General features: G+C 51.3%; 29 protein-coding genes and 1 pseudogene (2 of these 30 cut by a window edge). 26 read left to right on the top strand and 4 right to left on the bottom strand.

Going from position 1 to position 57,671, the window contains the following annotated elements:
* From HPY31_RS23775 to HPY31_RS23700, 16 genes and pseudogenes are all read left to right on the top strand, one after another.
* Positions 1 to 4,674, top strand: the final stretch of a protein-coding gene (locus HPY31_RS23775; protein WP_172142718.1) for an SDR family NAD(P)-dependent oxidoreductase. The gene continues 8,736 nt to the left of window position 1, outside the view; the window shows 4,674 of its 13,410 coding nt (coding positions 8,737-13,410); its start codon lies off the left edge, out of view; it ends in the stop codon at positions 4,672 to 4,674.
* A complete protein-coding gene (locus tag HPY31_RS23770; protein WP_172142717.1) occupies positions 4,671 to 4,913 on the top strand; it encodes an acyl carrier protein in 243 nt (80 codons plus the stop codon). The genes HPY31_RS23775 and HPY31_RS23770 overlap by 4 nt, the downstream gene beginning before the upstream one ends.
* A complete protein-coding gene (locus tag HPY31_RS23765) occupies positions 4,891 to 6,129 on the top strand; it encodes a beta-ketoacyl synthase N-terminal-like domain-containing protein (protein WP_172142716.1) in 1,239 nt (412 codons plus the stop codon). The genes HPY31_RS23770 and HPY31_RS23765 overlap by 23 nt, the downstream gene beginning before the upstream one ends.
* Before the next feature lie 24 nt (positions 6,130 to 6,153).
* A complete protein-coding gene (locus HPY31_RS23760) occupies positions 6,154 to 7,404 on the top strand; it encodes a hydroxymethylglutaryl-CoA synthase family protein (protein ID WP_172142715.1) in 1,251 nt (416 codons plus the stop codon).
* The gene (locus HPY31_RS23755; protein ID WP_172142714.1) at positions 7,404 to 8,168 is read left to right on the top strand and encodes an enoyl-CoA hydratase/isomerase; all 765 of its coding nucleotides are present in this window, start codon (positions 7,404 to 7,406) and stop codon (positions 8,166 to 8,168) included. Before HPY31_RS23760 ends, HPY31_RS23755 begins: the two co-directional genes overlap by 1 nt.
* A 6-nt stretch (positions 8,169 to 8,174) precedes the next feature.
* On the top strand, positions 8,175 to 8,921 hold the full coding sequence (locus tag HPY31_RS23750) for a polyketide synthase (RefSeq protein WP_172142713.1): 747 nt from the start codon (positions 8,175 to 8,177) through the stop codon (positions 8,919 to 8,921).
* A 22-nt stretch (positions 8,922 to 8,943) separates the two neighbouring features.
* Positions 8,944 to 14,766 (top strand): SDR family NAD(P)-dependent oxidoreductase, encoded by a 5,823-nt coding sequence (locus HPY31_RS23745; RefSeq protein WP_172142712.1) that lies wholly within the window; start codon positions 8,944 to 8,946, stop codon positions 14,764 to 14,766.
* Positions 14,748 to 18,185, top strand: a pseudogene (locus HPY31_RS29335) (beta-ketoacyl synthase N-terminal-like domain-containing protein); the annotation flags it as partial. The gene HPY31_RS23745 and the pseudogene HPY31_RS29335, both read left to right, overlap by 19 nt.
* A 30-nt stretch (positions 18,186 to 18,215) precedes the next feature.
* Positions 18,216 to 25,163 (top strand): type I polyketide synthase, encoded by a 6,948-nt coding sequence (locus tag HPY31_RS29330; protein ID WP_483297070.1) that lies wholly within the window; start codon positions 18,216 to 18,218, stop codon positions 25,161 to 25,163.
* 43 nt (positions 25,164 to 25,206) lie between these two features.
* Positions 25,207 to 39,507: an SDR family NAD(P)-dependent oxidoreductase gene (locus HPY31_RS23735; RefSeq protein WP_172142710.1), complete on the top strand. Its 14,301-nt coding sequence runs from the start codon at positions 25,207 to 25,209 to the stop codon at positions 39,505 to 39,507.
* Between the two features lie 251 nt (positions 39,508 to 39,758).
* On the top strand, positions 39,759 to 40,679 hold the full coding sequence (locus tag HPY31_RS23730; RefSeq protein ID WP_172142709.1) for an RluA family pseudouridine synthase: 921 nt from the start codon (positions 39,759 to 39,761) through the stop codon (positions 40,677 to 40,679).
* 389 nt (positions 40,680 to 41,068) lie between these two features.
* On the top strand, positions 41,069 to 41,986 hold the full coding sequence (locus HPY31_RS23725; RefSeq protein ID WP_172142708.1) for a fumarylacetoacetate hydrolase family protein: 918 nt from the start codon (positions 41,069 to 41,071) through the stop codon (positions 41,984 to 41,986).
* Between the two features lie 25 nt (positions 41,987 to 42,011).
* Positions 42,012 to 43,172, top strand: coding sequence for a homogentisate 1,2-dioxygenase (locus tag HPY31_RS23720; RefSeq protein WP_172142707.1), 1,161 nt, complete (start codon positions 42,012 to 42,014; stop codon positions 43,170 to 43,172).
* A 19-nt stretch (positions 43,173 to 43,191) separates the two neighbouring features.
* Positions 43,192 to 43,812: a flavin reductase family protein gene (locus HPY31_RS23715; protein WP_172142706.1), complete on the top strand. Its 621-nt coding sequence runs from the start codon at positions 43,192 to 43,194 to the stop codon at positions 43,810 to 43,812.
* Between the two features lie 116 nt (positions 43,813 to 43,928).
* A complete protein-coding gene (locus HPY31_RS23710; RefSeq protein ID WP_016742416.1) occupies positions 43,929 to 44,279 on the top strand; it encodes a PspC domain-containing protein in 351 nt (116 codons plus the stop codon).
* Between the two features lie 800 nt (positions 44,280 to 45,079).
* Entirely contained in the window at positions 45,080 to 45,259 is a 180-nt protein-coding gene (locus HPY31_RS23700) for a hypothetical protein (protein WP_172142705.1), read from the top strand.
* A 65-nt stretch (positions 45,260 to 45,324) separates the two neighbouring features.
* On the opposite strand, the gene HPY31_RS23695 is transcribed toward HPY31_RS23700, so the two are convergent.
* From HPY31_RS23695 to map, 3 genes are all read right to left on the bottom strand, one after another.
* Positions 45,325 to 45,921 (bottom strand): TetR/AcrR family transcriptional regulator, encoded by a 597-nt coding sequence (locus HPY31_RS23695; RefSeq protein WP_172142704.1) that lies wholly within the window; start codon positions 45,919 to 45,921, stop codon positions 45,325 to 45,327.
* A gap of 14 nt (positions 45,922 to 45,935) precedes the next feature.
* Positions 45,936 to 46,961: an LLM class flavin-dependent oxidoreductase gene (locus HPY31_RS23690; RefSeq protein ID WP_172142703.1), complete on the bottom strand. Its 1,026-nt coding sequence runs from the start codon at positions 46,959 to 46,961 to the stop codon at positions 45,936 to 45,938.
* A 179-nt stretch (positions 46,962 to 47,140) separates the two neighbouring features.
* Positions 47,141 to 47,887, bottom strand: coding sequence for a type I methionyl aminopeptidase (map, locus tag HPY31_RS23685; protein WP_172142702.1), 747 nt, complete (start codon positions 47,885 to 47,887; stop codon positions 47,141 to 47,143).
* A gap of 132 nt (positions 47,888 to 48,019) precedes the next feature.
* Here map and nadE point away from each other — a divergent pair, with 132 nt between their 5' ends.
* The 3 genes from nadE to HPY31_RS23670 all read left to right on the top strand — a co-directional run bounded on the left by nadE (position 48,020) and on the right by HPY31_RS23670 (position 49,886).
* Positions 48,020 to 48,772, top strand: coding sequence for an NAD(+) synthase (nadE, locus tag HPY31_RS23680; protein WP_015892327.1), 753 nt, complete (start codon positions 48,020 to 48,022; stop codon positions 48,770 to 48,772).
* Between the two features lie 3 nt (positions 48,773 to 48,775).
* Positions 48,776 to 49,600, top strand: coding sequence for an MBL fold metallo-hydrolase (locus HPY31_RS23675; protein WP_172142701.1), 825 nt, complete (start codon positions 48,776 to 48,778; stop codon positions 49,598 to 49,600).
* A 64-nt stretch (positions 49,601 to 49,664) separates the two neighbouring features.
* Positions 49,665 to 49,886, top strand: a complete 222-nt coding sequence (locus tag HPY31_RS23670; protein ID WP_016742422.1) for a hypothetical protein — start codon at positions 49,665 to 49,667, stop codon at positions 49,884 to 49,886.
* Between the two features lie 63 nt (positions 49,887 to 49,949).
* On the opposite strand, the gene HPY31_RS23665 is transcribed toward HPY31_RS23670, so the two are convergent.
* Positions 49,950 to 50,435, bottom strand: a complete 486-nt coding sequence (locus HPY31_RS23665) for a DUF2062 domain-containing protein (protein ID WP_041749548.1) — start codon at positions 50,433 to 50,435, stop codon at positions 49,950 to 49,952.
* A gap of 210 nt (positions 50,436 to 50,645) precedes the next feature.
* Here HPY31_RS23665 and HPY31_RS23660 point away from each other — a divergent pair, with 210 nt between their 5' ends.
* From HPY31_RS23660 to HPY31_RS23630, 7 genes are all read left to right on the top strand, one after another.
* The gene (locus HPY31_RS23660) at positions 50,646 to 51,275 is read left to right on the top strand and encodes a DedA family protein (protein ID WP_172142741.1); all 630 of its coding nucleotides are present in this window, start codon (positions 50,646 to 50,648) and stop codon (positions 51,273 to 51,275) included.
* Entirely contained in the window at positions 51,268 to 51,786 is a 519-nt protein-coding gene (locus HPY31_RS23655) for a YkvA family protein (RefSeq protein WP_015892322.1), read from the top strand. Before HPY31_RS23660 ends, HPY31_RS23655 begins: the two co-directional genes overlap by 8 nt.
* 19 nt (positions 51,787 to 51,805) lie before the next feature.
* Positions 51,806 to 52,753 carry a 3'-5' exoribonuclease YhaM family protein gene (locus HPY31_RS23650; protein WP_172142700.1) on the top strand — a complete coding sequence of 316 codons (948 nt, stop codon included), beginning with the start codon at positions 51,806 to 51,808 and terminating at the stop codon, positions 52,751 to 52,753.
* Between the two features lie 123 nt (positions 52,754 to 52,876).
* Positions 52,877 to 54,439: a YcdB/YcdC domain-containing protein gene (locus HPY31_RS23645; RefSeq protein WP_172142699.1), complete on the top strand. Its 1,563-nt coding sequence runs from the start codon at positions 52,877 to 52,879 to the stop codon at positions 54,437 to 54,439.
* 166 nt (positions 54,440 to 54,605) lie between these two features.
* Complete coding sequence (locus HPY31_RS23640) at positions 54,606 to 55,601, top strand: hypothetical protein (RefSeq protein ID WP_172142698.1); 996 nt, start codon at positions 54,606 to 54,608, stop codon at positions 55,599 to 55,601.
* A complete protein-coding gene (locus HPY31_RS23635) occupies positions 55,598 to 55,873 on the top strand; it encodes a hypothetical protein (protein WP_015892318.1) in 276 nt (91 codons plus the stop codon). Before HPY31_RS23640 ends, HPY31_RS23635 begins: the two co-directional genes overlap by 4 nt.
* A gap of 81 nt (positions 55,874 to 55,954) precedes the next feature.
* Positions 55,955 to 57,671, top strand: partial view of a YecA family protein gene (locus HPY31_RS23630; RefSeq protein ID WP_172142697.1) — the 5' portion only. Its footprint extends 353 nt past the window's final position; 1,717 of the gene's 2,070 nt are visible here — the first part of the coding sequence; the start codon lies at positions 55,955 to 55,957; the stop codon falls past the right edge of the window.

The raw sequence follows: 57,671 nt of genomic DNA, 5'->3' as shown, positions 1-57,671 counted from the left end.
AGAGGATTGACATCCAGACGGATTGACCGTGAAGAGGTTCGTGATCAACCTGTTGCAACCCCTAAGGAAACGCTTTTGTTCCAGCCGATATGGGAACGGAAGCCTTGCCATACGGGGAAGAACACGGTGACTTATACCAGGCGGATCGTCTTGCTGGGTGGATCGGACAGCTCGCTTGCGGATCAACTCATGCAACAGGGGGACGGGGCAGAGGTTCATCTATTAGGCGACGGCCTGGAAAATATGACGTTGGCGTCGTGTTATACGATTTATGCCAAACGGATGCTGAAACAGCTTCAATCCGCACTTCATGGTACGGAAGGCAGGACTCTGATTCAATTGGTGCTCCCGAATAACGACAATCAGCGTGTCATGGCTGGTTTAAGTGGAATGCTGAAGACCGCTGTTCTTGAACATCCGGGTGTCGTCGGGCAGACAATTTTACTGGGTAAGGATTCGGTAGGCCCTGTCATTGCCGGGATTATCGACGAGAATGGGTCTGAACCGGAGGATGACGTTATTCGTTATGAAGCCGGTAATCGTTATGTTCAAAGGCTTGTGGAAATGGAAGATAAAAAAGGGGTTCCGGTACCTTGGAAACATAACGGCACGTATCTGATCACAGGCGGCTGCGGCAAGCTTGGGATGATCGCTGCGCGAGATGCCGCCGCGCGAACTAGGGGTGCGAACCTGATCCTAACGGGGCGCTCCGCTCATGATGAACAAATACAGAAGCATCTTGACGAATTGAAAGCGGCGGGAGCCCATGCAGAGTACTGCAGCTTGGACATCAGCGACGCTTCCGCCATCCAAGAAACAATCGAACGGATAGAAGCTCGTTATGGCGGTTTGTCCGGCATCATTCATTGCGCAGGCACTCGAGCAGACAGCTTCATCTTGAAAAAAACGGAAATAGATATCGATCGGGTATTCGCCGCTAAAGTGGCCGGTCTTATTCATCTGGACCGTTCAACGAGGCATATGGATCTCGATTTTATGCTGCTTTATTCCTCTCTTGCCGGAACGCTGGGCAATTTCGGTCAAGCCGACTATGCAGCCGCCAATGGGTTTATGGACGCGTTCGCAGCGCATCGGAACGATCTTACGGCTTCAGGACATCGCAAGGGCAAAGCTTGCTCAATCGCATGGCCGCTCTGGGAGAAGGGTGGCATGCAGATCGATGAGGAAACGCTCTCCATGATGAACAGGCTGACCGGGATGTCTGTGCTCGAAACCGTCGGCGGGTTGCACGCTTTATATGCCGCAGCAGCATCATCAGCGGACCATGTCCTGACGATAGCGGGAGATCCTTCCCGCATACGGGCTACCTTGACGGCCGGGAGTCAGTCTCCGCCGCAGGCTCAAGCTCGACCGGCAGCTGTCGTGCAGCAGCCTGTAAAGACTGACGGCATTCCAGCCCTTCCGCAGGATGAGCTGGAGCAGAGAACCATCGCGTACTTGAAATCGCTTGTATCGGCGGTAATTAAGCTGCCTATTCAGCGGATGCATGAGGATACGCCGTTCGAGAAATATGGTGTCGATTCAGTGACCATCATGCAGTTGACAACGAGTCTGGAGCAATCATTCGGAACGTTGTCCAAATCGCTATTCTTTGAATATATGACGATCAGGGAGTTGGCCGGCTATTTGATGCGTGCTCACCTCGGCCGTCTGCCTGCTGTCTTGGGCTTGGAGGAAGGTTCTTCGTTCGTACCGGCAGCATCCATCCCTGAACGCGCCGGTCTTTCGCGTCATGACAGCCATGCTGTAGAGAAAGCAGAACCGCCTACCAGCAAAAACGATATTGAATCGGTAGGAGCTGGATCTACAACCGAATGGCGGCCGGAGGATATCGCGATTATCGGGGTGGCCGGACGTTATCCGGGAGCAAGAGATGTGGAGGCGTTTTGGCACAATATCCGGAACGGCGTCGACAGCATCACCGAAATCCCGGCAGACCGTTGGAATCATGAGGCGATCTTTGATGCAGAGCCTGATAAACAGGGGAAAACCTATTCCAAATGGGGAGGCTTCCTGGAAGGGGTGGATCGCTTCGATCCGCTGTTCTTTCACATTTCGCGCAAAGAAGCGGCGTTTATGGATCCTCAGGAGCGATTGTTTCTACAGTGCACGTACGAACTGTTGCAGGATGCCGGATACACGAGGCAGGACCTGCAGCAGCTCGATTCGTCCGGTCTTGGCGGTAATGTAGGCGTTTATGTCGGTGTCATGTACGAGGAATATCAGCTTTATGGTGCGGAAGAAACGGTTCGGGGCCGGCCGATGGCGCTGTCTGGCAGCGCTTCATCGATTGCGAACCGCGTATCGTATTTTTGCAATTTACATGGACCGAGTCTGGCTATCGATACGATGTGCTCATCTTCGCTCACCGCGATACATTTGGCCTGCCAAAGTCTGCGCGAGGGAGAATGCGATGCAGCTATAGCAGGGGGTATAAACCTTTCTATTCATCCGAATAAGTACTTGGCGCTTTCGCAAGGAAAATTCGCGTCGAGCAAAGGTCGGTGCGAGAGCTTCGGTGAGGGAGGCGACGGTTACGTGCCGGGCGAAGGCGTTGGCGCTGTTCTGTTAAAGCCGTTGTCACGAGCCATTGCCGATAAAGACCGCATCTACGGTGTCATTAAAGGCTCAGCCGTCAACCATGGCGGTAAGACGAACGGCTACTCGGTTCCGAATCCGAAAGCGCAGGCAAGTGTGATCGAGCGGGCGATCCGGAAGTCGGGCATTGATCCGGGCGCGATCAGCTATATCGAAGCGCATGGGACCGGTACGGCGCTTGGCGATCCCATCGAAATAAAGGGTTTAAGTGATGCATGGAAATCGGGTTCCCTTCCGACATCCGTTTGTGCGATCGGTTCCGTAAAATCCAACATCGGTCACTGCGAGAGCGCAGCGGGAATTGCGGGCTTAACGAAGGTTCTGATGCAGTTAAAATACGGAGAGCTGGCGCCATCGCTTCATTCCGAGAAGCTGAACCCGAATATCGTCTTCACGGATACACCGTTTAGGGTGCAGCAGGAGCTGGAGGAATGGAAGCGGCCCGTCGTCGAAGCAGGCGGAGAAAAGCGGGAAATGCCGCGCATAGCGGGCATTTCTTCATTCGGCGCGGGAGGATCCAATGCTCACTTAATCGTGGAAGAATACAATCCGACCGCAGCGGTACATTCGGCCGATCAGGCCGGGAGGACCGTTCCGATTGTTTTGTCCGCGCCGAACAAAGAGGGATTGAAACGATTGGCTTCTCGCTATTTGAATGCAATAGCGATGCGGCAGATTACGGATGATAACTTGTCTGATGCGGCTTATACCCTTCAGGTGGGTCGTGAGGCGATGGAAGAACGAGCGGCTATGGCCGTTTCTTCGGTTCTGGAGCTAAAACGCGGGTTGCAGGCGATTGCTGAGAACGGCCGAATGGAGAAGCTGCACCTCGGCAGGGCGAAGTCAGGCGCGGCACTGTCTGAGCTACAGGCCGGAGCGCCGGATGAATCAACCTGGCTGGGATGGTTTGCTTCTGAGAAGTTTGAGCCGCTTCTGTCTTTATGGGTGAGCGGCATTGATTTCGATTGGCGGCTTGTCTACGGCAAAACGGCACAGAGACGTATTAGCCTGCCTTCGTATCCGTTTGCTGAAGAAAAATGCTGGTATAACATTAGCGGCAATGGACAGCAATCCGCAGGAACATATGTAAGCGAACCTGCTCCAGTTCCAGCTCCAAACGTTCATATTCATGAGGCTCAAATGATGGACCGGGAAGCGTTGGAGACAATTACGTTAAGGCCGCTATCAAACATTCCCGATCAAATCGATCACGGAAGCGGACACTCGCTGCAGCTACCGCCGATTAAATTGAAGAAGATCGACGGGGTATCGAAGCAGCGCATATCGCTCGACGTGTTGACTGAGCAGCTGGCCGAGAGCTTGGCCGATACGATGTTTATGGAGCGGGACGAATTGGACCCAGAGAGAAAGTTTATCGAAATCGGCGTGGACTCGATTATCGGCGTGGAATGGATCAAAGCAGTGAATAAGAAGTATGACGTATCCATTACGGCGACCAAAATATACGATTACTCGACTTTAAGCGAATTTGCCGACTATTTGCACGGCGTAATCGCTGAGAAGGCTGCTTCGGTTGGGACCGAAGCGGAAGCAGAAGCAGAACACGATTACGATCACGTAAGTCAGTTGCCGAAGCAAACGGCGGCACTTACGGCAGCCGAACATGAGAGCCCTGCCGAAGAAAGGACGCCCCCTCCAAACAACGGTGTTTCCTTGGAGGTACTGGAAGAACAATTGGTCCAGAGCATGGCGGAGGCCATGTTTATGCAGCCTGACGAGATTGATCCTGAAATCAAATTCGTGGACATCGGGGTTGATTCGATTGTCGGCGTCGAATGGATCAAGGCGGTTAATAAGCAATACGGCACGAGCATCACGGCGACGAAAATATATGACTATTCGACGATCAGACAGTTCGCGGCGTACCTGAGTTCCGAGCTGAGCCGGGGGCAAGGCGCTTCCCCGGAACAAGAAACCGTACGTTCTCCGCTTCTGCTGGATGACATTTTACAGCAAGTGGAAAGCGGTAGGCTGGACATTCATGAGGCTAACGATTACGTCAGTCGTCTTATCCTTGAGGAGGAACGGAAATGAACAGACAAGAAATAACAGCCCTTATCATAAAAAATTTGTATGAGATCGTCCCCGAATTGGAGGGACGGGAACTGAGGCCGGAGGACCGGCTTTCGGATCTCGGATTGAACTCCATCGACCGCGCGGATCTAATTTCGATGGTGATGGAGGATTTGTCGCTTTTGCAGACTCAAAGATCGCAGTTTATTGGATTGTCAAGTATAGGGGAACTGGCCGATGGGTTCTTGGGCAAGCTGTAGGTCGGACGATATCGTCATCTCAGGCATCGGCATCACATCGGCCATTGGTCAAGGACAGGCGGCCTTCGCGGCAGCCCTCCTTGACGGCCGGCAAGCCTTTGCTGTGCTGAACCGTCCAGGTCGCCAAAAAGGCAGCTCTTCTTTCCTTGGAGCGGAGATCGAATCGCTGGTTATAACGGAACGTCTTTCTAAACGGCTGCTGCGAACGGCTTCCTTCTCCGGACAGGCTGCGATGGCAACGATGCATGAGGCTTGGGAGGATGCAGTTCTGGAACAGGTTGAGCCAGAGCGTATCGGTCTCATTATCGGCGGTTCCAACTTACAGCAGCGGGAGGCTCTCCAAGCCTATGCCTCGTATTCGGAACGTCCTTCGTTTCTGAGGCCTACTTATGCGATGACGTACATGGACAGTGATTTATGCGGACTTTGCACGGAGCAGTTTGGGATTCGCGGATTTGCGTTTACATTGGGAGGCGCATCCGCAAGCGGTCAGGCTGTTATCGCTCAAGCTGTTCAAGCTGTTAGCTCCGGGGAAGTCGATGCTTGCATCGCAGTCGGGGCATTGGCCGACCTTTCCTACATGGAGCTTGCCGCCTTTCGCAGTCTGGGCGCAATGGGCTCCGATCAATATGCCGACAGACCGGATCTGGCCTGTCGACCATTTGATCGCGGCCGAGACGGCTTTATCTACGGGGAAAACTGCGCTGCTGTCGTCATTGAGCGCGCGTCTTTTGCCAGTAAGAGAGGGGTTCGTCCTTATGCGGCCATTACCGCCACGGCGATCGCGATGGACGGCAACCGAAATCCGAATCCGTCCTACGAGGGAGAAATGCGCGTGATTCGCGAAGCTCTTCGCCGGGCCGGCATTTCAGCCGCCGACATCGACTACGTCAATCCGCATGGAACGGGCTCTCCGATCGGTGATGAAACGGAGCTGCGCGCACTTAAAGACAGCGGATTGTCGCATGCCTACATTAATGCGACTAAATCCATAACAGGCCATGGCCTCAGTGCGGCAGGAGCCGTGGAAATTGTTGCGGTATTGCTTCAGATGCGTAACTCCCGCCTTCATCCGACGCGAAATCTGGAGTTTCCGGTTGACGAGTCGTTCAATTGGGTGAAGGAACAATTCGTCACGCACTCCATTTCTCGTGCTTTATGCCTCAGCATGGGCTTTGGCGGCATGAATACAGCAGTCACACTGCAAAAGCTTTAAAACGAACGGAGAAGGAGAATGGCCTTGACTCAAGTTGGAATAGAAGCGATGAATGTTTTTGGCGGCACTGCTTTTCTGGATGTCCCGGAACTTGCAGCAAGACGCCAATTGGATAATGCCCGGTTCGAGAATCTGATGATGCTCGAGAAAACCGTTGCCTTGCCTTACGAGGACCCTATTACGTTCGGTGTCAATGCAGCGAAGCCGATCGTGGATTCGCTGTCTGAAGAAGAGCGGAACCGGATCGAACTGGTGATTACCTGCACGGAATCCGGTATCGATTTCGGTAAATCAATGAGCACGTATATTCATCATTATCTCGGCTTAAACCGCCGCTGCCGGATGTACGAAATCAAGCAGGCCTGCTATTCGGGAACAGCAGGCCTGCATGCTGCAGTTAATTTTATTCTCTCCGGCACATCCCCGGGAGCCAAGGCGCTGGTGATTGCTACGGACATATCCCGTTTTTTCGTGGCTGAGGGTGGGAGCTCACTGACCGAAGACTGGTCCTATGCAGAGCTAAGCGCGGGAGCTGGAGCTGTTGCCCTTTTGGTCAGCGATACACCGTATGTCTTCCAAATCGATACGGGGGCGAGCGGTTATTACGGTTATGAAGTGATGGATACGTGCCGCCCGATGCCGGACAGCGAAGCAGGCAACTCCGATTTGTCGCTGTCCACGTATTTGGATTGCTGCGAACAAACCTTTATGGCCTACAAATCGCGGGTGCCTGAAGCCGACTATAAGGATACGTTTCAATATTTGGCGTTTCATACTCCCTTCGGCGGTATGGTGAAGGGCGCGCATCGCACGATGATGCGAAGAATCGCGAAGGCCAAAGCGCCGGAGATCGACGCGGACTTTAATCAGCGTGTCCTTCCCGGCATTCGATTTTGCCAGCGTGTCGGCAATATCATGGGCGGCACCGTTTTCCTGTCACTGGCAGGCCTAATCGAGCATGGGACATTTGATACGCCCAAGCGGATCGGCTGTTATTCGTACGGCTCCGGCTGCTGCTCGGAATTTTACAGCGGTGTCGCCACAAGTCAAAGCCAGGTGGCACTGCGTAAATTCAAGCTGAGCGAACGTCTGCAGGAGCGCCGTCTGCTCGGCTTTGACGAATATGAAGCGATGCTGAGAAGCGGTCATGGCATCCGGTTTGGAACTCGTAACGCGAAGCTGGACTTGCAAGGGATTCCTGTATCTGTTCGGGGCGAGCAACGGCTCTACCTGGAAGAGATCCGGGACTTCCATCGGATTTACAGGTGGCTGTAATGGATTTTAAGACGCTACATGTTCGATATCAGGGAACCGTATGTTTTATCAGACTGCACCAGCCCGAAGCGGACAACGCAATCAATGACCAGCTTGTAGAGGAACTGGGCTACGTGCTGGATCAATGCGAGGAAGAAGTGACGGTTGTTGTGCTGGAAGGTTTGCCTCATGTATTCTGCACGGGCGCAGATTTCCAGGAGATTCACGCCCATATGGCAGAAGGCCGATCCATCCGAAGCAATCCAGAACCTCTGTATGCGTTATGGATGAGAATGCGCACCGGACCGTACATCGTTCTTTCCCACGTCAAGGGAAAGGCAAATGCCGGGGGGCTTGGCTTTATCGCCGCAAGCGATATCGTTCTGGCGGACGGGACGGCCCAATTCAGCCTGTCCGAGCTGCTGTTCGGCCTGTATCCCGCTTGTGTAATGCCGTTTCTTATTCAAAAAACGGGTATGCAGCGCGCGCATTATATGACGCTGATGACGCAGACCTTCGATGCGGAAACCGCACTCCGCTGGGGGTTGATCGATGCTTGGGAGCCGGATAGCGAGTCGCTACTGCGCCGTCATCTGCTGCGATTGAAGCGTCTGCCGAAAGCGGGGGTCGCGAAGTACAAACGCTATATGATTGAGCTGCAGCCCTTAATCCGGGAAGGCAGGGAACTGGCAATAACTGCGAATCAAACCATGTTTGCCGACCCGGATACGCTCGCAGTTATCTATAATTTTGTCAATAAAGGCCAATTTCCATGGGAAGGTTGATGTGTAATGCAACCGGTTGTAGAGCTGCGTGAAATCGAGCCGGGTATCGCACTGATTACCATGCAGGACCGCGTATACAAAAACACGTTCTCCGACGACCTAGTAAAGGGTTTGGCGCATGCTTTCCTAACTGTAAAGGAAACAGAGCGGTATAAAGCCGTTATTTTGACCGGGTATGATACTTATTTTGCTTCCGGCGGGACGCAAGAAGCTTTGCTTGCCATTTTCGAAGGGCAACTGAAATTTACGGACAGCAACATTTACAGTCTTGCATTGGAATGTCCGGTTCCCGTCATATCCGCTATGCAGGGTCATGCGATCGGAGGCGGGTTTGTGATAGGATTGTTTGCCGATTTTGTCGTCATGAGCCGTGAGAGTGTCTATACGGCCAATTTCATGAAATACGGCTTCACACCGGGAATGGGTGCAACGTATATCTTGCCGCGAAAGCTGGGATTGAGCCTGGGCAATGAAATGCTGCTAAGTGGCAGTAATTACCGCGGGGCGGATCTGGAGAAGAGAGGCGTGCCTTTCACGGTCCTTCCCCGGGACCAAGTGATGAGCCATGCACTGGAGCTGGCGCGGCAGCTCGCAGAAAAGCCACGCCTTTCGTTGGTTGCTTTGAAGGACCATCTGGTTGAGACGGCGCGAGCCGAGCTCCCGAATTATATTGCGAAAGAAGTCGCGATGCATGAGCTAACCTTCCATCAGACAGAAGTTCGGGACAAGATTCTGTCCTTATTTGGTAAATAGCGAACAGGCAGGGGGTGTAAGGGTGAATATTCAAGAGATACTTCGCGCTTTGCAAGCGGGAGAGGTTAGTTCTGAAGATGCCAAGCGTCGAATTATGGAGCTGAAGGCTACCGACGTGAGGAAAATCCCGTCTCCAGCAGACCATGCTGATTCCCGCAGTTCGGAACGGGAGACGGCGGGATTGAAAGTCGACAGCCGGCAGTCAGCGAAATCGGATTCTGCTGGCCTGGTTGTGTCGAACGTTCATCACATCAGCGAGGTTTCTTTGCGGCCATGGTCTGTGTCAGAGCCCGGCTTTGGTGAAATGACGATACAAGTCATGGCATCGGCAGTTAATTTTCCAGACCTCATGTGCGTAAACGGGCTATACCCGACGATGCCCGATTATCCATTCGTGCCGGGGTTTGAAGTAGCCGGAATCGTCACATGCATTGGCAAAGGCGTAGAGGAGTTCCAGATCGGCGATGAGGTCATCGCTCTTACAGGCAGGCAGCTGGGCGGCCATGCCAGCGAAGTGAATGTTGCCGCCGCTAATGCCGTCCGGAAGCCTGCCAACATAACGTTTGAAGAAGGGTGCAGTTTGCCTGTTGTTTTCTCCACAGTCTATCACGCTTTCGAGACAGGGAAGCTTGCGCAAGGCGAGCAGGTGCTCATTCAGACGGCGACAGGAGGCTGCGGCCTTATCGCCCTGCAGCTGGCGAATTTGAAAGGCTGCAAGATTTACGGCACGAGCAGCAAAGCCGATAAGCTCGCCCTGCTTGATAGGCTTGGCGTTGCTGCGGCGATCCATTACAACGCCTCGCCCTTTGATCGGGAAATCGCCTCTTTAACCAATGGTCGCGGGGTTGATGTTGTACTGAATATGCTGTCCGGGGATGCGATTCAGAAGGGCTTGAATTGTTTGGCCCCTTCAGGCCGCTACCTGGAGCTGGCCGTGCATGCGCTGAAGACGAGTGGAAATCTGGATCTTTCCGGACTTGTACATAACCAAACAATTCATAGCATTGATTTACGGCGGTTAAGTGCCCAAAAGGGATTTAACAAGGAATTGCTCCATGTGATGGTTGACCTGCTTCAAACACAGAAAATCGTACCCATTGTGTCAAGGGTTTACCCCTTTCAGCGAATTCAAGAGGCGCTTGAATATGTCAGCCGCGGACAGCATATTGGCAAAGTCGTCATAAGCCGTACGGCGGAGGACATGACGGACCAGACCGACGAGCTGATCGAGCGGATGCAAAGGCAGAAAAGTCAGAGGCAGGAATCCTTTGGATTGCACAGTGCACAAGTGGTCGTCCGTAGCCAGGAAGATATGCCCAAGGAGAAAAGTCGAAAATCGCCCGCTCTGGATGGCATTGCCATCATCGGGATGTCAGGCCAATTCCCCAAGGCCGCTACTATTGATGAATTATGGGACAACATTTGCAAAGGGGAAGATTGCGTATCCGAGATTCCTGCGGAACGCTGGTCTCTTGAGAGATACTACGATCCCGATCCAAAGAAGCCGGGCAAAACATATTCGAAATGGATGGGCGTCTTGGAGGATGCGGACAAATTTGATCCGTTATTTTTCCAAATATCGCCTGTGGAAGCGGAATACATGGATCCGCAGCAGCGGCTATTCCTGGCGAACAGCTGGTCATGCATCGAGAATGCCGGACTGCGTCCGTCCGACTTGTCCGGTAGCCGCTGCGGGGTCTTTGCCGGATGTGGCACCGGCGATTACGGACGTATGGAGAGTGGAGAAGAGCTCCATGCGCAAAATTTGATGGGGACCTCGGTTTCCATTTTAAGCGCACGCATCTCCTACCTGCTGAATTTGAAGGGTCCCTGCATGGCGATCGACACCGCTTGCTCCTCCTCGCTTGTCGCGATTTCGGAAGCCTGCAACAGTTTGCTCCTGGACAATTGCGACATGGCGTTGGCCGGCGGCGTTAATGTCATGAGCGGACCGGCTATGCATATTATGACGAGCAAATCCGGGATGCTGTCCAAGGATGGGCACTGCTATACGTTTGATAACAGGGCGAACGGATTCGTTCCGGGGGAAGGTACGGGCGTGCTGCTGCTTAAGAGGCTGTCCGACGCGGTCCGCGACAAAGATCCGATTCATGCCGTCATACGCGGCTGGGGTATTAATCAGGACGGGAAGACAAACGGAATTACAGCCCCCAGCGCTGCTTCACAGGAAGAGCTGGAGAAATCTGTCTTTGATAAATTCGGCATTAACCCGGAGACCATTTCGCTTGTCGAAGCACATGGTACAGGAACAAAGCTCGGCGATCCGATCGAGGTCGAAGCCCTTACGGCATCGTTCGCCGCATATACGGACAAGAAGGGCTACTGCGCACTCGGTTCCATTAAGAGCAATATCGGTCATTTGCTCGCGGCATCCGGCGTATCTGGCGTCATCAAGGTCGTACAGTCGCTGAAGCACCGTATGCTGCCGCCAACCATCCATTTCGATTCCTTGAATGAGCATATCCGTCTTGATGGAAGCCCCTTCTTTATAAACACATCATTGAAGAAGTGGGAGATCGAATCCGACATTCGACGGGCCTCCGTCAGTTCCTTCGGGTTTAGCGGAACCAACGCCTATATGGTCATTGAGGAATACAATCCGGAATCGCCCGGACATTCGGCTCCACCTATGGATCAACCGCTATTATTCCCGGTATCGGCCAAGACCGAAGATCAGCTGGACGACGCTGTCGCATCCCTTAAAGCCTTCCTTCTGCGGGAAACAGACATCTGTTTGTCAGATGTGGCGTTGACGCTGCAAGCGGGGAGGGAAGAAATGGATGTCCGTGCGGCGTTCACGGCAAACACGAGGAAGGAACTGCTGCAGGCATTGGAGGACCATTTGCTGCGGAGACCTTCTTCTTTTGTATGGACTGGGAAAGTAAACAGAAAGCAAATAAGGAATCCAATCGCATCAAGCGAAGAACTGCCATCGGAGCATGAGACCGGTTCCTCTCAAGAGGTAAAGCTTGCCGATACCGCAAAGAAGTGGGTGCAGGGCTTACAAGCGCTGCCTTTGGTGAACGAAGGGAAGCGCATCCACATGCCGACCTATCCGTTTGCGAAAGAGCGGTACTGGCTTGAAGCAAAGGCTTCGGACCAGGACCCGCTCCATACGAAAATTTTGACTGAGCGTCTTCATCCGCTTGTGCACAGAAATACGTCGGTGTTAGGGAAGACTCAGTTCAGCGCTTCTTTTACAAATGAGGAGACGCTGCTGAGAGACCATGTTGTCTTTGGACAGTCTATCATGCCAGGAATGGCCTTCCTTGAGATGGCCCGCGCTGCAGTCGAGCTTGCGACCGATTACGTGGATAAGGGAAAGGCCATTACGCTGGAAAATGTGGTATGGCTGCGGCCTTTTATTGCGAAAGCGACGGCCGAACACATTCATGTATCCTTAACGCAGGAAGGCGGCAACCAAGTTTCATTTTGTATGCTGGCAGAACCTTCGAAATCTGATGCGGATGAAGGCCCGATTTATAGCAAAGGGACAGCTATTATTCATGCGGCTTCTGCCCCTCCTCAGCTGGACGTGCATGCCATTCGCGCCCAATGCTCAGTCGCAATGCTGGATTCGGAAACGTGCTACGGTGCTTTCGAAAATATGGGAATTGCATATGGTCCAGGTTATAGAGCAGTAAAGACGATTGAAATCGGCGAAGATTGTGCGATCGCTAAGATTCATTTGCCGGCCGCCATGAGTGACGAGATGCAGCGGATTGGATGCAATCCGGTATTGCTCGACGCTGCCGCTCAGTCCACAATCGGCTTCGCCCTGCACAATCATGGACGCCAAATCGACGCTTGTGCAAATGGGCCCTATGTGCCATTTGCGATTCAGGAGCTTACTGTCTACCGTCCTTGTACTTCAGTGATGTGGGCGGTCACTCGCATAAGGAAAGCAGAAGCTTCAGGAGATTCGTTGCGCGTCTTCGATATCGATTTGTGTGACGAGGAAGGCCATGTTTGTGCAGCCATGCGGGGAATAGCAACCAAGAGTGCGGGGAAATCAGGGGCCTGGAGCTTTACCCCCCATCAAGCCGACACGGATGGTTCCCACCGATTACCTGATGGATTGCTGCTGCTTCCTACCTGGGAACTTGCCGCATTCAACGAAGCGCCAGCCCTACAGCATTTTCCGGATGCCGACATCGTGATCGGCGGAACGCCAGAGCAAATAAACCAAATCAACCACAGGTATCCCGCGGCTCAGCCGCTGTCGTTTGGAGCCGAAGCTTCGATTGAGGATATGGCTCAGAAGCTGAGCAACTATAACGATCTGAAGCATATTATATGGATTTCGCCAGTTCATCCGATTCAAACCGTGCGGGACGAAGGTATGATCAGTGAACAACAGGATGGGGTACTCCAGCTTTTTAGGCTCATAAAGTCACTGCTCGAAATCGGCTTCGGGTCGAGGCCCTTGCACTGGTCCATCATCACCGTGGAGGCTCAGCCGATTCTTGCAGGCGAAACATCTGGCTTTGCACATGCTGGTGTCCATGGGTTGGTCGGATCGATGGCGAAGGAATATCCGAGCTGGAGCGTGCGACTGTTAGACATAGGCATGAAGGATGAACTGCCGTTGGACGTTCTGCCATCGCTGCCAAGGGATGCCAAGGGAAACGCATGGGGCTACCGAAAAGGCGGTTGGTACAAGCAAATGCTGGTTCCTGTCAAAAGCTTGCCGATGAAGCGTACCGCTTACCGGCACGGTGGCGTTTATGTCGTCATCGGGGGAGCCGGAGGCATTGGTGAGGTATGGACCGAGTATATGATCCGTACCTATCAAGCACAAATCGTGTGGATTGGCCGCAGAGAGATGGATGAAGCCATTCGGGTTAAGATCGCAAGGTTAGGGGATCTTGGACCTGCGCCAGCCTATATCCAGGCCGATGCGGCAAATTTGGCATCGCTCCAGCAGGCCTATGAGACGATAAAGTCGCGGTATACGCGTATTCATGGCATTGTTCACTCCGCGATCGTCCTGCTCGATCAAAGTTTGGCAAAAATGGACGAGCAGCGGTTTGAAGCGGGGTATGCAGCCAAAAACGGCACAGCTGTAAGAACAGCTCAAGTATTTGATCGTGAGCAGTTGGACTTTGTTTTGTTCTTTTCATCTTTTAATTCGTTTCTGAAATCGCCTGGTCAGAGCAATTACACAGCTGGGTGTACATTTAGCGACGCTTTCGCAGCGAAGCTCGCCTCCGAATGGTCTTGTGCCGTCAAGACGATCAATTGGGGGTATTGGGGAAGTGTGGGGACGGTTTCATCCGATGCTCTCCGTGAGAAAATGGCACGGATCGGAATGGGGTCCATCGAGCCGGACGAAGCCATGGACGTCGTGGAAAGACTGCTTGCTGGGAAGGTGAATCAACTGTGCTTCGTTAAAACGACCAAGCCACTGCATATAGAGGAAACAGCTGCAGACCAGCATATAGCGGTTCTACCTGAACGCTTCGGATCAGTCCTCAGCAGGATCAGAAGTGTCTTCGCTCCGGCTCCCTTTCAAGCCCTCTCGTCTGCAGCAAGACCTTTAGAGGAAGAGACGGGAAGCATCCCGGATGCGAAGCAGCGGGCAGAGGTATTGTCTCTCGTGAGGGAAGCGGCAGCGATGTTCTTGAAGGTCGACGAACAGGACATAGAACCCGACGCGGAATTAGCGGAATACGGCCTTGATCCGGTTAAGATGAGTTTACTCACGGAAATGCTGAATCAACGGCTCGGATTAGATGTAACGCCGGAGTTGGTCATCCGGCACCGGAGTTTCCGGGAGCTGGCAGATAGGATCGCAGATATAAGATGGAAGCCGGGTATATAGCAATGGACGAAAGGAGCGGTCAGGTGAACGGTATAGAGGAGAGCATACGAGATGTAAAACGCCTGGAAGAAGAGGTTCTGGTCAAGCTTCTTTGGGTGCAGCTGCAAGCTGCCGGCTTCTTTAACCGAGAGCGGCAATCCAAGGAGGGGCTGGCCGGATTGCTTGGCCAATCTCGGCTTTACGACAGATGGTTGGAGACTAGTATCGATTATTTGCTTCGTTATGGTTTTATATCGGAGGGTGTCGGCGAATACGTCGTCGATCCGAATCGGAAAGAAGACCATGCAGACGTCTGGGCTCATTGGGATCGGCATTTGGAGCAGTGGAGGGATCACCCGGATTCCGGCGCGCAAATGATCCTTGTCGACGCTGCACTCCGAGCACTTCCACAGGTGCTGTGCGGAAATACGGCCGCTACGGATATTATTTTCCCGAACGGATCGATGACGCTTGTCGAGGGTGTCTACAAAAACAATCACATCGCGGATTACTTCAACAAGATCGTTTCGGATCTTACGCTTGCGTTTATGAAGGAACGGGTTCAAGAAGATCCTGCTGTCCGCTTGCGCATTTTGGAAATCGGTGCAGGAACGGGCGGAACAAGCGCACGGGTGCTGGCCGGACTTAAACCGCTGCAGGAGCATATTGCAGAATACTGCTATACGGATATTTCTCAAGCGTTTTTACTTCATGCCCAGCATGAGTACGGACCACATTACCCGTTTTTGACCTATCGTCTATATGATGCCCAGAAGCCAGCGGAGGTGCAGGGCTTCGAGGAAGGCGCATTCGATCTTGCGATTGCAACCAATGTGCTGCATGCAACTCGAAATATGAAGACAACGATCCGTAACGTCAAGACGATCCTGAAGCACAGCGGTCTGCTGCTCCTCAATGAAATGAGCAGCAGCAATCTTTTCATCCATCTGACGTTCGGTCTGCTTGAAGGCTGGTGGCTGTATGAGGATCAAGAGCTTCGAATGCCGGGATCACCGGGTTTGACACCCAATTCGTGGCGTTCGCTGTTGGAGGAGGAGGGCTTCCTCGATGTGTTTTTCCCTGCTGAGCATTCACACGGTCTTGGACAGCAGATTATAGCAGCCGAAAGCGACGGTGTAATCCGGATACGCAGTCAAGAGGATGCATCGGATAACGCTGCAGAAGAACAACCCGAGCAGAAGCCGATTGCTCCTACAACGCTGCCCGCCAAAAAGGATGAACAAAGCCAGGAGTTGCTCCGCGAGACGGGCAGAGAACGACTGAAGGCGCTCATCAGCGAAACGCTGAAAATTCCATACCAGCGCATGGAAACATACGTGTCACTAGAGACATACGGAATCGATTCGATTCTGGTCGTACAGCTTACGGAAGCACTCCGGCCTCATTTCGCCCAAATAAACAGTACGCTATTTTTCGAGCACTCAACGATTAATGCGCTAACCGATTATTTGCTGCAAGCCCATCCAGAGGAGATGCTTCGCTTCACGGGAATGGAGAGACAGGCAGTAGGCAGCTCCATTTTTGATACGCAAGAAGTGCCCGATAGCAATCTAGCGCCAGATCGTCATAGGGAACCGGCAGCCATTGAGCCGATCAACGAACAGCAACCGGTCATCGAAATGTCACAGAGCGAAGCGGCAGGCAAACAGGATGTCGCCATCATCGGCTTGTCCGGACGTTATCCGGGGGCACGGAATGTAGAACAGTTCTGGGAAAACCTTAAACACGGAGCAAATTGCATTACCGAAATCCCATCCGACCGGTGGGATTGGAGACTCTACTACGACGAAGAGCGGGGCAAGGAGGGCGCTGTCTATAGCAAATGGGGCGGATTCCTGGACGATATCGACAAATTCGACCCGCTATTCTTTCAGATCGCGCCGAAGGAAGCCGCACGAATGGATCCACAAGAGCGGATTTTTTTGGAAACCGCTTATGCGAGTATAGAGGATGCAGGTTATACCCCTGAACGTTTAAGCCGTTCCGGGAAGGTTGGTGTTTTTGTCGGGGTGATGAACGGCAATTATTCGACTGGGGCGAATTTCTGGTCCATTGCAAACCGGCTATCTTATCTTATGAATTTTCAGGGGCCGAGCCTGGCTGTCGATACGGCATGTTCCTCCTCGCTCACTGCGATCCACCTTGCGCTCGAGAGTATCTATTCCGGTACCAGCGAATGCGCGATTGCAGGCGGCGTTAATTTGATTGTAGATCCCGTCCACTACAAGAGGCTAACTTCGATGAACATGCTCTCCTCTGGTGATCAATGCAAATCCTTCGGTGCACAAGCCGACGGATTCGTCGATGGAGAGGGTGTAGGCGCGGTTGTCCTCAAGCCATTGCATGCGGCGATAGCGGACGGCGATCATATTTACGGCATCATAAAAGGAAGTATGCTGAATGCCGGCGGCCGGACGAACGGCTATACGGTACCCAGCGCTTCCGCTCAAGCGCAGCTGATCCAAGACGCATTAAAGCGGTCTGGCGTACATCCGGGTGCCGTGAGCTATATCGAAGCTCATGGTACTGGAACGGAGCTGGGTGACCCGATTGAAGTCGAGGGGCTGACGCGAGCATTCTCGCCGCTGGCCGGAGAACATGGCTATTGTTCGATTGGATCCGTTAAATCGAATATCGGCCACTGTGAAAGCGCGGCTGGTATAGCGGGATTGACCAAGGTGCTGATGCAAATGAAGCATGGGCAGCTTGCGCCGACTTTGCACGCGGACGAAGTGAACCCGAATATCGCCTTCGAGCGGACGCCTTTTGCGGTGCAGCAGCGGTTGACGGAATGGAAACGGCCCGTCGTCGTCTTGAACGGGGAAACAATCACGCATCCCCGTATCGCCGGCATATCCTCCTTCGGTGCCGGAGGAGCGAATGCCCATCTTGTCGTCCAAGAGTTCACAGAGAAGGCCGAAGACCGTCCGGATTTGGCACAGCACGCTTCCATCATCGTTTTTTCCGCGATGAATGAGGAGCGTCTGGAAGCAAACGTCCGCCAGTTCACTGAAGCCATCGGGGCAAGGACATGGCGGAATGAGGAGCTTGCAAATATTGCGTATACGCTTCAGATTGGTCGGCAGGCGATGGAGGAACGTTTAGCCTTCACCGCAGCGTCAATTGCGGAGCTAAAGGAAAAGTTGGAGCAGTACAGGATGTTTGGCGCCGGCCCCGGTATTTATCGCGGACAGGTTAAGCGGGGAAGAAATTCGTTTCAAGCACTGGCTGCGGACGATGATATGCAGACGGCGATTGATGCCTGGTTTGCCAAGGGAAAGTACGGCAAGCTGCTTGATCTTTGGACGAAAGGGCTCGAAATCGATTGGCAGAAGCTTTACGGCGGTAAACCTCCGCGCAGGGTGAGCCTGCCGACTTATCCGTTTGCTAAGGAACGCTATTGGCTCGCTGCTTCTGAACCGGATGCGGTTAAGGTCCCTTTTGAAGGGATGACGTTTCAAGAAACGTGGCAGCCGGCTGAATGGAAGGAAGTGCTGCGCGAACAGCCGCGGACGGTTGTTTGCTTCCTTTCGGATTCGCACCGTCAACTAGAGCTGACGGAAGCCGTTAACCACTTAAGTCCGAAGACGAAGTTGGTTTTTGTGTCACGGTACGAGGGCGAGGCGTTGAATACATGGCCGCATTCCATAGAGAAGTGGGATTCATCCGGCTTCGAACGGGTGCTGGCGGCCGTCAACCAGACAGTGGCGGTAGAAGCCATTCTGTTTTTATGGCCTTTGGAGACAGCGCCTTCAGCGCAAATGACGGACGAACTAACTGCGCTCATCCAAGGGATGCATGCCTCCGGTCTTACGTCGACCAGGCTGCTGGCCGCGGCGATGTGTTCCACGGATATCGAACGCTGCCATGCGGAGTCTTGGATCGGCTTTGAGCGCTCGATCGGCCCGCTTATGAAGGATGTGCGGATGTCTGTTCATCTCTTTACGGACGGTTTTCAGGCGGAACGTAGTTCGGGTCGCAATCTTTGGGAGTCGTTGTGGATGGAGCTTGGACAGGACAAGGTGCGAAGCTCTTTATATACAGGGGGAGAGCGGCATGTTTGTTCCGTGCGCGAAACCCGGCTTCTGCCGAAAGCGACCAAATTCCGCCGGGGCGGCATTTATCTCATAACAGGTGGCTTCGGCGGAATCGGCATGGTCGTTGCGGAGCATTTGGCCAAAACGTATCAGGCCAAGCTTATCCTGACAGGTCGGTCATCCATTGATGCTCACAAAAGATCGATGATGAAAAAGCTTGAAGCGGCAGGCGCCACTGTATTCGCGATCCAAGCGGACGTGTGTGACTATGACGCCATGAAGCAAGGACTAGCTGAAGCTCGGGCTGCTTTATCGGGAAGCATAAACGGCGTTATCCATGCAGCTGGTATGGAAAGCGGCCGTAGCATTCTGGAGAAGCAAATAGAGCAATTCCACGAAGTCATACAACCGAAGATTACCGGCACGCTCTTGCTTGATGAGCTGCTTCAAGAAGAACGCGAGCTTGATTTTGTTGCTTACTTCTCTTCGATATCTGCTGTACTGGGCGATTTTGGATCGTGCGATTACGCTGTCGGTAACCGGTTCATGACCGCCTACGCGGAGCGGTCTTCCCGCCTTCGCATGGGAGATCGACGACATGGCGGGTCGATTGTTTCTATTCAGTGGCCGCTGTGGAAGGATGGTGGCATGAGTGTCGGGGATCCGGCTATGACGGAAATGTATCTTCAAGCAAGCGGTCTACGTGCCTTGGAAGCCGAGCAGGGGATCGCGTTGCTTGAGCTTCTGTTAGCACAGGATGAGCCCACTCATCTTGTGATGGTTGGGAATCGGGAGAGCGTCCGCCGCTCTCTAGGTCTGGAGCCGGCAGCTGAACAGGAAAAGGTAAGGCCGGTGAAGGCAGCGCCGTTGGCAGCGCCGTTGGCATCAATCGCGAAGCGGGTAGAACGTGCCGAGCTGAATGTAGAGCAGCTGCTGGAGGAAGACCTGAAGGCACACATCAGTCGAATAGTCGCGATCCCGATTGACCGGATCGACAAGGAACAGTATTTTTCCGATTTCGGCTTCAATTCCATCAGCTTTGCCGAGCTGGCTTCATCGCTGACCAAGCATTACCGTATTGATCTTACGCCAGCCGTCTTCTTCTCCTATCCGACGGTGGAGAAGCTTATCCATTTTTACTTGCGGGAGCATCGTGACGACCTGACCGGGTTTTACAAGGACAGATATGAGGTTCGTCCTGACAGTGTATTGGGTGTTCATCAGGAAGCAGTTGCTCCGGAATCCGTTCATACGGAGCCATCTAAAGCGATTGAAGAACCCGCCGCTTCGGTTGAAACGCAAAGCCATCCATTTCCGGAGCCCATCGCGATTATCGGCATGAGTGGACGGTTTCCTGAGGCTCGTTCGGTTGAAGACATGTGGCGTATTCTCCGGGAAGGCCGCGATGTGGTTCAGCCGATGCCAGAAGAACGAAGCACTCTCATGAACAGGGAGAACTGGACGTGCGGATGGGTGCCAGGCGTCAGCGAGTTCGATCCTGCCTTCTTTGAAATCTCTCCGCGCGAGGCGGAGCTGATGGACCCAAGGCAGCGGCTGTTATTGCAGGAGTCGATGCGAGCGCTGGAGGATGCAGGATACGGGAGCAAGCAGCTGCGGGAAGGAAATATCGGCGTATTTGTCGGAGCCGAGGATGGCGATTACCAGTTTATCGCGAAAGGGGCAGGCAATGTGACCTCCACGAACAATGCGATTCTGGCATCCCGCCTGTCGTACTTCCTTAACCTGAGCGGACCTGTTATGTCAATCAATACCGCTTGTTCCTCCGGGCTGGTCGCCGCCCATCAAGCATGTGTCAGCCTTCGCAACCGTGAATGCGACACGGCTATCGCCGCCGGTGTTAACCTTATGTTGACGCCGTTGTATTTGAACGGGATGAGGGAAGCGGGCATGCTCTCACCGGACGGCAAATGCTATGCCTTTGACAACCGGGCGAACGGTATGGTACCGGGCGAGGCGGTCGTGGCCGTCGTGATGAAAAGATTATCTTTGGCAAAGAAAGATGGCGATCCGATTTATGCTGTCATCCGCGGTAGCGGCATCAATTATGATGGCAAAACGAACGGAATTACGGCGCCGAATGCGGCAGCACAGGCCCGCCTCATCCGTTCGGTGTACGAGCAGGCCGGCGTGAATCCGAAGCAGATTGAGTATATCGTTACGCATGGAACGGGTACAAAGCTGGGCGATCCTGTCGAAATCCACGCGCTTCAGGAAGCGTTTAAAGGGGCAGCGATGAACGAAAGTACATGCGCGTTAACCTCTCCCAAAACGAATTTTGGTCATAGCTTCGCAGCTTCAGGCCTGGTCAGCCTCGTTAATCTCGTCCAAGCGTTCCGACATGAGACGATACCGGCAAGTCTTCATATAGAGAAGGAAAACGATTATATTCGCTTTGAAGGAAGCCCGTTCTATGTGAACCGCGAGCCGAGGCCATGGCGTTCCAGCTCAGGCGCGCCGTTAACCGGTGCCGTAAGTGCGTTCGGCATGAGCGGTACAAATGCCCATTTCGTCCTTCAGAGCTACAACGAGAAGCGGCACAGCAGCTATTCCGGTCAAAAAGCGTATTATATGCTTCCCCTTTCAGCAAAGAGTGAGGATGCGCTTTTGCGGAGAATAGAAGATATGCGACATTACATGGCGAGCCAGCCTGCATTGGTGGAATTATCACAAATTTGCCGCACGCTTCTCGAAGGCAGACAGCCGTTTGCTTATCGCTGTGTAATCGTTGTCTCCAGCAAGGAGGAAGCGGTAGAAGCCTGGGTGGCTGCGGCTGAGAAGCGGTCTAGCCCGCACATTTTGTTCGGACAAGTAGAACGGATGTTTAAAGCCGACAATGCGAAGGAGCAGGAAAGGGCCGAATGGCTTCATAAAATCCAGTCTATGGACAAGGCTTCGAGTGAATACCGGGGAGCATTGATCGCGCTGGCCGAATTATACTGCCAAGGCTATAGCCTGGACGGGGATTTATTATTCGGGGATGAGAGGCAAAGTCGTATCCATTTGCCGGTATATCCGTTCGCTCGGGACCACTATTGGGTGCCAGACGCACCGCTTGAGGCCTCAAGCAGTGCTACCGCAGACTCCCTTAAGCCCGATACGACACGTTTGCTCTGCAAAGAATGGATAGAGGAGCAGGCATCGACCGACGGTGAGCCGCCAGGTAAAGTCGCTATCGTTATTGAGGATGGAACCCGCGAGCTTGCGATGGAACTTAAATCCCGGCTTCCCGGCGCTGTCGTCCTTCAGTCTCGCCAACTCGATGAGATGACAGCGGGAGAGATCGAGGAGATGGATTTCGATGCTTGCATCGACCTTTTAGGCTGCAGCAGCGAAGTGGATCGGAGCCTGGAAGGACTGCCTTGGCTCCAGCGACTAATAGACGTAAGACGAAGAAAAGGGATCAAATTGATCGGCGTAACGAAAGGTCTTGAGCGATTCCGCAGCGATGCTATGCGATTATCCGGAGCTTGTATAGCCGGACTATACCGTATGCTGCAAAGCGAATACGCCAATATTCATTCTAGGCATGTCGATCTGGATGCTTCGGATAATGGTAAAGACTGGGCGGAACAATTGATTGCGGAACTGAATTGTAACAGCGAGTGGCCGGAAATTTGTTACCGCAAATCTGTGCGTTACCGCGCATGCCTGCGGGAGCAAAAGACGGCACAGAGTGCCAAGCCGCTTTCGTGGCCGGAGGGGCAAGTGTTGTGGATTACCGGCGGAACGCGAGGAATAGGCGCATTGTGTGCACGCCATTACGTTGAAACCATGGGCGTGAAAAGGCTGGTCCTGCTTGGGAAAGAAGCGTTACCTCCCCGGGAAGAATGGGAATACGAGGCGGTCCAGACTTCACCAATGGCCAATAAGATCCGTTTGATCAAGGAATTGGAGGAGATAGGGGCTGACGTGCGAACGCTCGCCATCCCGCTAACGGATACCGGTTCACTAAAGCAGGCGCTTCTTGATATTCGAGAGGAATGGGGACCGGCAGGAGGCGTGATCCATTGCGCGGGCGTCGGCGATCGGGAGTATCCGGCTTTTGTTCACAAGCCAACCTCTGTTATACGGCAGGTATTGGAGCCGAAAGTGGAAGGCTTAATGTCCGTATGGGAATGTTTCAAGGATGAGCCGCTTGCCTTCTTTGCTCTATTCTCGTCCGTATCGGCGGCTGTTCCATCACTGGCTGCGGGACAAAGCGATTATGCGATGGCCAATTCGTTTATGGATTATTTCGCGCAGGCTCATGCGAATCAAGAGCCCATAATCAGCATTCAGTGGCCAAGCTGGAAAGAATCGGGTATGGGCGAGGTGCAAAGCGACGCCTTCCTTGCCACCGGTATGGACAGCCTGACCGATCGGGAAGGGCTGAGATTACTCGATTATATGATTGCAAATCTGCCGGGAGCGGTTGTTCTGCCTGCTGTCGTTCAACCTGACAAATGGCAGCCGGAGCGTCTGCTTATGCGGCGGCTTGAAAGTAGCCTCACCACGCAGGCTCCCGCTTCCGGTCCATCGGAAGTGCGCTTGGAGTCACAAGCATCGTTGCCGGGAGCCGTACGTTCATGGCTGTTGGATTTATTTGCAGCAGAATTGAAGCTTGAACGATCCAAACTGGAGCTTACCATACCGATTCAGGATTATGGTGCAGACTCGATCATATTGGCGCAATTAATTCGGACAATAAGCCGCACCGTAGGCAAGGATATCGATCCATCGGTGCTTTACGAGCATACGACCATTCAGTCGCTCGCAGATTGGCTGACTGCCTCATACGGCGAGCCGCTGACCCGGGCGTTGCTGTCTGAAAGCCAGGAGTGCCAGGAGCATGAACAGTCAATGCCAATTCATGATTTTAGCGATGCTCCTTCCATGCCTGTAGCGGAGCTCTCCCGTCAGCCCATTCATCAGGAACGAATCGGCGAGGAGGATATTGCTGTCGTCGGGATGTCCTGCCGATTTCCGGGAGCAATGGACTTGACCCATTATTGGTCGCTGCTTACGGAAGGCCGAAGCGCGATACGGCTGGTCCCGAAGGAACGATGGGGGAGCGCCGATCCTTATTATGCAGGGCTGCTGGATGAGCTTCGCCATGCCGATCCGTCGTTCTTTCATATTCCGGATGAGGATGCCAGAGCGATGGACCCGCAGGCGTTGCTCATCTTGGAGGAAAGTGTAAAAGCGCTTCATCACGCAGGATATAACCGTGCGGACGTAAAAGGAAAGGACGTTGGCGTTTATATCGGTGCCAGAACCCAGTATTGGCCGGGCGAGGAACTGCTCCTTCAAACGAGAAATCCGATCGTCGCGGTCGGCCAAAATTACTTGGCTGCTAATATATCCCGTTTCTTTGACCTAAGGGGTCCTAGCATGGTGATCGATACGGCCTGTTCCTCTGCCTTGACCGGGATGAGCATGGCCATTCAAAGCCTGCGGAGCGGGGATACGGTGTCCGCATTGGTGGGAGGGGTCAGCCTGCTGAACAGCGACTTCTCGCACAAACTATTCGGTCAGCGCGGCATTTTGAGCAAAAGCTCGACATTTCACGTCTTTGACGGCAGGGCTGATGGCGTTGTACTCAGTGAAGGCGCCGGCGTTGTCCTGTTAAAAACAGTGAAGCAGGCGCTGGCTGACGGAGACCGCATCTACGCCGTTATCAAGGGAATCGCCGTAAATAACGATGGGAGAACAGCGGGGCCGACGGCTCCAAATATGCAGGCGCAGAAGGACGTCATGCTCGCTGCCTTAAAGAAGAGCGGTAGAAAGCCGTCTGACGTCTCTTATATCGAAACGAACGGCTCAGGCTCGGAAGTAACCGATTTATTGGAGCTCAAGACGATTCAGCAGGTTTATGGCAACGGTGGAAATGACGCTATTGCATTGGGCTCCATCAAACCCAATATCGGTCATCCGTTAAGCGCCGAAGGGATTGCGAGCTTCATTAAGGTTGTGCTGATGCTCGATCATGACCAGTTTGTACCGTTTTTATCGGGCGAGCAGCCGATGCAGCATTTTGATTTGGAAGCGTCCCCGTTTTTCTTTCACCGAGAAACGAAGAACTGGAGTGAATCGGTTCGAACAGCGGCGATAAACTGTTTTGGCGACGGAGGCACCAATGTTCATGCAGTTTTAGAATCTTGGCAGGAAGAGCGCTCAGGCGACGCCATACGGAAGCCATTGCCTTGGCCGGTAGAATGGCAGGAAAACAAAAAACAGATCAGCGTATCATCGTCTGATTCCCAGAAGGTCAAGAACCGAACGAATATATGGAAAATGAAAGCGGAAGAGCGGAAGGTCAACAGTCCGAAATCATTCTGGGGCGGAACTAAACCCAAATAACCCCATCGGGCTTAGGGGTAGCGCATTCAAGGGGGATTATTTCATGAAAGAACAATTTTTATTAAGCGGCGATCATCCGATCCTGAGCAATCATAAAGTTTTTGGTCAGGAACTGCTGCCTGGTCCGGCTTATGTCGACCTGATCTACCAAGCATTTCGGGATAACGGGTACGATTGGAGAGAGTTGGAGCTTTGCCATGTATCGATCTATCATCCCTTGACGGTGGGTCACGATTACGAGGTGCTGATCGATATTGTTGTGGAAGAGAAGGAAGCGGGATGCTGGAGCATTGTTGTAGAAGGCCGCGAATCGCGGGATGGAGCAGTCAGCCCGGAGGCGAAACGATATGCCGATGCCCAAATGCGGAAGATTCAACCCGTTTCATTTGATAAGACGATCAATCTCGGGCAAGCCATAAATCAGGCGGAAGCTTCCGTCGATCTGGAGGAGGCCTATGCGCAGTTTCGTGCGCTGGGCCTCATCCATACCGGCATGATGAAAGCGGAAGGGCATACCTTCCAAACCTCAACTGGCGTGCTCATCGAGCTTGCATTGGATCACAATTCGCGCGAAAGCGCCGAAGACGTGCTGTTTCATCCCACCTTGTTAGATGCTAGCTGTGTAGGTGCCTCGCTATTGCTTCGAGCGCTTGTCGGGGAAGAGCAGCAATTGTTTCTGCCCTTATATTTTGAGTCCTTTCGTGCGGAGCAGCTCATTCAAGAGCGCTGCTATACACAGGTTCTCACTCCCAGTGTTCAACGAAAGAACGAATTGCTCAGCATGACGCTGGAGCTATTCGACAGCAAGGGCTGCAAAGTAGCAGAAATGAAAAACTATACGATGAAGCTGGTGAGGGCGGCATCTGGGATCGCTTCATCTGCCGTCTCCGGAGGTGGGGATGACCCGTCCGTCACAGAACCGGCGCCGGCTCCAGTCAAACAGGGGCATACTCTCAGCGGGGAGCGTACTCCTTCCGTTCAGGCGGCCACTTTTCTAGCTGGTATCTTGGCTGAGCGCTTGGATATGGCTGAAGCGGATCTCGATCAGAACGCGGGCTATTATGAGATGGGAATGGATTCCTCAGGCTTGCTGGAGATGGTTAAGAGAATTGAAGCGAAGGTAGGCGCAGCGCTTCCGCCTACGCTGCTTTTTGAATATACGACGATTGCAGATTTATCCGTTTACTTGGCCGAACAGTACGCTTCGGCATTTGCAGATGAAAGCTTCGCACCGGTACCGGACGATGGAATCAATGCCCCCCGATTGCAGCTTGATGAACATCCGGACAACAGGAAGAAACCTGCGGATTCCACCAACCGCTCAGAAGCATCAACATCGCAAGAAGAGGATATTGCAATCATCGGAATGTCAGGCCGTTTTCCAGGGGCAAGCGATCTCCGCGAATTTTGGCAAAATCTGAAGGATGGTAAAGACTGCATCAGCGGAATTCCCCCTTCACGATGGGATTGGAAACAGTTTGAAGACTTAAAGTCTCCTTCGGGCAAAGGGGTTTCCAGATGGGGCGGCTTCATTGATGACCCGGATTGCTTTGATGCGCCGTTCTTTCGCATATCGCCCCGCGAAGCGGAAATCATAGACCCGCAGGAGCGGATTTTTCTTGAAACCTGCTGGGAGGCCATTGAAGATGCTGGATACCGCCCGTCCAGCCTCGTAACGCCAAGAGGACCGAACAAACGGAACCTTGTCGGCGTGTTCGCCGGTGTTATGCATAAGGATTATGCACTTCTCGGGTCGGAGCTTATGGCGCAAGGCGTGCTATTCCCGCTTTCTTTGAGTCACTCGTACGTGGCGAACCGGGTTTCCTACTCGCTTAATTTCCATGGCCCCAGTCTGGCAGTCGATACGCTGTGCTCCGCATCTCTGACAGCTGTCCACATGGCGGTAGAGAGCATCCGGCGTGGAGAATGTGAAGCTGCAATTGCGGGCGGTGTCAACTTGACGCTTCATCCTGGCAAATATAAAACGTTCGGCATGGCCAACATGCATTCGAGCGACGGTTATTGCCGTACGTTCGGTAAAGACGGCGACGGGTTTACATCCGGAGAAGGGATTGGCGCGGTCGTACTAAAACCGCTAAGTGCCGCCGTCAAGGATGGTGATCAGATATATGCCGTTATCAAAGGCAGTTCAATCAACCATGTGGGTGCGGTTAGCGGCATTACGGTGCCTAGTCCGGTTGCACAAGCTGAATTGATTGAAGACTGCCTGAATAAGGTTAATATTCATCCGAGAACGATCAGCTATCTGGAAGCACACGGCACAGGCACGTCGCTCGGCGATCCCATCGAAATCCAAGGACTGGTGAAAGCATATTCCCGCTACACGGATGACCGTCAATATTGCGCCATCGGTTCAGTCAAATCTAACGTCGGTCACGGCGAGTCCGCTGCCGGGGTTTGCGGGTTGATTAAGGTTGCGCTGCAGATGCATCATAAAACGTTAGTGCCGTCGTTGCATTCCGCCGAAACGAATCCTTATATCGATTTTGAGCAATCGCCATTCTACATCCAGAGGCAGTTAGAGCAATGGAAGCAGCCTCGGGTGACTGAAGCAGGAAAGGAAACGGTATACCCGAGAAGGGCAGGGATCAGCTCCTTTGGCGCCTACGGCTCAAATGCGCATGTCATCTTGGAGGAATGGGTACCGCAGCCTTCCTCCGCGAGCGGCGAGTCGTCTGCCGTCATTGTGCCGTTATCGGCCAAAAATGAAGATCGCTTGAAAGCGTATGCGGATCGGTTAGCGCGGTTCCTTGCGGATGAGGCTGGATGCGTAGCTAGCGTTAAGGAAATGGAATCACAGAGCGGGCTGGCGGCCAATATTCTGCGAATGGTTTCAACTGTTCTGAAGGTGGATGAACAAGACATCGATTTCGATCAAGACTGGTCGGAATACGGCATGGAAACGGCACACCTGTCTGCTGTCCGGGAACAGCTGCTGCGGGAATATGAAATCGAGACTGACAGCATCGATTGGTATGAGATTCGATCGATCTCTGATGCCGCTGAATCGCTGCATCTGATTCTGAATCGGAATCGTCATGCGGAAGGCGGGGCATCTCAGGAGATGAGCTTGTCGTCCATTGCGTATACGCTTCAGACCGGACGCGAAGCAATGGAAGAACGGGTTGTCTTTCTAGTCAGCAGCATCCGGGAACTGGTCGAGAAATTGACAGCATATGCGGATGGTAAACCTTCCGTTCCGAACTGCTGGAAAGGTCAGCTGAAGAAAAAGTCCAGCGTGTCTGCGGATGTGGCGAAGGCTGACGACCGTTGGTTTACAGAAGGAAAGATGGCTGAAATCGCACAGTCTTGGGCTCAGGGCAGCGATATTGAATGGGGACGACTTTACCGTACCGATAAACCGAGAAAAATGCATCTTCCGGCCTATCCCTTTGCGAAAAACAGATACTGGCTGCCGGTTGCGCCGAAACCGCAGGACAGCCTGCCAACAGCGGTACAGCAAGCAGGAAGTACAGCTAAAGCGGCAAATCCGACCGCGCCTCAGGGAGAAAGCTTAGCCGTAATTCCGGCTTCGAACCGGAACGCGGAGAATGACGCTAACCAACGTATCGTGGAAGCTGACACAGGTGCTGGTTCGCAGGATATGCTGCGGCAGTTTACTCCGGTGTGGGATACGTTCGCCGTTGAGCCAGAAGGCGACTGTTTCCCTGCCGTAACGGAACGGATCGCTGTATTTGGTCTCTGCAACGAACGTTTCGCTCAAATCCAAGCCCTATATCCGGGTTCCGTACATTTTGGTAATGACGAAGACATGTCCGTAGCTGATATCAAGCGGAAGATTTCCGGCATTGAGGATATCGGACACTTTATATGGGGAGTTCGTGATCCTGCTGCTATAGACGGCGGTGTAGACGATGCGCTGATTACTGCTCACAATCAGACTACGCTTAGCAGCTTCCGGTTTATTCAAGCGTTGCTGCAATCTGGCTACGGTTCAAGGTCGGTCGGCCTCACGGTCATCACGACCCAGGCCCAAGCAGTATCCAAGAAAGACAGCATAAAACCGGCACAGGCAGGCGTTCACGGACTGATCGGTTCGCTTGCTAAAGAATATCCAAACTGGATGATTCGTCTCATCGACTTGGAGTCGGATTCGAAATGGCCGGTGTCCGAGATGTTCCGGATCCCTGCAGACCGGAGGGGCGGAGCTGTCGTATACAGAGGGCGTGAGTGGCACCGTATGCAGTTGATTCCAACTATTCTTCCCGCTCCGAAGGCGCCAGTGTACCGGAATGGAGGCGTATATGTCGTCATCGGCGGAGCTGGCGGGATCGGCATGGTATGGTCGGAGTATATGATTCGTACCTATCAAGCGCAAATCGTATGGATTGGTCGCAGCCCGATGAATGACGCTATTCAAACCAAAATTCACAGTCTTTCAGATCGTGGTCCCGAGATTTGTTATTGGAGTGCAGACGCATCGGACATCCATTCGTTCTCGCAGGCTTATGCCGAGATTAAGCAGCGCTTTGGCTCTGTAAACGGCGTCGTCCATTCGGCAATGGTATTAAACGAGTACAGCTTGGCTGAAATGGATGAGGTTGCTTTTCAAGCTGCGCTCTCCGCTAAAGTTGATGTGAGCGTCAGGATGGCGCAGGTATTTCGCGAGGAACGGCTAGATTTCGTACTGTTCTTCTCATCGCTCATTAGCCTCATTAAGAATCCGCAGCAGGCTCATTATGCGGCCGGTTGTGTCTTTAAGGATGCTTTCGCGCACTTGCTGGCACAGCAGTGGTCTTGCAGCGTGAAAGTGCTGAATTGGGGATTCTGGTCAAGCGACAAGGTCGAGGATACGGAAAAATACCGGCTGCTGCAGGAGCTTGGAATTGGGCTAATCGAGCCGAAGGAAGCGATGCAGGCGATTGAGAGAGTGCTTGCCCAGCCACAATTGCAGCTGGCTGTCATGAAAACGACGAAGCCGATCCCCGTCGAAAGCATGAATCCCAAAGAAGAAATGAAGGCTCTAGCTGCAGGACAGCGGTCAGCTGAAGCAGGCCGAAGTCTGCCTGCCGCCTCTGAGCGACCCGATATCGGACAGCTGAAGCGTGAGAACGCGGAGAAGACGGATGAGATGAATGGACTTCTTGGCAGGCTGTTGTTCGTGCAGCTTCGGCAAACGGGGTTATTCGCTTCCAGAACGTTCGATCTGAAACAGGCAATGGCTGCTGCTGGAATCGCCGAAGAAATGTATGCCGAATGGCTAAGTCAGAGCGTTACTATTCTCGTAGAGCAAGGGCTACTGTCCCGCAGCGGCCATCTTCTGTCGGTTACGGACACGGCAAAAACCGATCACGGGGCGGTATGGGAGCAGTGGGGGCAACAGACCGCTAAATGGCGGGAGGACGAGAAAACAAGAGCGCAAATCGTATTGGTGGAAACAACGCTGAAGTCCTTGCCGGCTGTCCTTACAGGAAAATCCGCAGCGACGGACGTGCTCTTTCCAAACTCGTCAATGGAACTTGTCGAGGGGATTTACAAGAGCAATCCGGTAGCCGATTATTTCAACGATGTAGTTGCCGAGGCAGCCCTGCATGTTGTCAGACAGTGTGTACAGGAAAATCCGCAGGCGCAAATTCGTATTCTGGAAATCGGCGCGGGTACAGGCGGTACGTCTGCGGGGGTGCTCGCCAAGCTAGCTCTCTATAAGACTCATATTGAGGAATACTGCTATACCGATCTATCCAAAATGTTCCTACTCCATGCGCAGAAGGAATACGGCCCTAGCTATCCGTTCCTGACGTACCGCACGTTCAACGTAGAGCAAGCTCTTGCGCAGCAAGGCGTTGATGCCGGTCAGTATGATCTGGTCATAGCCGCGAACGTCCTTCATGCTACGCGTAACATGCGGACGACGGTTCGCAACGCCAAAGCGGCGTTGAAGCCCGGAGGATGGCTGCTTTTAAATGAAATTAGCAACGGCGCCCTATTTACCCATCTTACGTTTGGGCTGCTGGAGGGCTGGTGGCTGTATGACGATCCCGGCATTCGGATCCCAGGCAGTCCGGCGCTTTCGCCCGAAAGCTGGCAGCAGCTACTCGAGAGGGAGGGCTTCGGTGCGATCGGCTTCCTGGCCCAGGATCATCACGATCTAGGACAGCAAATCGTTGCGGCGCAAAGCGATGGAATCATCAGACAGCCTAGATGGGAACAACGGAAAGGAATAAGCGCTCAGCAGTCTGCAAGTCAACCCGTTTCCACATTGACGAAAGAGCGGAATGAAGCAGCACATACGGATTCCAGAAGGGAAAGCGAAGACAGCTTATTTGCTTTGAATGAGCAGATGCTCCAGGATGAAATCAAATCGTTGATTGCCTCCCAGCTGGCAGAAACGCTGAAGCTGGATGCGTCATCGCTCGATATGGATGACTCTTTCGCAGACTACGGGCTTGATTCCATTTCCGGTGTGCATATCGTCAATACGCTTAACGAACGTTTGCAGATTGAGATGAAGACGACCATTCTTTTTGACTACAGTTCGATCAATCAACTGGCTGGTTATTTGCTGTCTGCGCATAAAGAGGCTGTCGTGTCCGCATTTAGCGACCGACTCGCTGTCGTTTACGAGCAAGATTCAATTCCTCTTGAAAGGGAGGAGCAAGCTGTCCATTTCGAATCCTTGCAAACGAAGGCGTCCGCACAGCCGGCCGAGGCCGCTGTATCCGTTCGGGCTGCGGAAGCAGCAGTGAAAGAGCCCATCGCCATAATCGGAATGAGCGGCCGCTTTGCCAAATCGAACACGCTGGATGAATTGTGGGACCATTTGGCTCAAGGTCATGATCTTGTTGAAGAAGTTACCCGGTGGGATCTGTCGAAGTATGCACCCAAAGGCAAGCCTTACTGCAATCACGGCAGCTTCTTGGATGAGATCGATAAGTTCGATCCGTCCTTCTTTAATATTTCCGGACTCGAGGCTACCTATATGGATCCGCAGCAGCGCATGTTCCTGGAGGAATCATGGAAGGCGCTGGAGGATTCGGGTTATGCGGGCCAGAGCGTAGAGGGTCGTGCCTGCGGTGTGTATGTCGGCTACAATATCGGCGACTATGTGCACCATATCGGAGACAACTCGCCTCCGCAAGCGATGTGGGGGAATGCTCCATCCATTATTCCTGCAAGAATCGCCTATTATTTAAATCTGCAGGGGCCTGCCGTTACGGTGGATACCGCCTGCTCCAGCTCGCTTGTATCCATCCATCTTGCCTGCCAAGGCTTATGGACCGGAGAGACCGAAATGGCACTGGCAGGGGGCGTGTTTGTCCAAACGACGCCAACGTTTTATATCAATTCCAACCGGGCCGGAATGCTGTCTCCTTCGGGCAAATGTCACACGTTCGATAATCGGGCAGACGGCTTTGTACCTGGCGAAGGGGTCGGTGTCGTCGTTCTGAAGCGGCTGAAGGATGCCATTGCCGACGGCGACCATATCCACGGGGTTATTAAAGGCTCGGGCATTAACCAGGACGGGACGACAAACGGTATTACCGCTCCAAGCGCCAATTCGCAGGAACGGCTGGAAAAGTCCGTCTATGATCGTTTCGCCATTCATCCGGAGCAGATTCAAATGGTGGAGGCGCATGGCACCGGAACCCGTCTCGGCGATCCGATTGAGTTCGAAGCATTGAACAGTGCCTTCAGCCATTACACGGATAAAAAGCAGTTCTGCGCGATTGGAACCATAAAAACAAATATTGGTCATACAACCGCAGCTGCAGGTGTCGCGAGCGTTTTCAAAATTTTACTATCGCTGCGAAACCAGCAAATCCCGCCTTCCTTGCATTATGAGACGGGCAATGCGCATATCAAGTTTTCCAGCAGCCCCTTCTATGTCAATACGGAGATCAAAAATTGGGCGGTTCCACCGGACTCAAGGCGGATTGCAGCCACCAGCTCCTTCGGCTTCAGCGGCACCAATGCGCATATGGTCATTGAGGAGGCTCCAGCTCCTTTGCGGATGCATGCATCGAGACCGTTTTACCTCATTACGCTGTCAGCCCGCAGTGGGGAACAGCTGAGGCAGCAAGCCGAGCGCTTGTTGGAGCATTGCGAGCGGGTACCTGGCATTGATGCGGGAAACATCAGCTATACACTGCTGGTTGGACGCCGTCACATGAATCACCGGTTGGCGTGTATCGTCAAAGACGCAGAAGAGCTTAAACAACTGCTCTCCAACTGGCTATCGCGCGGTAAAATGGCGCAAGTGTACGTATCCGAGTTAGCGGAAAATGATGTTCGCGAGCAGCAATCGTTAAAGCGGTTCGGCAATGCCGCGATCGAGAGCTGCCAGACGTGCACGAATCCAGGATTGTATCTGGAGCATCTGTCCACGGCAGCCGAATTGTATGTTCAAGGCTATGCGCTGAATTACAGTCAGCTGTTTGCCGGCGACTCCTATTCGCGTGTTCCGCTTCCGACGTATCCGTTTGCCAAAGAGCGTTACTGGGTTTCGAATACTGACTATCCGCCGCAGGATCCACAAAGACGCGAACCTATGAAAGCGTCTAGCGAATCTTTGCCTCTGAACCTTCAGCGCGCTTCGTTGAGGGACACTTCAGGCCTATTGTTTCAAACGGTTCTGACGGGGACGGAGTTTTTCTTGACGGATCATTCAGTTCGAGGTCGAAAGGTGCTGCCTGCCGTCACCTATCTGGAGATGGCGCGGGCGGCTGTGACGGCAGCATGCGAAAAAGGTTCAGGTTCGCCAACGTCCCCCGTCTTGCTGCGGCATATCGGATGGGCGCAGCCAATCGTCGTGGACGATCGTTCCGTCACGGTGAACATTCATCTGCAGCGTAATTCCGAAGCCGACTTCTTCTTCGAAATTTATACGGAAGCATCGGGTCATCCGGCGGGAAGAACGGTTCACTGTCAAGGAACAGCGGCATTAGACGAATCCGTTCAAGTGCCACCTCTCGAATTGCTTGAAGAACTTCAGGCTAGCTGTGACGTTGGACTGATCACCGGCGCCCAATGTTATGACATACTTGCCCGTCTGGACATGGATTACGGACCCGGCCATCGTGCGATTGACCGAATCCAGGTCGGTAAAGGCGAATTACTGGCCCGTTTGGAAATGGCGGCTTCCGCCTTGTCCACACTGGAGCAGTATGTGCTTCATCCGGGTATGATTGATTCGGCGCTGCAAGCATCAATCGGAATGGCCGCATTACCTATAGAGTCGGAAGAAGGAACTGGCTCGGAAGCAGCATTAAGGCCGGGACTTCCTTATGCACTGGACCGTTTGGTGATTTTGGGTCCAAGTACAGCGGTTATGTGGGCATGGATTCGAAGAAGCTCCGGAAGCACCGCAACAGGGGCGATTCAAAAGCTTGATATCGACATCTTTGATGAGCATGGAAAACACTGCGCGATGCTGCAAGGCCTCTCTTCGCGTCAATTGGAAGAGGAAGCGGAAATGGAAATGGCTATGGAAGAAGACGCTCCGCTTCTATGGAATCCGGCATGGGCAGAACGCAATGACGAAGACCGAAGTGAAGCGTGCACAATCACCCGGCGATATATGTATTTGCTGGAAGAAAACCAAAGCATGAACGCGCTGCTGACCCGAGCATTCCCTGAAGCGGAGTGCAAGGTGCTGAAAGCAGAAGGGCCGGTGATCGAAAAACGGTATGCCGGCTATGCGGAGCAGCTCTTGGTTGACATTCAGAAGATCCTAAGGGACAAGTTTGGTGGTCAGACACTGATCCAGCTGCTGATCCCCGCTTCCGGTGAGCAGCAGCTATACGCCGGCTTAGCCGGTATGTTGAAGACGGCGCATCTGGAGAATCCAAATGTATGGTGCCAGTTAATCGAAATCGATGGGGGCGTCTCATCCGAGCAGCTGCTTTCCTTTATACAGATTGACGGCCGTCATCCATCGGTCAGCCATATTCGTTATGAAGGAAGCCGACGGTATGAGGCGGTAATCGAAGGCCTGAATGTGGCGGACGTTGTGGTGGAAGCGCCGTGGAAGGACAGAGGCGTCTACCTCATAACGGGCGGTGCCGGGGGACTTGGATTGATCTTCGCGCAGGATATCGCTAGGAAGTCCCGTGAAGCGGCAATCATTCTAATCGGAAGGTCAGAGCTTGACCGTAACCGTCAGTCCCAATTGGAAACGATCCGCGAATTAGGCGCACATGTGGAGTATCATACCGCAGATGTCTGCAAGGAATCGGACATGGCGGCACTGATGAGTGGAATCGTAGCACGACATGGCCGATTGAACGGCATCCTTCATGCTGCAGGTATGAAGAAGGATAGCTTCCTGATCCATAAAACAACAGACGATTTGATTGCTGTCTTGGGACCTAAAGTGGATGGGCCCATAGCATTAGACAAAGCAACAAGCGGAATGGAGCTCGATTTCTTTGTTTTGTTTTCCTCGCTTTCCGGATGCCTTGGAAACTATGGGCAGGCGGATTATGCGGCAGCAAACGGGTTTATGGATGCCTTCGCCGCTTATCGGAATGAGCTGGTAGCGGCCGGCCATCGGAAAGGACATACGCTTTCAGTGAATTGGCCGCTGTGGCAGGAAGGCGGCATGACCGTTGATCCCGCAACGGAAGCGATGATGGAGCAGCGCGCGGGAATGAAAGCGATGCAGAGCCAGCAGGGCATTCAAGCGCTTTACGCTGCGCTGGCAAGCGGGAAGCACCAAGTTGCGGTGACGAACATGGCTTTGAGCACAACGCCGCACATGGAAGAGGTGGCGGCAGCGCAGCAAGCTCCCGCAGCCGTTTGGCAATCAGATAGAGATAACCAGCTGTATGAGAGAACGATGCACTACTTAAGGGAGACCCTGTCATCCTATATACGCATTCCTCTACATCGCATGGATGCCAAGACCTCCTTCAGCAAGTTTGGCATTGACTCGATTATGGCGATGCAGCTTACGGCACAGCTTGAGAACGAATTAGGCTCGCTTCCGAAAACCTTGTTCTTCGAGTATGAAAATATACAAGCGCTGTGTGAATATCTTCTCGGTCATTATGAGTTTCAGCTCCGTCGGCTGCTTGCGCCCGAGCTTACGCAAGTGGTAACAAAGGCAGCTTCACCGGTCGTAGCGGCTGCTCATTTATCCGTTACGCCGGCTCCAACGGCGACAAAACCAGCGTTAAAGCAATCAACGCTGATCCGCGAGGAGATATCCGAGCGTCAACCTGCGTCCGATATCGCGATCATCGGATTGTCGGGACGCTATCCGGGAGCGGACGATTTAGACCAGTTCTGGGACAATCTGAAGAGCGGGAAGGATTGTATTGAAGAAATACCCGCTGTTCGTTGGCAAAGCGGCAAGTATTATGATCCTGAGAAAGGCAAGCCAGGCAAGAGCTACTGTCAATGGGGCGGGTTTCTAAAAGATATCGATCAATTCGATCCGATCTTCTTCCAGCTCTCACCCTTGGAAGCGTCTTATATAAGCCCGCAAGAACGGCTGTTTCTCGAGTCCGTATGGAACACGCTGGAGCAAGCGGGATATACAAGCCAGAAGCTTGAGTACGAGTATGGCAGCAAGGTCGGCGTGTATGCCGGCTGCATGTACAATCATTATCATTTGCTTAATAACGACCCGGCGAAGGAGCCGCTTTTTGCTCTGTCCTCGTATAGCTCCATCGCCAACCGGGTGTCCCATTTCTTTAATCTCAAAGGTCCGAGCATCGCTGTCGATACGATGTGCTCTTCTTCGGCGGTCGCGATCCATATGGCATGCGAAAGCTTGCGGAAGGGTGAATGCGAGCTGGCAATCGCCGGAGGCGTCAATCTTTCGCTTCATCCGCAAAAGTATGTCGGCTTAAGCATGTCGCGTTTGGCTGGCAGTCATCCTGGAAGCAGAAGCTTCGCGGACGGGGACGGTTATTTGCCATCGGAAGGAGTAGGTTCGGTCCTATTAAAACCGCTGGCCAAAGCCATCGAGGATGGTGATTCCATATTAGCCGTGATAAAATCAACCGCCGTGAATCATGGTGGACAGACAAACGGCTACGGATCGCCGAATCCGAATGCACAAGCCCAACTGATGGAAGAAAGCATGCGCCAGGCCGGCATCAAACCAGAGTCGATCAGCTATATCGAGTGTGCGGCTAACGGGTCATCCATCGGCGATGCAGTTGAAATGGCGGCGATGAACAAGGTGTACCGCAATCATTTCGGTACGAAGCGTGCTCTGCCGATTGGGTCCGTCAAATCCAACATCGGGCATGGGGAAGCTGCCTCGGGCATCGCCCAATTAACAAAAGTCGTTCTTCAGTTAAAGCATCGGCAGCTTGTTCCGACAATCGGCTCGGACACAGCATTGAATCCGAATTTACGCCTTGAAGAAACGAATTTCCGTATTCAGCGGCGTTTAGAGGACTGGCAGCAGACGGAAAATGAAGCGCCACATGGCGGGAAATTCCCGCTTCGCGCGGCAATCAGCTCCTTGGGTGCTGGCGGTACGAATGCTCATCTGATTGTCGAGGAATACGTGTCGCCTGCTGAAGAGCCGTCTGTACAGGAAACAGGAAATCAATTAGTGATCCTCTCGGCAAAAAGCCGGGAACGTCTGAAGGAAGCCGTGTACCATGTACGTCAGTATGTGAAGCGAAACGAGGAGCTTTCGTTGAACGATCTGGCCTATACGCTGCAGGTCGGTCGTGAATCTATGGACTTCCGCCTTGCCGTAACAGCGAGCAACAGGGAAGAATTGATTGCCGCGCTTTCGTCCTATCTGGATGATACCGGCAGTTCGGATATTCCGCTTTCCGGGAGCTTCGGGTTATACGAAGGAAATGCGGGAGGACCTTCGGATGATATGCTCAGGCTCCTTTCTGGTAAGAATGGCCAGATGTATTTGAAGCATTTGATGGATGAACTTGATGTCGAGAAGCTTGCCATCTACTGGTCAAAGGGCGGCGATATGGACTGGAGGGAATTGTATCGCAGCCGAAGAAAGGGGAGAATCGTACCATTGCTCACTTACCCGTTCGTCAAGCAGCGCTGTTGGCTTGAAATCCAACCGGAAGCGGGTTTAGAGCGGACGGAAGCTGAGATGAGCAAGAACGATGAGATGAGCGTACAAAAGGCTCAGCTTGGCATGAAAGGGAATGATGCAAAGACAATCGTCTTAAACAGCGTCGCTCTACTTCTTGGCATGATGCCGACAGAGATTCAACCCCACAAACGATTGACGTATTACGGATTGAGTTCGCTTCATCTCGCGCAATTGCTTGCAGGCCTACAGAAAGTGGCTGCTCCGTCGATGGAGCTCCCCGATCTGTTGACTTGCGAAACGATTCAAGACTTGATAGACAAGGTGCAAGCGAACTTCCCGCCGGAAATCAATGATCTTCATGTTGACGGCTCTTTTTTGGAGGAGAACTTCAATCAGCAGATCATTCGGCTCAATTCGATTACGGATGGAAGGCCGGTATTTTGGATTCATGGCGCATCCGGAGGCGTGGAAGTATATCGTTCTTTGGCGGCGCATGCGGAAAGACCGTTCTACGGTATCCAATCGTTCAGCGGTACCGACGATGAAGCACCTGAGGGCGTAGTGGCTATTTCTTCCAACTATGTCCGACTCATCCAATCGATTCAGCCGGAGGGTCCTTATGATCTTGGCGGATATTCACTCGGCGGCATGTTGGCCTACGAAATGACGCGTCAGCTGCAGGAAGCGGGTGAGACCGTCTCGTCTTTGGTCATGCTGGACACGATGTTTAGCCCAGAGGTCCAGAGGACGACCCTCGATCAGAATTCTATAGCCCTGCAAACCGTTAACATGGCATTGGCAGCCGTCCATGGCATTGCCTCGACTGATGAGAAAGGTAATCTCATCCATAGGGATGAGATTGACTGCGAAAACGGATTCGATGTATTCTTTGAACGCCTAACCGAGCTAGCCGAGCATAGAGGACTGGATATTCCTAAGCGGCTGCTGGAGAAGCAATTTGAGCGTCAGTTTTCCATGCAGCAGCGCTACAGGTTGATAGACTATAAGCTCCTGCCTCTACCTCGGCCTGATGAGGTGACCTGCTATTACTTCCGAAACCAGAGTGGGGTGTTCATGGGACCATGGGAACCTTATTTAACGGCTAAAGAAGGAACTGTTCCATTCGACCATCTGCCTTACTGGGAGGAATGGGTTCGACAGATCCCGCAGGCGTACATGATGGACGTTGAAGCCTCGACACATATGACAATGCTCGAAGACGAAGCCTCAAGGCAAACGATTTATGCGTTCTGCGAGAAACTTTATGACAAGCAGCCGCTTGAGGCACGGTTTTTTCAATCTTTCTATAAGCAGCACGCCATGCTCGTATAATACACTGACAAAAGCGAGGTACGCAGATGCGTATCTCGCTTTTTTTGTTGTACGCAACCAAGAGCAGGGGTGTCCATCGTGAGGTGGAAGCTGGAGGAAGCCAGATACGCATTACGCTAACGGGCAGTTTAGAACAATGAACTAAAAGAGGACAATATTTACACCAGCTTATATTTCGATTAATTACCGTATTAATGGAATTAATCACAGTGCTATACTGAGGAGGAGCGAAGACTTAAAGGAGAGACAACATGCTGGAAGAATTAATTAGCTTCACGGTTGATGAGGCAGATGCAGGACAAACCGTGCGAGAAGTTCTGCAAAAGCGGTATGGTGTATCGCGGCGTTTGCTCATTCGTGCCAAGTTTAAAGGCTCCATTACACGGAATGGCGTTCTCGTATTTGTAAACGAAAAATTGCAAGCCGGTGATCAAATAGCAGTCATGGTTGAAGAAGAAGCAGAAGAGACTGTTGCTCCAGAGGACATGCCGCTCTCCATTCGTTACGAGGACGAGGATTTGATGGTCATCGCAAAGCCAGCGGGATTGGTCGTTCATCCGACAGGAAATCATCCCAGTGGCACTTTGGCAAACGGAATGATTGCTTATTGGAAAAAGCGTGGCGAGAACAGAAAGTTCCGGGCGGTGAACCGTTTGGATAAGGATACATCAGGCTTGATGATCGTAGCGAAAAATCAATGGGCGCATGAACAATTCAGCCGCATGCAGCAGATCAGGACGTTGCAGCGGACTTATCGGGCTATTGTCCAAGGAATCGTGGAGTCAGACGAAGGTACAATTCATGCGCCGATTGGCCTTGCGGAAAATTCGTTTATCACCAGACAGGTAAGGCCAGATGGGCAGAATGCTGTTACCCATTATCGTGTGCTTGCCCGAGGGGAAGGAATGAGTTTTGTCGAGGTGAAGCTAGAGACGGGGCGTACGCATCAGATTCGCGTACATATGAGCAATGAAGGGCACCCACTTGCCGGAGATGATCTGTACGGAGGAGAACGGGAGCATATCGGCAGACAAGCTTTGCACGCATGGGGGCTATCCTTTGTCCACCCGCGTAGCGGTTTTGCGATGAGCTGGGAGGAGCCTCTGCCAAATGATATGGAGCAGCTAGCCCAGCAATTTTTTCCTGATTATCTGTGCAAGGAAATGACTTAGGCGAAAAATTTCGTCATTTCCCTCTGGAAAGCTGTAAGCGTTTTCGATATGATAGAAGAAATTCGTTACAAACGTTGGAAACATAACAGTGAATAGCTGGCTGTCTGCGGGGGAAAATCCCGAAAAGATTTTTTTCAGTAGCAGACTAGACCCAGCTTGCGCCTGATGCCTGTTTCGGATCGTTTTGACAAAGAGGGCTTCCCTTTTTATTTGTCATGCACCGGAATTGCTTTGGGGGTGAGCTGGGTTTTCTTATCATATCGGAAAGCATAAACCTCTTCGGGTTTCTTTCCGATATTACGTAAAACATTCGGCTAATACGTGGTCGCTCATCCTTGAGCAAGCATCGATATAGGTTTTCTTATTGCCCAAGAGAAGGAGAGGGTTTCATGAAGCTGGTTTCCTATCGAGAAAGGGAAAGGGATGCTTGGCGAGCGGGGCTCTTGCACGAAGGAAAAGTCAAAGATATTGCACATGCATGTCCGGGGGCGCCAAGTACAGTGCTAGGTTTGCTGGAGGATTGGGCGGACTGGTTACCTGTTCTCCAAGCAGCATACGAGGCACAGGATGGCTGGGATTTGGAACAGGTCGAGCTAGGTTCGCCACTACCACGTCCTGCCAGCTTTCGTGACTTTTACGCCTTCGAGGCCCATGTGATGACAGCGCGAGCCAAACGCGGACTTCCAATGATTCCCGAATGGTATCACTTTCCCGTCTTTTATTTTTCGAATGCAGCAGCTTTTACAGGGACGCAAGCGAATATTCGCAGACCCAAAGCAACCGAGTGGCTGGACTATGAGCTGGAAATTGCCTGCGTGATTGGAAAAGCAGGAGTAAACATTTCAGTTGAACGAGCGGAAGAGCACATCGCAGGATATTGTATTTTAAACGACTGGAGTGCCCGGGATATACAACGGGAGGAGGTCAAGGTCGGTTTAGGACCTGCTAAGGGTAAAGACTTCGCAACGTCCATGGGACCGTGGCTGGTTACACCCGAGGAGCTGGCAGATGTACGCCTCACAGGTGAAAAGGGCAGCCGCTACAATCTAGAGATGGTGGCACGCATTAATGGTAGGGAGTATTCAAAAGGAAACTTCAAAGACATTCACTATACATTTGCTGAAATGATTGCCCGTGCCTCGGAGGATTGCTCCTTGTATCCTGGAGATGTTATTGGGTCGGGGACAGTAGGGACTGGCTGCATTTTGGAGCTGGGGACAGAGCAGTATGCTTGGCTTGCGCCAGGTGATGTAGTGGAGCTAGAGGTGGAACGCCTCGGTGTGCTTCGCAATACGATTTGTGAATAGGGATGAAAAAAGGAGGAAGGAACGTATGGCTTTTTATCATCGAATGGGGGAAGTTCCACAAAAGCGGCATACGACGTTTTACAAGCCGGATGGGGGACTGTACCGCGAGCAAGTAATGGGAACCAAAGGGTTTTCTGGGATTCAATCGATTCTGTATCACCACAATCCGCCTACCCAAGTGAGGGAGACGCGCAAATACGCAGACGTCCGTTTGGAATATGTGGAGCAGGCTAATTTAGCGCATCAGCATTTTAAAACATTTGATGTTAAGCCGGGTGGGGACCCGATTTTTGGACGTCGCTACATGCTGGGGAATAACGATGTCGTCATGGCAGTCTGCGCACCGACAGTGCCGATGGATTACTTTTATCGCAATGCGGATGGGGATGAAGTCGTCTTTGTCCATCAGGGCGAGGGAGAGCTGCAAACGATTTTCGGCACACTCACTTACAAGCCGGGTGACTACCTCGTCATTCCGATCGGCACGACCTATCGGATTGTACCTTCAGAACAGAGCCGCTTCCTCGTCATCGAGTCCCAGAATGAGATCGTGCCACCAAAGCGTTATCGCAACGAACACGGTCAATTATTGGAACATTCACCGTTTTGCGAACGTGATATTCGTTTGCCAGAAAAATTGGAGACGCATGTGGAAAGCGGAGACTTCGAGGTGCGCGTCAAACGCCAATCCGTGGTCTACAGCTACTTCTTTGACTTCCATCCGTTTGATGTCGTGGGCTGGGACGGTTATTTGTATCCCTATGCACTGAGTGTTCATGATTTTGAACCAATTACTGGGCGCATTCATCAACCGCCACCTGTCCATCAAACTTTTGCTGGTCAAAACTTTGTCATCTGCTCGTTCGTTCCGCGGATGTACGACTATCACCCGCAAGCGATCCCTGCGCCTTACTACCACAGTAATGTAGAAAGTGACGAGGTGTTATACTACGTAGATGGTAATTTTATGAGCAGAAAAGGTATTTACGAGGGTTCGATCACCTTACATCCAATGGGGATTCCACACGGGCCGCATCCAGGCAAGGTAGAGGCGAGCATTGGGAAAAAAGAAACGCAGGAGCTGGCTGTCATGCTGGACACATTCAACCCGCTTCACGTTACAAAGCAAGCGTTGGAAATTGAAGATGAGGCATACATGTCAAGCTGGTTGCCACCGAAGGAATAGGAAGAGGTGCAAAAACGCAATGGAAATCGCTATACACGAGATTGAACGGCAGGAGAAATACAAGCTCTTGATCGGATGCATCGTCCCGAGGCCGATCGCTTGGGTCACCTCGTTAGGGGAGGGAATGATCGTCAATGCCGCACCTTTCAGCTATTTTAATGTCGCCAGCATTGAACCGATGATGGTTTCGGTTGCCGTCATGCGCAAGCCGGGAAGTGTCCCAAAAGATACGGCACGAAACATCATCCAAACGGGAGAATTTGTGGTCAATATGGTAGACGTACACAATGTGGATGCGGTCAATCAGACTTCTGCCGATTATCCGCCAGAGATCAGTGAAGTAGAGGCAGTGGGGCTGGAAATCGCACCATCCGTTCATGTCCAGGTGCCAAGACTTCGTGCATCCCGCATTCATTTTGAGTGCAAGCTGCATCAGATTGTGGAATTAGGTAGTCCGACGACTTCGGATTTGATTATCGGGGAAGTGGTGCATGTACATGTAGCGGATGAGCTGTATCATGCAGGACGGATTGATGCTACAGCATATGCACCCGTTAGCAGATTAGCGGGCCATACGTATGCGACTCTGGGTGAACAGTTTGATCGTCCCCGCCCCGTTTATGAGCCACCTGTCAAATGATTGATCTCCGTCCAGCGACGGAGGACAAATCCCTCTACGGACCATTTTACCGCAATCGCCTATCGGGTATCCTGTAGATACAAGGCAAGCGGATACTGTAGAGAGGGTGGAAAGCAATGATGGAAAGACGACTATACCGTTCGCATCATGATAAACGGTTATTTGGAGTTTGTGGTGGGATTGCGCAATTTTTGCGCATTGACTCTACGTTGGTACGTATAGGAGTTGTCGTTCTTACTGTTTTTACAGGAGTACCGATTTTGCTTTACTTGCTGATGGCGATGATCATGCCAAAAGAACCGCATTGGTCATACGCTTCTGACGGTTTCCCGATGCATGATGGGCCATATAGTGGACATGCACGCATGAACGATTTGGATCAGGAAATTGACCGTCTGGAGAAGCGTGCTTTGGTACAGGAAGTGTATCGCCTGCGCGAAGAATTGGGCAAATACAAAGGACTTTAAAGCAAATAAGAGACTTCCAGGGCAGAAGGGTGACCCGTTAGGTGGATGCTTTGAACAAAGTGACCGTCTAACGGGTTTTTGCGTTTTCATCATCATGAATTGTTCCTACTCAGTAGAAGAGAAAAAGAAATACTTCGGTTAATTGGACAGGGATATCTGAAGGAGAAATTTAATGATTCTTAAAAAAAGACTAATAGGAATTCTGGGTATAGTGTTACTTTTTTCAGGAGTAGTTGTTCCATTGGGCATTGCTCCAAAAGAAGCGTGGTACTACACATCTCTACCAGGTTTAATTCTGCTTTTGGTGTCAAGCTTCATAAAAAAGTAGTACCATTTATTAAATGTTTGATTAATGTATAAGATGAACGGTGCCCCGCTAGACAGATACCTTGAAAAAAGTGACTGTCTATCGGGTTTTTGTGTTTCGATTTATTAACGAGAAATAAGTGAGGTTAGTGAAAATGAGTCGAAACAGAAAAAACTGACGAACATAAAAAAGATGACCCCTGATAAATTCAGGAATCATCTCATAGCTGCACGCTGATTATTGGCCAATCAAATCGGGTTGGCTGACGTACCATGCTTTTGATCGGCTTGCTCGGTCTCGCCGCTTCCACGTTATTATTTGCTTTCTCTGAAATAATGGCCTTATTGATTACCGAGCGTTTCGTTCAGGTAAAAGCCACAAGAAGTCTCTTTCCGGTTTGCCTAATTTTGATCCCACAAAAAAATGGTCAGCAACTTCTGGCGATCGCTGCATAACATGTAAGGTGGAAAACCTACATAGGGAGGGAAAAGCAGTGTATCTCGGCGTGTTCGATTTGAATCAGCGTTTGGAGCAAACCCGCAAAATCCTGCGGGAAAAGCAACATCTGAAAAAACTGATTGAAGAAGACATCCATGACTTGGAACAAGACGTCAAAGAATTAGAAGCAATGACGTCTAAACAAGACAAGTATGCGACCAGCGTTCAGCGCTAAAACAGCTGTATGATCGAAAAAAAGAGGAAGTGGCAACTGCCAGAAGAAGGCAGGGAGCCACTTTTTTAATTGGGAAGCGCTTGGTCCAAAACTTTTTCTACGATGGCAGGAACCATGCGGATCGCTGAACTATCGGTTCCGTACGTCTGGCTATCCGCGTAAGTACCTTCCATCAACAAGATAAGCGTATAGGCCAGCTCGCACGGATGAGCAGCGCCAAGGGCTGTCGTGCGTTCCAAAAAAGCGTCGCGGATACGTTTCTGATGAGAGCAAACCAACTCGCGAACGGGATGAACCGGATCAGGAAACTCGACAGCTACATTGATAAAGCAACAGCCGCGAAATTGCTCGTTGGACGCGCGCGCAGCCAGATCAGCAAAAAACTGAATGAGTTGCTCTCGTGGCTGATTGGGATGTTTGGCGATGCTCTCTTCCCACTCTTGCCAAAAAACGTCTTGCTTGCGCTTCATGTAGGCGAGAATCAGGTCTGTTTTCGAGGAAAACTGCCGATAGACGCTCATCTTATTCATTCCAGCACGCTCGACAATAGCGTCTACACTGACGGCATGGATCCCTTCTTGATAAAACAATTCCTCAGCAGCGTTCAGGATGATCTCTTGTGCTTTTTCACGAGGAACGCGAGGCCGTTTTGCTTCCGTCATATACCATCCTCCATTTAGGACTTCCAGACGTCGGCGACAATTTCAAAAGAGCGCACACGATCGGCATGGTGGTACATTTGCGTCGTAATCATGAGCTCATCTGCTCCTGTAGCATCGAGCAACTCTTGTAGTTTGCTTTTCACAGTGGCAGGGCTACCAATAATGGAGGAACGCAGCTGTGCTTGGACAGACAGTTTTTCGAATTCGCTCCAGAGCTCATCCATATTGTCCACAGGTGGTTGGATTGGCTTGAGATCACCGCGGACGAGATTTAAGAATGCCTGGTAATGGGAGGTAGCCAGTCGATTCGCGAGCTCATCCGTATCGGCTGCCATCACGTTGACGCCAACCATGGCATATGGCTGAGCCAGCACTTCCGATGGGCGGAAACAATGGCGATACGTCTGTAAGGCAGGCAAGGTGAAGTTCGGTGAAAAATGCCCCGCAAAAGCAAACGGCAATCCGAGCATACCTGCTAGTCGCGCTGAGAAATCGCTGGAGCCGAGCAACCAGATCGGGATGTTCAGACCTTCGCCAGGGATAGCACGGATAGCAGATGCCGATTCGCTTGTTCGTGGACGAAGATATTCACGCAACTCCTCCAATAACTCCGGGAAATCCTCTCCACCAATCCGCAAATCGCGGCGCAGCGCACGTGCTGTTCGTTGATCCGCCCCGGGTGCGCGTCCTAGACCTAAGTCGATCCGGCCTGGATAGAGGGACTCCAGTGTCCCGAATTGCTCGGCGATCACGAGTGGAGCATGGTTGGGCAGCATAATGCCGCCTGAACCTACACGGATTTTGCTAGTGCCGCCGGCAATGTAACCAATGAGAACGGAAGTAGCAGAGCTGGCAACGCTGGGCATTGCGTGGTGTTCGGCGAGCCAATAACGTGTAAAGCCCCATTTCTCCACCTGTTGCGCCAGATTGAGACTGTTTTTATACGATTCAGCAGCAGTGCTACCCTCCGTAATGGGTGCTAAATCGAGAACGGACAATGGAATCTCTCGAAGTGGCTTAGAAGAGATTGTATCGGACATGGGTTGGAACCCTCCTTGTGCTTAGCGGTTGCTGGTCGGATAATTTTGTTACTGGGTAGTAACAAAACGTACTTGCATCATACGGAGCGGCAGAAGGGATGTCAACACTTGGATGTGCGACCGAGCACATTGGGAGAAAAAGAAAAAGCCCTGACAATGCAAGGGCTCTTCGTACTTCCTTATTGTTTTGTTAAGATAACAGGTCCATTCGCGGTAATAGCGAGTGTGTGCTCGTATTGAGCGGACAGCTTCCCATCTCGTGTACGTGCTGTCCAACCATCTTCATCGACCTTCGCATGGTACGTCCCGATGTTCAGCATGGGCTCAATGGTAATGACCATGCCTTCTTTGAGGCGTTGTCCTCTGCCAGGAGGGCCAAAGTGAGGAACGAACGGCTCCTCATGCATTTCCTGACCGATACCATGTCCGGTAAAATCGCGCACGACAGAGTAGCCTTCTGCTTGCGCATACGTTTGGATAGCATGGGAAATGTCACCGATCCGATTGCCTACGACAGCTTGCTCAATACCGAGATACAGCGATTTTTCAGTGACTTCCAGCAGTCTTTTCGCTTCCGGGGACACAGTTCCCACTTCATAAGACCAAGCGGAGTCAGCCAGCCAACCATTTTTTCGAACAACCATGTCGATTGTGACGATATCGCCATCACGCAGAGGCTCTTTTTTGGGGAAGCCATGGCAGATGACATCATTGACTGAACCACATGTGGCATAGGGATATCCATGAAACCCTTTTTGCTCAGGGGTCGCGCCATTTTTAGCCAAAAATTCTTCTACGAATTGATCAATCTCCCAGGTAGAAATGCCTGGACGAATCATTTTGGCAATCTCACGATGACAAGCAGCCAAAACTTTGCCTGCTGCATGCATGAGTTCAATTTCTTCAGGTGTCTTGAGGATAATCATCGACTCTCTCCTTCTCCTCGTTAGTCAAGATCTCTCTATAGTATATAGTGTAGTGCCGTTCTGCGCCAATTGCCACACCGAAAACGGCATGGTAGGATGAGGAAGAAATAATCAACCCTGGGGGTAGGTAGCGTGGACAAGTTTCAAGAACATCTGGCGAACTACCAGATTCATGTAAAAGAAGACGTGGAAAAACGTATTGCCTTTATTCGTGAGCAAATTGATGGAAATGGCCTCGGCGGTGCAGTCGTCGGTATTTCTGGTGGAATTGACAGTGCCGTTACAGCAGCGCTGTGTGTGCGTGCCTTAGGCTCTGAACGCGTCATTGGCGTTTGGTTGCCTGCATACTCGCAAACCGTTCATGAAACAGATTCCAAGCAACTTGCTGAAGCGATTGGAATGAATTTGCACACGGTAGATGTAGGGGCAGCCTACGATGCTTTGGTTCCTGCTATCGAAGGTGTACTTGGGCTTGATGACAAAACAAAGGGAAATACAAAGGCTCGCTTGCGCATGACAGTGCTGTACGCCATCGCTAACCAAAAAGGATACTTGGTAGCGGATACGTGCAACCGCAGCGAGATTCATGTTGGCTATATGACAAAAGGTGGAGACGGTCTTGCTGACTTTAACCCAGTAGCTAGCCTGACGAAGCATGAGATGCGAATTCTTGCTGCTGAGCTCGGGGTGCCTGGAGAGATCATTACGAAGCCGCCTTCTGCTGATTTGTGGGAAGGGCAGACGGATGAACAGGAGATGGGCTTCACTTATGAGGATCTGGATCGTTTGCTGATTACAGGGGAAACTCGACCGGAAGCCAAAGAACGTATTGATTACCTGCATCGAATCTCTGAGCATAAGCGCAACATTATGCCAGGTATTTAAAATATGGCAGAGATCTACAGGTTGTTTACAAGTTGTCTGTGGCAAACGACAAGTGCAGTAGTCTCAACCGAGCAACGTATTTACTTGTTTGATCCGGCGTATTTTCCCCATGAGGTAGAGGCGATTTCTGACTATGTGCAGAGTGAGAGGAATGGAAGGGAGCTCGTTCTCGTCCTAACTCACGGAGATTGGGATCATGTTGTCGGAGTCGGCAAATTTCCGGATGCTACAGTCATTGCACAAAAGGAAATTCTGACCGATGGACGGATCGAGGCTAAGCTGAACAAGGCCAAAAAGTTTGACGGGTCGTATTACGTGGTCAGATCGTATGAAGTAGGAATGCCGAAATTCACGAAGCTTGTGGAGGATGCACAAGAGTGGGAGGAAGTCTTTTTCCTGCCTGTGCCAGGACATACACCCGATCAGATGGCGACCTTGTTCCGGGAGCAGAAGCTGCTTGTTGTCGGAGACATGCTATCCAATTTGGAGTTCCCGTTTATCGATGACAGCAGTGCCTATTTGGACAGTCTGGAAAAAATCGAACGGTTGGTTCTTCAAGGAGAAGTAGAAGAAATCATTCCTGGACACGGCGTACCTGCAAAAGGACGCGAGGAAATCCTGCATCGAATTGAACGGGATCGTCAGTACTTATTGGATGCACGTGCCGTTGTTTTTGAGGGTATCGCTAATAACGTAGGGGAAGACATACTGGGAGAAAAGTTTTCCCAATTGACGTATGATGGTGTTTCGATTGATGAACATCTCCGTTCAGCCCATGACCAAAACCGGGATCAACTATGCAAGGAAGCTATTTTGCGGAAAGGTTGATTATTCCACGGTTTTATAAGATAATAGGGGTTACGCAAATCTTTCTAGGAAAGAGGTGGAACAGATGTCTACAACTGAATTGATGCTGAGAACAAGTCTGGAAGGACGTGTGAAGCGTACGTTGCAAACGTACTTCCGTCGCCCTAACGACGTGTTGATCAAGGAAAGCCTCGGAGCGAACGGTTTGTCCCCAGAGCAAGTGGAAGTAACCGTGAAGCTCTTGAATGAAGACAAAACTGTTGCCGAAATCATGGAGCATCTGCACGATCAAGGCTACTTTGCATAACATTGCGAGCAAAAAAGACCGGACTGACAGCGAATGTCGGACCGGTCTTTTTCGTTCGAGCAATTAAGGGGGAGGACTTTCCTCAGGTAATGAGCGCCGTAATTTCTTGCGACGATATAATTGAAGGCCAGTTAAAACGAGAAAGTAGCTCGCGAACGCGACAATCAGCCCCATGATGGCACTTCCTGTAAAATAGACAAGTCCTTTTTCTTTCACCCAGACAAGCCATGGCATCCCAGACTCGTGATGATTCAAATGTCCTTGTAACGGTTTGCCAATCAGCACGTATCCAATATTGTAATTGAAAAGAATGAAAAGCGGTAAGATGAGCTTTCCTATGACAAACGCAACCAAACCAGCGGGAAAACTGGCGCGAAACAGCTTGCAGAGTGGGAAAAGCAATAGGAACGCGAGGCCGAAAGTAGGTAGTGTAATAAACTCGATGAAGATTCCGAGCGAAAATCCGCGGGCGACGAAAGCTGGAGCCCCTTTCATCCTCAGTACCTTGTAGTATTCGAATTTTAGCTTTCGATATGCTTTTTTCCACAACGTGCTTCCCTCGTTTGTTCCAAGTCATTTGTCCGTAAAATCCCCTAAGGGTATGGCGAATGGTGAGGCTGGATTCGTTTTTGTGTTGATGTTGTAGAGTATCTCCAAGTTGGCAAAAATTAATAGTTGTCATATGAGCTCTTATTTGTGAATGCGCCTTTCTTTTGGCATAATGGAAGAGGGTAGCTTGCTGGAAAAGTGGTGACATTTGTGGAAGGTGTAATGGGAACCTTCGGTGATTATATTGCGCAATATGGGTATGGCGCCTTGTTTGGATTGTTCTTTCTAGGAATTTTGGGGATGCCCTTGCCAGAAGAAACGCTGCTTGTTTTTTCAGGATTCCTTGTTTCAACGGGAAAATTGGAATATTGGCCTACCTTTTTTGTCTGCTTTCTCGGTTCCGTTACAGCGATGACGGCAGCATACTGGATCGGCAGAACGCTAGGCTACGCTTTTCTCGAGCGATATGGGAAACAATTGGGGATGGGCTATACCGTTTACAAAAAAACAGAAGAGTGGTTTAATCGCGTCGGAAAATGGGCGCTTCCGCTTGGCTATTTCATCCCTGGTGTCCGTCAGTTTACGGCCTATTTTGCCGGGATCACGCGATTGCCATTTCCGACTTTCATGCTCTATACCTATTTGGGTGGGCTGTTTTGGAGCTTGCTTTTTGTGACGCTTGGCTGGCAATTAGGAGAACGTTGGGATGAGCTGTTTGATTTGATTGCCCGTAACCTGGCGATCTTCTTTATCGCTTTGCTGGCATTGATCGCAGCTTGGTCGTATTTCAGACACAAGGCGAATGTAAAAAAGCAATTACGGAGGGATCAGAATGAGTGAAGAAAACCGCAACGAAAATCTACTGCCTGTGGTTCGCAAGCCAACGGAACTGGTTCCTGTCGTATTACCGGAAAAACATCAGCGTTTTTATGATAAATTGCGTGAGAAAATCGAAACGTTCATTAGAGACAAGGGAATCAATGATTCTGTAGCCAACTTTATATTGCTTGCACCAGATTTGTTTGTTCTCTTGGCTCGTCTTATGCTAGACAAGCGCGTAGGAGTTCAATCAAAAGCGTTAGCGGGTGTAGCGGTTGCCTACTTCATTACCCCGATTGATTTTATTCCAGAGGCATTAGTTGGCGGATTCGGATTAGTGGATGACGTTATTTTGGCTGTGTATGCTTTGCGCAAGATTTTGGTGGATATCGATGAATCGATTGTACGTGAGCATTGGAATGGCGAAGAAGACCTTTTGGCTGTCATTACGAAGGTGGTTCGATCAGCGGATGATTTAGTTGGCAAGAAAATAGTGAAAAAGCTGGAAGAAACCCTGTTCCGAAAAAAATAAGCTAGGATGGGACATATAGATGAAATATTTATTGGATTATCAAGAGGGAGAGCGTGTTGTCGCTTTTTGCCTGATAAAAAGCAAGGAAGCGGGCGTAGCGAGTAATCAGAGTGAATACTTGAATCTGGAGCTGGGAGATCGCTCCGGTACGATCATGGCAAAGCTGTGGGATGTCAATGCGGAAATGAAGGAATGGATTAACGTCAAATCTGTTGTGAAGATTGATGCTGCTGTCCAAATGTACCGTGGCAAAAAGCAACTGGTGATTCAACGAATCAGACCGGCTGCGGCATCAGACGAAGTTCAGATGGAATCGCTCATTCCGATCTCGCCAGTTCCAGTAGATGAACTGTGGACAAAGCTGACCCATGCGGTTGACAGCATGCAGAGTGCCACACTCAAGGCCATTATTCAAGAGGCGCTGGCAACAGAGGAGATTCACGAACGCCTTCGCCATTATCCGGCTGGCGTTCGTATGCACCATAACTATTATCACGGTTTGCTCGAGCATATTGTCTCTTTGTTGACGGCGGCGCAGAGTCTCTTGCCACTGTATCCACAAGTAGACAGGGATGTACTCATTGCGACTTGTATCTTGCACGATATCGGAAAACTGTACGAGCTATCTGACCCCATCGCTCCGGATTACACCACACCAGGTCAGTTAATTGGTCACTTGGTCATGGGAGTCGAGATGGTAAGCGGCATTTGCCGTAAGCTAGATATTTCTTTAGGGGACGCAGAGGTTCTGCACTTAAAGCATTGCATTTTGAGTCATCATGGAGAGGTAGAGAACGGCTGGGGCAGTGCTGTATCTGGAAAAACGCCTACAGCTGTCATGTTCCATTACCTGGACCAAATCGACAGCAAAATGAACGCTTTGAGCCAAACACTAGCGGACATGCCGGAAGAAGAGGAATGGGCGTACGCTGGCGTGCTTAGACGAAAAGTCTGGCGCGGGTATTAATCGATGGAACAAAAAGCCAACTGCTAAGCAAAACGAAGCAGTTGGCTTTTTTTAGATAAATCAGAAACGTTTTTGCAGGATGCTCGTCTTACCAGTAATGTCTTGTAAGGAGGAGGTATTCCTGTGAAAAAGCGAAACAGAGCTGCCATGTTTGTGTTGGCAGTCAGCATGGTCACGACACCAGTGGCACTTCTGCATCCGTTGTCTTCTTATGCGTATGATGGCAAAGCGAGTCTGGAGCCTATTCAGTTGCCAGAAGACATTGTCCACTTGTTAACAGAATTGAAAGAGGACTACGTGCCTCTCATGAAAGGCCTTCATGTGGACTCTTACGGAGGGACAAGCAATTCGGGGTATGTCATTCATCTTTCGGATCGAAAGAGTGTTATTACCACGAATACGACGCTCACTATCTCCACAAATGCAAAGGGAGATTTGACCAGTTTTGTCCTGCATGATGTGAATCGGGACAAAACAACCAAAATCAATCAAAAGGAAGCCTATCAAAAGGCTGTGGACTTTATTCGGAATTACATAGCAGTTGACCATGTTATTTCCCCGCAAGCGATGCTTTCTTACGATCGTGCATCTGAGCTGGATCATCTGGCGGTTGTCAGTGTCTACCCACAGTTGAACAACACATGGGTGGACAAAGAGACAGCACGGGTCATGGTTGACGCAAAGGGGCAGGTTGTCCATTTTCAGCAAGAAAAGCGAAAGCTTCCTACCGCAAAAGAAGTAGCGGACCCAAGCAAGGCTGTACCGCTTGAAAAGGCAATGAAGGAGTGGCAAGACAAGGTATCCTTGGAATTGGTCTACGATGAGTCAGCAGGCAAGCTTGTTTACGTGCCTGACCAATTGCCAACGATAGATGCTCTGACTGGTGAAGAAGTTTCGTCTGTGTATCAAACAACGAATGAGACGATGAAAATCAAAGGAACAGCAGACATGGGCGTCTGGCGAGAGACGAAAAAAATGGAGCAGATGCTCGAAAAGGATTTTGGCTTGAGGCTGAATCAACGCACGTACAAAAATGTAAAAGAAGACAAAAAGTACAAAAACAGCGACATCGATCGTCATGAATGGAATGCGAATTCGTATCAAAGCGCGTGGATTACGCTCGACCGTAAAACAAAATCACCCATTGAATTCAAGCTGGATGGTCCCGTAGAAAAGGAGCCTGAGAAGCCGCTCACGCATGATGAGGCAAAAGACATCGCCGTACAATTTGTGAAAAAATACTTATTGTCCAAAGAACAAACCTTCTTCGTAAAGGAGACGAGTCTTGTAGAAAATCTGCCGGGTTGGGCAGATCAAAATCTGGTACGGCCAATTAGCAGCTTTGCCTTTCATCCTGAGATTGACGGTATCCCTACCAAGAGGCCATTGTTCTATCTGGAAGTGGACGGGAAGAAGGGCAATGTAGTCCTTGCACAAGTAAATGAACTGCCGTCCATACCAGCTACCATCAGTAAAGACGGTATTGTCAAGGATGAGAAAGCAAAGAATGCGTATGTCAAAGAAGCAAATCTACGCTTGGCATACTGGTATCCGAAGGTAGGGACGCATTCAGCGAAACTGCCGCAGCTGGCTTATTTACCAACAACGAATACCAAGTCTTTGCAGATCGATGCTGCAACGGGTGCGGTGGAGGAAACTTGGCTGGAATGGAAAGCTACCCAATAACCGATACCCGATATGGTGTAGAAGCCATGTCGGGTTTTCCTTTTCATCATTATCGGAATTCATAAACACTTCAAGGCAGGTAGGATTTTTTTTCTTTTTGTAGAATAACTTCTTGATTCCCATTTGATTTGGCATACAATGCCGATCACGAGAAGGAGAAAGTGCAATGAAACGGCCAACTTATACCCTACCAAGTATTGTAAAAAAGGTATTCCGGCCCGGTGAGCGCTCCCTTCCACGTACGGAGATCTGCTCCCGGATGGAAGCGAATGAGCTGAATGCTTTTTTGGAGCTGGACTGCGAGACAGTACTGGATAAAGTGTTGAAAATGGAGCAGTCTCCAGTGCGCGTTGGAAGCTCAGAGGCGATCGTAGAGGTCACTCACCAGCCACATCAAGTGTACGACTTGGCTCATCGCTATTTGCGCGATAGCCAAACACCAAAAAAGCTTGAGCAAATCGTCGCAGAGCTGCGTCGACAAACGCAGTTTGGCTGGAATCAGATTCTTCGTATGCTGCAATTGGAACGCGATCCTCGCTTTGTGCAATATCAAGGCGACAGCAGATGGTTTTTGGCAGAGTGGACTTTGGGCAATGACCAAGTGTATGCGTTTTGTCGCGACAATGGTATTACACAGGTAGCTGCTCGCACATTAGTCCATTTTCTGGAGCAGGAGGTTGGAATTGCTTCAGATGCTGCTTTTCTCCCTGCGCAAGATGACCGCTTCCGCATTGACGGTGATACCATGTACATCATTGCTCGTAGCGAAGATTCCAAGGAAGAGCAGGCGGCCCTCGAGGTTGCTGTTGCTGCCCCTTCTGTATCGATAGGAAACAGCGAGTCCGTCTCAGAAGAAATTGCATCGGAAGAACCAGCGAATCCCTTACACCAGGTGGAACCACAACAAGAACAACTATTTACCAAGGAGGAAGCTACTATGTCTACCATTACCAACCAGCAAGTTCTCGAGGAAGTACAAAAACTGATGCAAGAAGCTATCAGCCGCTTGGAGACAAGAAACCAAGAAATGTCCCAAGAAGTTGTCGCTCATTTTCAACAAAGCAATATGCAAGCTATAGAAGTGCTGATGAAAGAGAAACATAAGCATGAGCAGATCGTACTTGGCATTCAACAGGTACTAGCGACCAGTGAACAACAATGAGTCAACTTGAGGCTACGATCCGGTTAGAGCAGAGATTTGCCATCCTGCGCGATGTTATCGCGGGCTATCGGATTCGCCTTCAAGAAATGGAGAAGGAAGTAGTGGAGCTTTTTGCCACGAACCAACTCTCTGCTATTTCAGCATGCATGGGCGAGAAGCAGCGCATCGTCAGGTTGATGAATCGACTGGAACAATTTATTGTCCAATGGGAAACCAACAACACGGATGTGGGTATCGCACATGAACCAAAGCGAGAACACTTGAACACATGACGAATAATGCGGTAAAATAGGGGGATTGTGCATGATTCCCCGCGCATGCCGCGTGGGATGGAAAGGAGATCCAAACCCTCTATGTCGGTAGGAAGAAACGAACTGTGCCCTTGTGGGAGCGGAAAAAAATACAAAAAATGCTGTGGGGTAGTCACTCCTATTACGGAGCTGCGTAGCCGCCACGAGCAAAAGCTGCAAAAAGAATACGCTGGCTGGGTCGAAAGACTGAACCATTTTGTCGGCGCAAATGTAACCAGCGAGACGATTCAAGAAGCGCGGAATCGGTTTGCGGAAGAAGTCGGCTTGACCCAAGAGAGTGTCTCACGTCCTGAATGGGCAGCGCATTTCTTCAACTGGTGTGTATTGGACGTCAAAACAGGTGGAAGCACGCTGCTTGAGAACTATATCAAACAGCATGGACGTCGGATGGAGCCTGATCTTCGCCGTGCGTTTGCTGGACTGCACCTGAATGTTTATGAAATCGTGGAAGTGGATCGTGATGTCATCACGGTTCAACAACCGATTTCGGAAGAAAAACACTATCTGCTTCGTGCCAATACGTTGAATGTTGTCCCTGGACAATTGATCGTAGGGCGCCTGCTGAATCTCGGTCTGCGTGATATGCTCTTCTCTGGCAGTATCATCTTGCAGCCACATGTCAAGGAAAGTCTGCTCGAGTGGTTACACCAGCATCCAGAAGTAGAAGCAGCAAAGACAGATACGAGCAAGAGAAGCTATACGACAGAGCTGTATCACTTCATCGTTCAATTTGGTGAAGCGGCAAGCGAGTCAGAAGCACCGAAGCAAGATTCGCTTCTCCGTCGTACTTATGCGATGCCAGATCGTAAACAGCTGTTGAAAGTAATCGAGTCGAACCCTGCATTTGAGCTGAAAAAGCGGGATGGTGCCCGTGAGACATGGGTATATGCGACACGCAAGGAAGAGCATTTGTTCCCGAATTTAAAGGATGCCTTGCTGGAGCTATACGAAGTACAGGCAGAAGTGATTTTGCAGGATAACAGTCTGATTCTGGAAGGGTTCGCACCGCAGTTGGACGAAGTCGCTGAGACTTTACTGCTGCTTGCATTTGAGAACGAAGAGGAGATTCGCGTTCTTACTTCAACGGGCTCTCGTTTGTCCAAAGGAACTCTGTTTATCACGAGTCAGCCTACTTTGCCACCAAAAGTATTGCAGTGGGCAGTCCAAACCTATTTTGCTGAAAAATGGCTGGTTACTTCCCATGAACAGCTCGATGATTTGGCTCCACTTCTGGTTGCTGCTACTGAAAACGAGGCGCTGCATGATAAACTCCACAAGCTGATGGAGCAAATGGAACAGGATCATAAAATCGGACAAGGCTTGGCTCGCTTTATCCGAATGGACATGCTTCGTCCGCGCCTCTCGTTGTCAAATGACAGCCTGCATGTGCATAACCTGTTGCGCCGTCCGTTGATCGAGGGATTGCCGGAGAGTGTGTACACCGTACATCCTGACAGACTTGCGGACATCAATCGCTTCGTACAAGAGATGACTGATGGCAAGTCGGAAGCAACCGTCAAAAAGTACGATGAGGTCATGAACAATTTCCGTTCATTCGTCAGAGGAGCGTTTGGCCCATCTTTCACATGGGAGCAGTTGCGCAGAGAGGACCTGGTATACTTCCTCGTCCACGACATTTTCACACGCACGGACGCAACGACCAAAACGTTGGCAACCAATCTGATGTCTGTTTTGACGGCGTTCTTCAAGTGGCTGGATAAGCAAGGACCATACGCGCTTTATCCTGTCATGCAGCCAT

The sequence above is a fragment of the Brevibacillus sp. HB1.3 genome, from assembly GCF_013186635.1.
GTDB classification, from domain to species: Bacteria; Bacillota; Bacilli; order Brevibacillales; family Brevibacillaceae; genus Brevibacillus; species Brevibacillus brevis_D.
This window is presented reverse-complemented; position numbering and strand designations above follow the sequence as displayed.

Excerpts from the sequence above, each read along its gene's own strand:
- HPY31_RS23770 (WP_172142717.1), top strand. The coding sequence starts at position 4,671 with ATGAACAGACAAGAAATAACAGCCCTTATCATAAAAAATTTGTATGAG.
- HPY31_RS23765 (WP_172142716.1), top strand. The coding sequence starts at position 4,891 with ATGGGTTCTTGGGCAAGCTGTAGGTCGGACGATATCGTCATCTCAGGC.
- HPY31_RS23755 (WP_172142714.1), top strand. The coding sequence starts at position 7,404 with ATGGATTTTAAGACGCTACATGTTCGATATCAGGGAACCGTATGTTTT.
- HPY31_RS23750 (WP_172142713.1), top strand. The coding sequence starts at position 8,175 with ATGCAACCGGTTGTAGAGCTGCGTGAAATCGAGCCGGGTATCGCACTG.
- HPY31_RS29330 (WP_483297070.1), top strand. The coding sequence starts at position 18,216 with ATGACGTTTCAAGAAACGTGGCAGCCGGCTGAATGGAAGGAAGTGCTG.
- HPY31_RS23735 (WP_172142710.1), top strand. The coding sequence starts at position 25,207 with ATGAAAGAACAATTTTTATTAAGCGGCGATCATCCGATCCTGAGCAAT.
- HPY31_RS23730 (WP_172142709.1), top strand. The coding sequence starts at position 39,759 with ATGCTGGAAGAATTAATTAGCTTCACGGTTGATGAGGCAGATGCAGGA.
- HPY31_RS23725 (WP_172142708.1), top strand. The coding sequence starts at position 41,069 with ATGAAGCTGGTTTCCTATCGAGAAAGGGAAAGGGATGCTTGGCGAGCG.
- HPY31_RS23720 (WP_172142707.1), top strand. The coding sequence starts at position 42,012 with ATGGCTTTTTATCATCGAATGGGGGAAGTTCCACAAAAGCGGCATACG.
- HPY31_RS23715 (WP_172142706.1), top strand. The coding sequence starts at position 43,192 with ATGGAAATCGCTATACACGAGATTGAACGGCAGGAGAAATACAAGCTC.
- HPY31_RS23710 (WP_016742416.1), top strand. The coding sequence starts at position 43,929 with ATGATGGAAAGACGACTATACCGTTCGCATCATGATAAACGGTTATTT.
- HPY31_RS23695 (WP_172142704.1), bottom strand. The coding sequence starts at position 45,921 with ATGACGGAAGCAAAACGGCCTCGCGTTCCTCGTGAAAAAGCACAAGAG.
- HPY31_RS23690 (WP_172142703.1), bottom strand. The coding sequence starts at position 46,961 with ATGTCCGATACAATCTCTTCTAAGCCACTTCGAGAGATTCCATTGTCC.
- map (WP_172142702.1), bottom strand. The coding sequence starts at position 47,887 with ATGATTATCCTCAAGACACCTGAAGAAATTGAACTCATGCATGCAGCA.
- HPY31_RS23675 (WP_172142701.1), top strand. The coding sequence starts at position 48,776 with ATGGCAGAGATCTACAGGTTGTTTACAAGTTGTCTGTGGCAAACGACA.
- HPY31_RS23670 (WP_016742422.1), top strand. The coding sequence starts at position 49,665 with ATGTCTACAACTGAATTGATGCTGAGAACAAGTCTGGAAGGACGTGTG.
- HPY31_RS23655 (WP_015892322.1), top strand. The coding sequence starts at position 51,268 with ATGAGTGAAGAAAACCGCAACGAAAATCTACTGCCTGTGGTTCGCAAG.
- HPY31_RS23650 (WP_172142700.1), top strand. The coding sequence starts at position 51,806 with ATGAAATATTTATTGGATTATCAAGAGGGAGAGCGTGTTGTCGCTTTT.
- HPY31_RS23640 (WP_172142698.1), top strand. The coding sequence starts at position 54,606 with ATGAAACGGCCAACTTATACCCTACCAAGTATTGTAAAAAAGGTATTC.
- HPY31_RS23635 (WP_015892318.1), top strand. The coding sequence starts at position 55,598 with ATGAGTCAACTTGAGGCTACGATCCGGTTAGAGCAGAGATTTGCCATC.